Source organism: Chitinophaga rhizosphaerae (genome assembly GCF_003958645.1).
GTDB classification, from domain to species: domain Bacteria; phylum Bacteroidota; class Bacteroidia; order Chitinophagales; family Chitinophagaceae; genus Chitinophaga; species Chitinophaga rhizosphaerae.
In genome coordinates this window covers 57,672-115,342 of the sequence record NZ_RXLO01000003.1, presented here as the reverse complement: position 1 = coordinate 115,342, position 57,671 = coordinate 57,672, and the positions used below count along the sequence as shown (strand labels likewise).

Here is a 57,671-nt window from a genome sequence, read left to right as displayed (position 1 = left end):
TATTCAGGCGCATGCACCTGGTACCAACTAACATACCGGTCTGTTTCATCCATTGTTTGAAAATACCATGTCGAAAACGGGCCGTTGTTTCCAGGACCGATCTTTACCGGCACCATTCCATGACGAGGCGCCTGCATACTTTCCGTCATGGGAAGACTTTTCAGCAACAGTTTGGAGAAGACATCGTTGACGGCGTTGATGAAAACAAATAAAATTGCAAATGCAACAATCGCCTTCGCCACCGAATATCTTTTAAAAATCGCACTGGCGGCTAACCCTATCGTAATAAACGTGAGGCCGCCTTTGATGAGCGATTCATCAAACCTGTCACCACCGTTGAAAAAGAAAAACCGATTTCCATTGTACAATATCCGGCTATCTACATAATGGGCTATTCCCGCACTCACGAAATATGTCGCAAAAAACACGAGCGGCATCAGCGCCACTATTATAAAGACTTCCACAACCATATATTCTGCCACTGAAACTGGGAGCATCAGCGCCCGCAGCCGGGTAGACGGTGCATTCAATTGCCGGAAGCCCGCAGCCGCCATGAGGAAAGTGAAGATAAAAAACCACTCCCCGGCAGTAGATTCCTGCAATTCGAAGTATAATCCGTCCTCCTTTTGAAATGTATAATACAGTAACACCGAAAGTTGTGCGGCAAAGAGCCCCAGCACGCCGTAGAGATATAATTTACGATCGGTGACAAGTTGCAGTTTCAGCAACTGTACACTTCGTTTGAATGAAAATTTCATACTTGGTATATTAATCTTGAAGAATGGGGAGAATGGATGTTTCACCGGAAAGCGCCGCGTTGAACAACAGTTCCATATCGAGCCGCGAGCTTTCGTCGCTCATGTTGCGGGCGATGACGGCGTAACCGCCCAGGGCTTCTTCGGCATACAGCGGCTTCCCGCTCTCGGCGCGATCCTTCACTTTGCGGAACACGAGGCGCTCCGTAATCCGCGACACCGGCGCCTGCAGCACGATGCGCCCCTGGTCCAGTATCAGCACATCATCTATGAGGCTGTCGAGATCGCGGACCTGGTGGGTACTGATCACCATCACCTGGTCTTCGCGCAGGCTGCCCGCCACTACTTTGCGGAACTGCTGTTTGGACGGGATGTCCAGCCCATTGGTAGGCTCGTCCAGCAGCAAAAGCTTCGCGCCGGTGGCAATAGCGAAGGCGATCTGGAACTGTTTCTGCTGACCGTGGCTGAGACGGTTCAACCTGCCTGCTTCTCCGATGCCGAACTGCTGGAGGATGCTGGCGCACAGCGCATGATCGAAAGTGGGATAAAAAGGCGCGTTCAAACGGATATAGGCGTTGCATGAAAGGTCTGGCAGTACGAACGATTCCGGTACCACGTACACCTGTTGCAGGAAAGCGGGCTCCCTGCGCGCCGGCGTGAATCCGAACACCGTGCAGGATCCGGATTGGGGGAATAACAAACCGGCCATCTGGTAGAGCAGCGTGCTTTTCCCGGTACCGTTGCGGCCGAGGAGACCGTAGATGCGGCCGGGCGCCAGGGTTAAATTGAGCCCGTCCAGCACCGGCTTCCCACGCCGGTAAGAATAGGTAATGTTTTGAAGGGATACCATTTGATAAAATTATAGGTGGATGAACAGTGTACTATTCAACTAGTACACTACAAATGTAAGGATAGAATCCATACTTCCAAATAATTTTGTCAGGATTTGTTCAATTACTACCAACCGGCCCGGCAGCAAGGGGCTATCTTACCATTACTAAAGAATCGCTATGCTGAAATGGATCATCGCCTGCAGCCTGTTGTCGCCCCCGGCGTTACAGGCCCAGGAAACCCTCGTCTACCTATCGCCCACCGGCAACGATGCCAATCCCGGCACCAGGGCCCAACCCAAAGCCACGTTGGAAGGCGCCCGTGAAACCTGGCGCCGGTCTCCCGGTAAAGCCACCACCGTAATATTAAGGGGCGGCACCTATTATCTGGATGCGCCCTTCGTGCTCACGACTGCCGACAACCCGCAGCACAAAGCCTTTACCATCAAGGCGCAGCCGGGCGAAAAGCCGGTCATCAGCGGCGCCCGGAAGCTCACGGCCAATTGGCAGGAAGCAGGGAACGGCATATGGAAAACCTCCATCCCCGCGGATCTCACGGAAATGGACAGGCTCTACGTAAATGGGGAACTGCAAATCTCCGCCCGCTATCCCAACTACGATCCCTCGGCCCGGTTTTACCACGGTACGGCTGCGGATGCGCTTTCACCGGCGCGCATCAAAACGTGGAAACATCCGGAAACCGCGATCGTCCATGCGTTGCACCGCGCGGAATGGGGCGGCTATCATTATAAAGTGACCGGCGTGGATGCGCAAGGGAACGCCATCCTGGAAGGCGGCTGGCAAAACAACCGCCAGATGGGCCTCCACCCGGACCACCGGTTCGTGGAAAACGTCCGCGAAGAACTGGACGCCCCGCACGAATGGTTCTTCGACGCCACGGAAAAAACACTCTACTTTCAACCCGAAAACGGTAAAAAACCGGCTGCCGAAATCGCCTATGCCGCAACTACGGAGCTGATCGTACTGAAAGGCAGTATGGAACAGCCTTTGAAGAACGTCACCGTTCGCGGGATCACCTTCACCGGCAACAGGCGCACGTTCATGCTCACTAGAGAACCGCTCCTGCGCAGCGATTGGACCATCTACCGCGGCGGGGCCGTGCTGGTGGAAGGGGCTGAAAATTCGGCCATCACCAATTGCAAGTTCGACGAAGTGGGTGGCAACGCGGTGTTCGTGAACAACTATAACCGGAATGTCCGCGTCGACAGCAATCATATTTACAGGGCCGGCGCCTCGGGTATCGCGTTTGTCGGGAGCCCGGACGCAGTGCGGTCTCCGGCGTTCGAATACAACCTGGCCGTGCCTTTCAGCGAAATGGACTTTACGCCCGGCCCCAAATCGGACGATTTCCCGAAGAAATGCAGCGCGTCAGACAACCTCATCCAGTTTTCCGGCGAGATCGAGAAACAATCGGCCGGCGTGCAGATCAGCATTTCGAACGCCATCCATGTGGCGCATAATACGATCCACAACGTGCCGCGCGCGGGCATCAACGTCAGCGAAGGCACTTTCGGCGGCCACCTCATCGAGCGGAACGATGTGTACAATACCGTGCTCGAAACCGGCGACCATGGCGCTTTCAACAGCTGGGGCCGCGACAGGTTCTGGCACCCCAACCGCAGGATCATGGACAGCGCCACCATGGCGAATATCGCCCTCACGAAGCTCGACATCCTCGGCACCACCATCCTCCGCGAAAACCGTTTCCGCTGCGATCACGGCTGGGACATCGATCTGGACGACGGCTCCTCCTATTACGACATTTACGACAACGTGTGCCTGAACGGCGGCCTGAAACTGCGGGAAGGATTTTTCCGGAGAGTGCATCACAACCTGATGATCAACAACACTTTCCACCCGCATGTATGGTTTGCGAACAGCAACGACGAGTTCACCGCCAACGTGGTGACCACCGACTACAAGCCAATCCAGGTCAATGTTTGGGGCAAGAAGGTGGACTACAATTTCTTCCCTGACAAAGCATCGCTCGAAGCTGCGAGAAAACGCGGTACAGATGCCACCTCCATCGTGCTGGACCTTCAGTTCCGCGATTTCAAGAAAGGTGATTACCGGTTAAAGCCCTCCAGCATGCCGCGACGATATACTTACCGCGATTTCCCGATAGACAATTTCGGAACACGGATCGCGGCGTACAAGAAGCTGGCGGCGCCCGTTCCCCTGCCAGCCATCCTGCTTTCCGCCGCATCCTCGAAAGGCGATCTGCTCGAGTGGAAAGGTGCGAAAGTGAAGAACATCGAAGGATTGGGAGAACGCTCCGCCACAGGCCTCCCCGATGAAAAAGGCGCGTATTTCGTAACGGTACCGGAAAACAGCGATGCCTGGAAAGCCGGTCTGCGCACCAACGACGTGTTGCTGAAACTGGACGGCCAGCCCGTCCATTCCGTAAAAACCTTCCTTTCCGTATACCAGCCCATCGCCTGGCGGAGCAACCTGAAAGCGGTGGTGTTCCGTAACCAGCGCGAACAGGAGATCACGCTGGAAAACAAATAATCCGCCGTTTAAACGAGGAAGGCCGGTCCGGGAGCCAAACGCTCCTGACCGGCCTTCTTCATTATTCGCCTGGATCAGCCTCAGCCCATTTCGGGGTAGAGGGGGAATTGTTTCATGAATTCGTTCACTTCGCCACGGATGCGCTTCTGCAGGCCTTCGTTGTCGGCGTCGAGGAGCAGTCTGTCGATCCATTCCACGATTTGCGGCATATGATCTTCGTTCATGCCGCGGGTGGTGATGGCGGGAACGCCGACGCGGATGCCCGAGGTGATGAAGGGAGATTTATCGTCGTAGGGGACCATGTTCTTGTTACAGGTGATATCTGCCTGAACCAGTACGTTTTCCGCTTTTTTACCGGAGATGTTCTTATTGCGGAGGTCGATCAGCATGAGGTGGTTATCTGTACCGCCGGAGATGATCTGGTAGCCTTTTTCCACGAAGGAGCGGGCCATGGCTTGCGCATTTTTGATGATCTGGCGGGCGTAAACGTCGTAATCGTCAGACAGGATCTCGAAGAACGAAATCGCTTTGGCGGCGATCACGTGTTCGAGCGGGCCGCCCTGGATGCCGGGGAACACGGCCATATCGAGCAGGTTAGACATCATGCGGATTTCTCCTTTCGGGGTTTTGAGGCCGAAGGGGTTTTCGAAATCCTTGCCCATCATGATCATACCGCCACGGGGGCCGCGGAGGGTTTTGTGGGTGGTGGTGGTTACGAAGTGGCAATGCGCGAAGGGCGAATTGAGGAGCCCTTTGGCGATGAGGCCCGCGGGATGCGCGATGTCTGCCATCACGAAAGCACCGATCTTGTCGGCGATCTCGCGGATGCGGGTATAATCCCAATCGCGGCTGTATGCCGAGGCACCGCAGATGATCAGTTTGGGTTTTTCGGCGAGGGCAACCTCTTCCATCTTGTCGTACTCAACAAGGCCGGTTTCCTTGTTCACACCATAAAACAGCGGCTGGTACAGTTTTCCGGAGAAGTTAACCGCGGAGCCGTGCGTGAGGTGGCCGCCCATGCTGAGGTCCAGGCCGAGGATTTTGTCGCCCGGCTGGAGGATGGCCAGTAGAACCGCCGCGTTCGCCTGCGCACCCGAGTGGGGCTGCACGTTGGCGTACTCGATGCCGAAAATCTGTTTGGCACGGTCGATGGCCAGCTGTTCGCTCATGTCCACTATCTCGCAACCGCCATAATAACGGCGTCCGGGATAGCCCTCGGCGTACTTGTTGGTCATTACGTTGCCCATGGCCTGCATTACCTGATGGCTCGTGAAATTCTCAGAAGCGATCAGTTCAATGCCATGGCGCTGCCTTTCCAGTTCCTGGCGGATGATGTCGAAGATCTGCTGGTCTCTTTGCATGATGAAAGAAAATTTAAGACGCAAAATTAATCATCTTCCTACTAAATATAAAGTTGGAATTGATGAAAAGTAGCGTTCAGCCATATAACACAAAACACTAATATCTTTTCGCAGCCATACCGTTATCCTGTTTTTATTCCCCGTTATTCCGTAATTTGCCCCCCTGAAGCAAAGTGATTCCGTTTACTGTAGCAGTGGACCACTTCCATCAAACCCGATACATGAAGGCAATTATTCCAGTCGCAGGTGCAGGCACAAAATTGCGCCCGCATACATATACGCAGCCCAAAGCTTTGATACCGCTGGCGGGCCGCACCATCCTGAGCATTATCGTAGACCAGCTGGTGGAGTCCGGTATCCGCGAGTTCGTGTTCGTTGTGGGCTATCTCGGTGAAAAGATCCAGCATTACGTCGAAAAGAAATATCCCGATCTGACGACGCACTTCGTGCAGCAGAATTCCCGCGAAGGCACCGGCCACGCTATCCTGCTCACCAAAGACGTGGTGGCGGGCGACGAAGTGCTCATCGTACTGGGAGACACCATCGTGGAAGTGGATTTCAAGGAAGTGATCAACTCACCGGTTTCCGTACTGGGCGTGAAGAAGGTCGACGATCCCCGCAACTTCGGCGTGGCCGAGCTCGGCGAGGAAATGACCATCACCCGTGTGATCGAGAAACCCCAGATCCCCAAATCCAACCTCGCCCTCGTAGGCATGTACAAAATCCGGGAAACGGAACAGCTGTACCAGTGCCTGGAAGACAATATCCGCCTGCAGGTGCGCTCGCACGACGAATTCCAGCTCACCGACGCGCTCGAATGCATGATCCAGCACGGCGTGCAGTTCAATGCGTTCAAGGTCAACAACTGGTTCGACTGCGGCCGCAAGGAAACGCTCCTCGAAACCAACGCCACGCTGCTGAAGAAATACAAGCTTTCCGCCAGCCCGGTGTTGCCATACGAGAATACCATCATCATCCCTCCCGTGAGCATCGGCGAAGGCTGCAATATCAAAAACAGCATAATCGGTCCCAACGTGGCCATCGGCGATAATACCGTCATCAGTTATTCCATCGTGAAAGATTCCATTATCGGCTCTTTCAGCAACCTGTACGAAGTGGTGCTGAAATCGTCGCTCATCGGTAGCGACGCCAATATCCGCGGGCTCAGCCAGAGCCTCAATATCGGCGACAACACGGAAATCGATCTCGGTTAAACCAATTTTCGGCAGATGGCATTCCACAACCCCGTTACCAGCTTATTCGGCATCGAATATCCCATCATCCAGGCAGGCATGATCTGGGCCAGCGGATGGCGGCTCGCCAGTGCGGTGAGCAACGCCGGCGGACTGGGGGTCATCGGCTCCGGCAGCATGTACCCCGATGTGCTGCGCGAACATATCCAAAAGTGCAAATCGGCTACGGATAAGCCTTTCGGTGTGAACGTACCGCTTTTGTACCCCGATCTTGACAAACATATCCAGATCATCCTGGAAGAAAAAGTGCCGGTGGTATTCACTTCCGCAGGCAATCCCAAGACCTGGACGCCGATGTTGAAAGCGCAAGGCGTGAAGGTGGTACACGTGGTATCGAGCAGCAAATTCGCTGTGAAGAGCCAGGAAGCGGGTGTAGACGCCGTAGTGGCCGAAGGTTTCGAAGCCGGGGGCCACAACGGCCGGGAAGAAACTACCTCCATGGTGCTCATCCCCGCGGTAGCGGCGGCTGTCACGATCCCCGTGATCGCGGCGGGCGGTATCGGTTCGGGAAAGGCCATGGCGGCGGCTTTCGCGCTGGGCGCTTCCGGTGTCCAGGTGGGCAGCCGGTTCGTGGCCACGCCGGAAGCATCGTCGCACGAGGCTTTCAAACAGGCCGTGGTCCGGGCGGGCGAAGGCGATACGATGTTGTCGCTGAAGCAATTGACGCCGGTTCGGCTGTTGAAGAACGCGTTTTTCGAAGCGGTGAAAAAAGCAGAAACGGAAGGAGCGGACATCGAGCAGCTCAAAGGGCTCCTGGGCCGGGGGCGCGCCAAAAAAGGCATGTTCGAAGGACAGCTCGAAGAAGGCGAACTGGAAATCGGCCAGGTGAGCGCGCTCATCCACGAGATCAAACCCGCGGCCGACGTGCTCCACGAAATCTGGAACGAGTTCCGCACCACCTGTGCGCAGCTCGGATCGCTCTGACCATCCCTCCCATTAAAATATGCAAACAAAAAAAGGCCATCGGGTAGATGGCCTTTTTCTATTATCCTGGAACTGTTCACTAGCTTTTCCTGAAAATCCATTTTCCTACTTCGCCCAGCGTCACCTTTTTACCGTACATGAGAATCCCCGTGCGGTAAATCTTCGCGGCCACCCAGGTAGTAACGAGGAAACCGGCGATAAGCGAGAACATCGACAGGCCGAGCTGCCAAAGCGGCACCGTACCCGGCACTCCGTAAGGAATCCTCGCCATCATCACCACGGGAGAAGTGAACGGAATGATGCTGCCCCACACCGCCAGCTGGCTGGTCGGGTTCACCACCGCCTGGATCATGATCACCATGGCCACGATCACCGGGAGCGTGATGGGGAACGTGAGCGACTGCGCATCGTTAGGGTCTTCGTTCACCAGGCTGCCCACCGCCGCGAAAAGCGCCGCGTAGAAAAGGTATCCGCCCAGGAAGTAGAACAGGAACAGCGACACGATCGAGAACCAGTTGACGCTACCCGTGAAAGACGCGATCTTCTGCGCCATATCTTTCGTAGCGGCCGTCATGCCCGGTTGGGTGGCGACGGAAGCGGCAGACATGTCCGTACCCAGTATCAACGGCAGTAACAAGGTATATATACCAACGAGCAAGCCCACCCAGATGAGGAACTGCGTCAGTCCCACCCCGGCGATCCCTACGATCTTGCCCATCATCAGCTGGAACGGCTTCACGCTGGATACCATTACTTCCGCGATACGGTTGGTTTTTTCTTCCATCACCCCGCGCATGACCATCATGCCGAAAACCAGCAAAACGATGTAAATGAGGAACCCGGCGAACCAGCCGATGATATAAGCCGCTACGGTGCTGCCTTTCCGCTCGTCGTCGCCGGCGAGGTTATCGATGGAGATGTCTGCACGGATTTCTTCCAGCTTCGACTTGTCGACCCCGGCCAGTTCCATTCTTTTATCTTCCACCACGCTTTCAAGGCGCTTTTCCATACTGCCTCTCAGGGTGAAGGGCATCTGGCCCTTGCTGTAGTAGACAATAGCGGGCAGGCGGTTGATGTCGAGTTTGGGGATATGCAGCAGGCCGGTATAGCCCTGGTCGCGGTACGTTTTTTTGAAAGTGTCGAGTTTGGCGTCCACGAATTTGTACTGGATGCCTTTTTCGTCGGGCAGTTTGCCGGCGAAGTAGCCGCTTTCGTCGATCACGGCGATTTTCTCATTGTTGTCGGAGTTGATGAGCAAGCCGGGCAAAATGACCATGGCGGCGAACAAAACCGGCAGCAGCAGGGTGGTGACGATGAAAGATTTCTTTCTTACCCTGGTGAGGTATTCTCTTTTGATGATGATCCAGATCTTATTCATGGGAGTCTGCGTTAGAATTTGGGTGATATGCTACGTATACGGAATCGGGTACCTGGTAACTGTCTTTGAATTTGGAACGGAAGAACGCTTCGTTGCGGCGCTGCTTCATACCTGTGGTGTCGAACACATCGTTCCTGAACCGGAAAATGGCGTAATCGGCGGAAGACTCGGAACGGCCGGTGGAATCCTCCGGGTCTTGATACGAAGAGAGCACGGCCATTCTTACTTCGAGCTCCTTGCCATCCGGGTGGAGCCAGCTGTAGGTTTGTTGCGCATCGCCGGCGTCGCCCCATTCGTCTGCCAACATGATGTGATCTTTCACGCGGGCGGTGGGTTTGTGCCATGCGAGTAGCTGGATCCTGCTGCTCTGGTATTCGCCGGGCGCTCTCAACAGCAGCATTTCATAATCGCCCATGGCGAATTTGCCGACGGCGAAATATCCGCCATACAATTCTCCCGGCACGCCGATCTCGCCTTCGGCCCAGTTATCGGGCAGGAATTTGACCATACTGCTGTCCAGCCATTTGCCTACCATTCCCTTCATGACGCCGTTGGAATCGGTTTGGGGAGATGCGATGGCGAGGTCGTTGGGGTTAACGGAAGGAAAAAGTTGCAGGAAAGCTTCCGCCCTGGCGCGCGCGTCTGCCGTGGCAAGACTGTCCGCATTCAGTGCCGTGCTATCGGTATTTTGCTGCGAGCCGTTGGCAGAACCGCACCCCGCAGCTACGATCATTAACAAGAATATGCAGTATTTCATGGGTGTTAGTTAACGGCCGCTTCCAGGTCGGTGATCTTCACCTGCTGGATGAAGACTTCGTGAATGGTGGGGAGGATTTCTTCGAAATAGGTGACCTGGATGCCGTGATGGATGAAATGGGCCAGGATGTCGTTCGTCTGGCTGTATTCATTGATCTTCACGGTATAACCGTTTTCGTGCTGTTTGACGATCTCGAAATGATGCGTCGCCATTTGCGCGGGGTTGGGCATGGAAGCCAGGCTGATGCGGAAGAGGTGGTGCTTGAAATCCTGCCGGATCTGTTTCACCGGGCCGTCGAGCACCTTTTTGCCTTTGTTGACGAGCACGATGTGGTCGCATATTTCTTCCACCTGCTCCATGCGGTGCGTGGAGAAGATGATGGTGGTGCCGCTTTTGGCGAGCTGGAAGATTTCGTCCTGGATGAGCTGGGAGTTGATGGGGTCCAGGCCGGAGAAGGGCTCGTCGAGAATAAGCAGTTTGGGTTGATGCATGACGGTGGAAATGAATTGCACCTTTTGTTGCATACCCTTGGAGAGCTCTTCTATTTTCTTGTTGGTCCAGGAAGTGATCTCGAATTTGTTGAACCAGTAATCGATCCGCTGACGGGCTTCGTGAGCACTGAGGCCTTTGAGCTGGGCCAGGTACATGGCCTGTTCGCCCACTTTCATCTTTTTATACAGTCCGCGTTCTTCCGGCATATACCCTATATATTGGATATCGTTGTGCGGGTCGAACGGGCGGCCGTCGAAAAGGATGTCGCCGGCGTCGGGGTAAATAATGCCGGTGATCATGCGCAGGAGCGTGGTTTTACCTGCGCCGTTGGGGCCCAGTAGCCCGAAGATGCTGCCCTTCGGGATGGAGAAGCTGATATCGTCCACCGCTTTGTGCGTGGCGTAGTGCTTCTTGAGATGTTGGAGTTCCAGTACGTTCATAAGGATAATTGACGGGTGAAAATTACCCAATTACCCCATGCGCGCCAAAGAATTGATAACGTATTTTCATAATGATACACCAACCGGACGATTCCCGGTACCAACCCCGGCGATGGCTTCGGCCACGCGTTCGCCGTCCATGGCGGCTGAAACGATGCCGCCGGCATAGCCTGCGCCTTCTCCGCAGGGGTAAAGCCCTTTCACCTGCGGGTGCATGAGGTCATGATCGTTACGTGGAATGCGCACGGGGCTTGAGGTGCGGGATTCCGTGGCAACGAGGATGGCGTCTTCCGTAAAATATCCCCTGATCTTCTTCCCGAAAGCCTTGAAAGCGGCTCCCAGCCTGGAATGTACCGCCGCCGGGAGCACTGTTCTCAGATCGGTGCTGCGAACGCCGGGGATGTAGGAGCAATCCGGCAAAGAACCCGACACTTTGCCTTTCACGAAATCGGTCATCCGCTGGGCAGGGGCTACGAAGCTGCCGCCGCCCGCATCGTAGGCGCTGCGTTCCACGGCTTGCTGGTAGTGCATGGCGGCGAGGGGACCGGCTTTGGCGAATGGCGCAAAATCCTCCTCGTCTACCGTTACTACCATGCCTGAGTTGGCGTAAGGGTTGTTGCGCTTCGAGGGCGACCATCCATTTACCACCAGTTCTCCCGGCGAAGTGGCGGCCGGGGCGATGATGCCGCCGGGGCACATGCAGAATGAGAACACGCCTCGGCCGTTCACCTGTTCCACGAGGCTGTAGCTGGCGGGCGGGAGGTGATCGCCACGGAAGGCGCAATGGTATTGGGCACTGTCTATCAATGATTGCGGATGCTCCACACGAACGCCCAGTGCGAAGGGCTTCCGCTCGATGAGAATTTTCTTCTCATGCAGGCGCTCGAAGATATCGCGGGCGGAGTGGCCGGTGGCCAGGATCACGTGTTGGGCGTGGAATACATCGCCCGTGGCGGTTTTCACGCCGGTCAACGCTTCGTTTGCGATGAGGAAATCGGTTACTTTCTGTTCGAAATGCACGGCGCCGCCGCTGTTGGCGATCTGTTCGCGCATGGCGGTGATGATATGGGGGAGCTTGTTGGTGCCGATGTGGGGGTGCGCATCGGTGGTGATGGCGTCATCGGCGCCGAACTGGCGGAATATATGGAGGATGCGCTGGATGTTGCCGCGTTTGTTGGACCGGGTGTACAGTTTGCCGTCGGAATACGTGCCGGCGCCGCCTTCCCCGAAGCAGTAATTGGATTCGGGGTTGACGATGCCCGTTTTATTGAGGGCGGCGAGATCCCTCCGGCGGGCGCGCACGTCTTTACCTCTTTCGAGCACGATGGGCCGGAGGCCGAGCTCGATGAGGCGAAGGGCGGCGAAGAGGCCTGCGGGGCCGGCGCCAATGACGATGACCGGAAGGGCATCCGGGCGGAGGGGCTCGTAGCGGAAAGGTTCGAGTTGTTTGGGCTGAAAGGGTTCGCTGGCAAAGACTTCGATGGTGAGCACGAAGTATGGCTGACGGGAGCGCGCGTCTATAGAGCGTTTGACGATATTGAACCCGGTGATATCGGCAGGTTTGACGCCGAGGGCTTCGGCGGCGTGGCGCGTGATGGCGCGATGTTGGGTAGCTTCCTGCGGGAGGAGCTTGAGGGAGATCTGTTTGACCATTGTTAGGTATTTATCCTAAAAAACCGGGGCAAAGATAGGTATAAAAAAGGAGGCGCCCCGCAGCAGCGGGGCGCCTGGAATATGATCGGGCTCGCGGGAGCCGGTGTGTTATTATTTTAGAACGGAAGATCGTCTCCGCTGTTGCCGCTGTTGCCACCACCGAAGGAACCTTCCTGGGAAGTGTTGTAGTTGGGCATGGGGTCGGCGCCGGGTGCACCTTGCATCATGGACTCGATACGCCATGCGTCGAGGTTGGTGATGTAGTTCACTTTACCATCTTTCTCCCAGCGGGTGCCTTTTATATTAAAATAAACCTTAACCATTTCACCTTCATTGTGACGGTCCACAATGGCGGTACGATCCTGAACTGACTGAAACTTGATATAATTGGTAATCACCCGGCCGTTGATATCGTCTGTTTTCTCGATAACAAATTCACGGGTTTTGAAAGATTCGCTGCGCTGTACCGTATTGTACTTCACTACCAGTTTACCGGTAACTTCAAAGCTCATATATAACTAGTTTAAAAATTTCAATTTGCGCCAAAGATAAGTATTTTAGATACAGGAATAATCAAGAACTTTTACACAAGTTATTCGCATTTATTAGAAACAAGATCATAAATTTGCAGCCGATTCGAGAAAACGAAAAAGCAGTTACCAAAAAAGTGAAACACCGAAGCGCCAACAATGCGCCCTATGGGGCTTGCTTTTTAAAGCAGGCGAAGGGCAATGTTATTTTACCTGATAAGCAGACCATTTGTGCGTTAATCAGTAAACACATTAACAAATTACTTGTTAATCATGCTTGTACGGTTTAGCACTTTTAATAGTGGTCGAATTGCAGGCTAAACGGGTGTTTTAGCCGATTTACATACGAATAAAACAGGCTGCGGCACACTGTATTTGTAGGAAATTAAACAAGGGCAGATTTATTTTTTTTTTCAACATTTTCTACAGATATTCGTCGTCCTGTCAAAAAGTTCTTCAACTGCCCGCATTGAGGACTTTAGTATTCGAGAACACCCAAATTATAAACACGACAAATTATTTTTTTCTAAATGAATAAAACTTGCGAACAAGTTTGGGATAGGTGTCTGAATATAATCAGGGATATTGTGGAATGGCAACCTTTCAAAACATGGTTTGAGCCGATAAAACCCGTAAAGCTTGAGAACAACGTTTTAACCATTCAAGTACCCAGCCAGTTTTTCTATGAATACCTGGAAGAACATTATGTGGGCCTGTTAGGTAAAACCATCAAGCGCGAGCTCGGCAAGGAAGCGCGCCTGGAGTACCGGATAGTAGTGGAGAACAGTACCCCCCACCAACATCCTAAAACGGTGAACATGCCTACGCAGTTTACCAAGCCCCAGAAGGAAAGTGAAGTTGATTTCCCGCTCACCATACAGAACCCGGTCAAGAATCCCTTCGTGATCCCAGGGATCAAACGCGTTCAGATCGATTCTCAGCTGAATCACAATTACACATTCGAATCTTTCATCGAAGGTGACTGCAACCGCGTGGCGCGCCGGGCCGGCAAAACCGTGTCCGACAAACCCGGAGGCACCTCCTTCAACCCGCTCGTTATATATGGTGGCGTTGGCCTCGGCAAAACCCACCTCGCACAAGCCATCGGCAACGAAGTGAAACGCCAGAACCCGAACAAGGCCGTGCTGTACGTAAGCGCGGAAAAGTTCATCAACCAGTTCATCGATCACTCCAAGAATAATATCATCAACGACTTCATCCACTTCTACCAATTGATAGACGTGCTGATCGTAGACGATATCCAGTTCTTCGCCCGCGCCGAAAAATCGCAGGACGCGTTTTTCGCCATCTTCAACCACCTCCATCAAAGCGGCAAACAACTCATCCTCACGTCCGACAAACCGCCCAAAGACCTGGACGGTGTGCAGGAACGCCTTCTGAGCCGCTTCCGCTGGGGCCTCAGCGCAGATATTCAGCTGCCCGACTTCGAGACCCGCATGGAAATCCTGGAAATGAAGATGCGAAACGACGGCCTCGAAATGCCAAAAGAAGTCGTGAAGTACGTTGCCTACAACATCCAGAGCAACGTCCGCGAGCTCGAAGGCGCCCTCATCTCCCTCCTCGCCCAATCTTCCCTCAACCGGAAAGAAATCGACCTGGAGCTGGCCAAGCGCGTCCTCAAATCTTTCGTCAAAACTTCCAGCAAGGAAATCACCATCGAAAGCATCCAGAAAATGGTGTGCGAATATTTCGATGTCGCCTACGACAAGCTCCTGCAAAAAACCCGCAAGCGCGAAATCGTCCAGGCCCGCCAGATCACCATGTACCTGGCCAAAAGCTTTACCAAAAACTCCCTGAAAACCATCGGCGAACATTTCGGCGGCAGAGACCACACCACCGTGATCCACTCCTGCCAAACCGTTAAAGACCTGATGGACACCGACAATAGTTTCCGGGACAGCGTTATCGAATTGCAACAAAAGGTGCAACTCGCCGCAATGTAACAACCCCTCCTGCAATGCAACAACCTTATTCAAGAATACCGGGCCGCAAAGCCCGGTATTTTTTTTCTCCCTATTTTTTATGTCCGCTTTTCTTCCTAATTTTTACTTAACAATTTGATAAATAGGACATCGGGATAATTCCACACGTTACTGACTAATTTTGAAGCCCACAATATCGGGGATATGCGGCAGCAACCACAGCCAGACACATTATGGGAGATGGTCCGCCAGGGCCACAGCACCGCTTTCCGCACTTTGTTCGACACGTACTGGGAAGAACTCTACCATTACGCCGTTCGTGTGCTGAAAGACGGCTCCGCCGCGCAGGACGCCATCCAGTGCCTGTTCGTTCACCTATGGGAAAGCCACGCCGGACTTCCCCATGTCGCCTCCGTGCCCGCCTACCTCCGCGCCGCCCTCCGCAACCGCCTCCTCAACGCCATCCGCGACGAGCAATTGTACCAGCAGCACGTAGGCCGGTTCGGCGAAGCCGTTGCTTCGGCAGACAATTCCCTGCTCGACACCATTCATTTCCGCGAAACGGAATCCGCGCTGCTCCGCTCCATCGACCAACTTCCCGACCGGATGAAGACTGCCTTCTACATGCACCGCATCCAGCACCTGACCGTGGCGGAGATCGCCCAAAGGCTCGGCAGCAGCGAACAAACCATCCGCAACCAGATCAACACGGCGCTGCGCCGCATCCGCGTACAATGGCACGCCCTTCCCTTCCTCCTTTTTTATATCCTTAACTAAATCGTTTTTTCAAGGGAAAAAATATTTTCACCACGGATGGTTATCCGGGTTTTGACGCGTGTCTTCCTGTAAAGCACCCTTTACGTGAACGAGCAAAACATACGCGCATTACTGGAGAAATACCGCAAAGGCGAGGCCTCCCCGCAGGAGGAGCGCCTGTTGCACGAATGGATGGACGGGCTGGCCGAACGCGGCGATGCCCCTATCCTGGGAACCTCCGAAAAAGCCCGTTTACACGATACCATGTGGCGCCATATCGAGGCGCACGCGCCGAAGCGAACCCGGCGGACCTGGCCCTACATCGCTGCCGCCGCCTCCATCGCCGGCGTAGCGGCCCTGGCAATCACGTGGCTCCTCCGCCCGGAAGCGCCCCGCACCACCACTCTCGCCACCGCGCCGGGCGAAGTGCGGACGTTCACCCTGCCCGACAACTCCCGCATCACCGCAGGCCCCAACACCGAACTGGCCTACGCCGGCCGGCAGGTGACCGTTCTCCGGGGCAAGGCGTATTTCGAAGTGGAAGCGGCTGCCGGAAATCCATTCCTGGTTTGTTCCGGACCAGACACTGCCACCGTGCTGGGGACTCGCTTCACCGTGGAGCGCCCGGCCGACGGGGAATTCCGCCGCATCACGCTCCTGGAGGGAAAAGTAAAAGCCTCCGGCCATGGGCTCCTGGAACCGGGGCAACGCATCACCTATCCGCAAAAACAAATCGAGCAAATACGGCAACCAGACGCAATCGCATGGACGCAGGGCGAAATTCTCCTGCAAAACGCCCCGCTGTCTGAAGTAATCCGCACACTGGAAGATCAATATGGCATCAACGTGTCCACCGCGCTGGATAAAAGCATAGGCAATTATACCTTCCGGTTTCCCGCAGGCATGCCGCTGCCGCAGGTGTTAGACATCCTTCAGAAAATCAGTTATACATCTAAAATCAAATTCATGATGAACGAAAATCGACTCACCATCCACTAACGACATGAAAAAAGCCGATACCAGCTGCAACTGGTACCGGCTGAAAGTAACAACCGCAACGTAAATCGCACAGGCGTACAGCCTGTTCAGTTATTACCTTTAATCTTACAAAGATGCAAAAAATCAGACAGCATTTTTTTGTACGGACCGTTATGTCTTGCCTATTCGTGCTCGCTGCAACGGTCACCTCCCTGGCCCTCCCGCTTTCGGCCCAGGACCTTCAGAAAGTAGTCCGTAAAATCGACATCCCCGCCGGGCCGCTTTCCGCCGCGCTCAAACAACTGGAAACCTCCGCCGCCATACGCCTCGCGTACGACGAAGCCGCGCTCAAACGCGTGAATGTAAAAGCGCATTCCTACAACGGCCGCACCGTGGAAGCTATCTTGTCGGAATTATTGTCCGCTTCCGGACTGAAATTCGAGGAGCGCCACAATACCATCCTCATCTACGAAGCCCCAAAGCAGTCCGCCGTCGCGATCCCCGGCGGCACCATGGCAGATAAGATCACCATCACCGGCGTGGTGAATGAAAAAAACGGCCCCGTGCCCGGTGCTTCCGTGATGGTGAAAGGCACTTCCACCGGCACCGTTACTACGGTTGACGGCCGCTTCAAATTAACCGCCGACGACGCTCCCGGCCTTACGCTCGTAGTGTCTATGCTGGGATACGGCACACAGGAAATCGTGGTAGGCTCCCGCCGCGACATCACCGTATTGCTCGAATCCTCCACCGTAAACCTCAACCAGCTCGTCGTGATCGGTTACGGTACGCAGAGCAAAGCCAAAGTGACCGGCGCCGTGGCGGAAGTACCACTCGACAAGCTCACCAGCCGTTCGCTCGGCAGCCTCAACGAAGCCCTCCAGGGCAAGGCGCCCGGCGTAGTGGTGCAGAACGAAGGCGGCGACCCCATGTCCGGCCCCCGCGTAAGCGTCCGCGGAATGGGCGGCATCAACGGTGAAAATGTGCTCGTTGTAGTGGACGGCGCCATTTACTACGGCCCCATCAACCCCAACGACGTAGAAAGCGTGACCTTCCTTAAAGACGCATCTTCCTCCATCTACGGCGCCCGCGCCGCCGGCGGCGTAATGCTCGTTACCACCAAGAAAGGTAAACAGGGAAAAGCGCAGGTGGACGTGGACGTGAAACAGGGATGGCAATCGCCCATCAAAAAACTCGAACCGCTGAACGCGAAGGAATTCGCCGATGTGATGAACCAGGCGTACGACGCAGCCGGCAAACCCCGCCAGGATGCTTTCGATCCCGCCAAATACCCCGACGGACAGATCACCCGTACCAACTGGATGGACGAGATCTTCCGCACCGCCAAAATCCAGGATTACAACGCCAGCGTGAAAGGCGGCAACGATATGGGCCGCTATTACCTCAGCTTCGGCTACCGCAAAGGCGAAGGCATCCTGCTCAATACTTACAACGAACGCTACACCGTGCGCATGAACACCGATTACCAGCTCAAACCCTGGCTGAAGATCGGCGAAAACATGACCATGTCCGTAACCGATGGTAACGGCGCCAACACCACCAGCGCATATACCGGCGCCATCATCTCCGCCATCTTCTATCCCCCGCACATCCGCCCGTACACGGCAGACGGCAGTTTCAGCGGATTGCCCGCACAATACGCCGGTGCATACGGCGACGTGATCAACCCGGTTGCGTATTTGCAGCGTATCGATTCCAAAGCCCCCGAAACGAAGATCTTCTTCAACCCTTATGCAGACATCAATATCACGAAAGGGCTCTTGTTCCGTTCCAGCTTCTCCATCACCAAATCTTTCCGCGACGCCAAAACCTATAGCGCCAAAGTGCTGGAGATCGGCAAGATCTTCAACTACAACGAGCTGAACCAGGACATGAACAATTTCACCGAAATGCTCGCCGAGCAAACGCTCACCTACACCACCAAATTCAACGGCGGGCATAACCTCACGGCCATGGGCGGCTTCTCGTTCCAGAAGCACCGCGGCACCTGGCTCGGCGTGAATGCGCAGGGGTTCTATAACGAAAGGCCTTCTTACCGCTATTTCGACAACTCCACCGTGTTTTTCCGCCCCCGGAGCGGTCTTGATAAAAATGCCATGTCTTCCTGGTACGGCCGTGTGAACTACGACTACCGGAATAAATACCTCCTGCAACTGATCGGCCGGTACGACGGTACTTCCATGCTGCCCAAACACAACCGTTGGGAGCCGTATTACGGTATCACCGGCGGATGGGTGCTCACGGAAGAGGAATTCCTTAAAAACTCTTCCTGGCTCAACTTCCTGAAGCTCCGTCTCAGCCACGGTATCCAGGGCAACCTCGGTTCGCTCGTGGCTACGGGTGTGGACGCGCCGATGTCCAGCGGTCAGATCTGGATCGGGAAAGATCCGCAGCAAGTGCCCACTTACCAGGAAACGGCACTGCCTAACAAAGACCTGAAATGGGCCAGCACCGAAATCAACAACATCGGCCTGGATTTCAACCTGTTCGATAACCGCCTTTCCGTGAACGCGGATTACTTCGAGAAAACCACCCACAACATGCTGGTTCACGTGAGCGTACCGGGTATGCTCGGCGTGCCTGACGGGATGTGGAAGAATGCAGGAAAGGCGCTGGACAAAGGCCTTGAACTGGGATTGAACTGGCAGGGCAAGCAAACCGGTGAATTCCGGTACGACGTGGGCGCAACGTTCACCAAGATCACCAACAAGCTCGTGTCGCTCGCAGACGGACAGAAAGTGATCAACCGCAACGATATCAACATCCGCAGCACCATCACCCCGATCCGCCAGGAAGTGGGCCTGCCGCTGTATTCCTTCTACGTGGTGCGTACCGACGGTATGTTCCAGTCGCAGGCGGAAGTGGACGCTTACAAAGATAAGGATGGCAACAAGATCCAGCCTTTCGCGAAGCCCGGCGATCTGAAGTTCATCGACCAGAACGGCGACGGCAAAATCACCAACGACGACCGTGTGGTGGCCGGCAGCGCGTTCCCGAAGTTCACGTATGGTTTTACGTTCAACGCCAGCTACAAAAACTTCGATTTCAACATGCTGCTGCAGGGCGTGCAGGGCAACAAGCTCTTCAATGCGCTGAAATTCACCGCGCTCAACGCCGGTAACGGGCAGAACTACAATATGTTGAAAGACATCCTCAACGCCTGGACGCCGCAGAACACCGGTTCCAACATCCCCCGCATCAACAGCAGCGACCCGAACGGCAACTTCGGCACCACTTCCGACTGGTACGTGGAAGACGGCAGCTACATGCGCGTGAAGAACCTGACCCTCGGCTACACCGTTCCCGAAACACTGCTGCGCCGCGCCGGCCTCGGCAAGGTGCGCCTGTACGTGACCGGCAACAACCTGCTCACTTTCACGAAGTACAAAGGCTTCGACCCGGAAGTGGGATTGGATGAGTTCGGCATCGACAAAGGCCGCTATCCGCAGGCGAAAAACGTAACCGTTGGCCTGAACGTAAACTTTTAACCGTTAAATCCAGGACTATCATGAAATCAATGATCCGATATATGTTCGCGGGGACCCTGGCGCTGGGGCTCGCCACTTCCTGCACCAAGCAGCTCGACATCTCGCCGGAAGGCACCCCCACCACCAATAACTTCTGGAAATCCGAGCTGGACGCCATCTCCGGTGCCAATGCCATGTACCAGCCCATGGACGATGAGAACTTCTACGGCCGCGGGTACTGGTGGTTCATCAACGCCAGCGACGATATGGTGACCGGCCGTATCAAAGCCGAGGCAGACAACATCAAGAACTTCAACCGCAGCTTCATCGGCGGCTCCTACACCGAGGGCCAGTGGAGAATGCGCTATAGCGTCATCAAACGCGCCAACGACGTCATCAACCGCGTGCCCGCCATCGACATGAACGAAGCCACCAAGCGCCGTGTGATCGGTGAAGCGTACTTCATGAGCGGCATCATGTATTTCGAACTGGCCACCACTTATGCAGACGATAAGGCCGGCGTGCCCATCGTGCGCAGAGATGTTCCGCTGGACGAGAAGCCCATCCCCCGCGCCGCCAACATCGCCGCCAACTGGGATTACATAGAGAGCGAGCTGAAACAGGCCTCCGCCTACCTGCCCACGTTCCAGCAACTGGCGCCGGCAGATTACGGCCGCCCGCATAAATCCGCCGCCCTCGGCTACCTCGCCAAAATGTACCTCTACAAAAAGGACTGGGCCAAAGCCGAAGCGTATTGCGACTCCCTCATCGGCAGCGGCCGCCATCAGCTGCTGGACAAATTCGCCGACGTGTTCACCATCGCCAACAATTGGTCTTCTGAATACATCTGGAGCGCCTATTCCACCTCCAAAGGCCAGGGAGGCTTCGGCAGCATCCTGCCCGGCGTAATGCTGGAAAACAAAGGCTGGGGAAAATACAACGGCTGGGGATATTACATGCCCACCAAAGAACTGTATGACACCTACGACCCCAAAGACAAACGCCGCGCCGCTACCATCCTCGCGCCCGGCGACCGTTTCAAGTTCTGGGGCGATTCCGTGACCTACAATTCGCTGAACAGTCTTTCCGGCTACCAGTTCAACAAATACATGGAACCGTTCACCTATGCAGACGGCGTTCATGCCAGCAAGAACGGCGACCACCCCACCACCGACCTCTGCCTGCCGCTGCTGCGCTATGCCGAAATCTACCTGATCAAAGCGGAAGCCAGGCTGATGCAAGGCAAGAATGCGGATGCAGAGCTGAACGCGCTCCGCAAACGCACCGGCCTGCCCAATTTCACCAACGCCACCCTGGCCGACCTCAAGAAAGAGCGCAGGCTGGAACTGGCCGGCGAATGGGCGAACCGCCATGCCGACCTCGTTCGCTGGGGCGATGCACAAGCCGCCTATGCCAAACCGCTGCATGGTGCAAGCGGCGCGGAAATCTGGCCCGCACGCGCCTTCGACCCTACGCGCCACCACATCTGGCCCGTTCCGCAAAGCGAAATCGACAACAGCGGCGGCATCATTTTCCAGAACGCCGGTTGGAAATAACCATTACCGAAACATGATCATTTTACTGCAAACTCCCGTTATGACGGGAGTTTGCTATTTTTAATACACCGATGAGACACACATTCACTTTCCTTTTGCTCTTCCTGGGGCTCGCAGGCGCCCGGGCACAGTACACCGCCGGCAACGCGCATTCCCATAACGACTATGCGCAGGCCGTTCCGTTCGAAAAAGCGTTTTCGCTGAACTTCGGATCGATTGAGGCGGACGTATTCCTGCTGAACGGCGTGCTCTACGTGGCGCATATGCCCGCGGAGATCGATACTTCGAAAACATTGCGCAAGCTGTACCTGGAGCCGCTCCGGGAGAAAGTCCTGGCCAAAGCCGGGGTGTTCGGCGAAACGAAGCAGTACCTTCAGATACTGATCGATTTCAAAACCGCCGCAGCACCTACCATGGATGCGCTGCTGCGCCTGCTCCGCGAATTCCCCGAGCTGATGAACAACCCCAAGCTGGAGTTCACCATCAGCGGGAACAGGCCACCGCAGGAACAATGGGCTTCCTTCCCCGCCTGCATCCGCTTCGACGGCCGGCCGGGCGTTACCTACACCGCAGCCGCGCTGAAGAAAGTTGCGCTCATCAGCGACAACTTCCGGAATTACACCAAATGGAATGGTAAAGGAATACTGGTGACCGAAGACCTCACTCGCATCGAAAAAGTCATCGCGCAGGCGCATGCGCAGGGAAAGAAATTCCGGTTCTGGGCTACGCCCGATGATGTGAACACCTGGAAAACGATGATCAAACTCGGCGTGGATTACATCAACACCGATAAAACCGGCGAGTTGGCCAATTACCTCCGCACCCGCGTGCAGTCGCAGTTCCAGGCCGATTCGGCGCATGCCGTTTACCAACCCGCCTATCGCAATAACGATCAACTGTCGAAAGTGAAAAATGTGATCCTGCTGATCGGAGACGGGATGGGCCTGGCGCAGATTTATTCGGGTTATACAGGCAACTTCGGGAAGCTGAACCTCTTCGGCATGCTGAACATCGGGTTCAGCAAAACTTCATCGTCAGACAGCTATATCACCGACTCCGCCGCCGGCGGCACCGCCATGGCATCGGGGAAGAAAACGAAGAACAGGTCGGTGGGCGTAGATTCCACAGGCGCGCCCATTCCGTCTATCGCCGACCTGATCGCCCCGCTGGGCATGAAATCCGCACTTATTTCCTCCGGCGATATGACCGACGCTACGCCGGCCGCATTTTACGGTCATACCCCCGAGCGCGACCGTTCCAAAGAGATCGCCCTCGGATTACTGGAAAGCCCCGTGAGCATTCTCATCGGCGCCGGCCAGGAGCATTTCGAAGGGATGTGGGAAACGCTGCGCAACAAAGGTTACACCATCGAATACCGCCTCTCTTCGCTCGACACCATCCGCCGGGATAAATACATCGTGCTGTCAGACAGTGCGCAACTGCGCATGGCACAAGGCCGCGGCGCATTCCTCACCAAATCCCTGAAAGCCGCGATCAATACCCTGGAGCGGCAGCAAAAGGGATTTTTCATCATGGAGGAAGCGGCACAGATCGACTGGGGCGGCCACGTCAACTCCGTTCCCTATCTCACTTCCGAAATGCTAGACTTCGACCAGGCCATCGGCGAAGCGATGCGCTTTGCAGACAGCAACGGCGAAACCCTCGTGATCGTAACCGCCGACCACGAAACCGGCGGCCTCACGCTGCTGGATGGCGATATCTCCAAAGGTTATGTAGACGGGCATTTCAGCACCAACGACCACACGGGCGTCATGGTCCCCGTTTTCGCGTATGGCCCGCATTCGCTGGACTTCCGGGGCGTCTACGAAAACACCGCGATCTTCGAAAAGATCATGCAGATCCTGCGCCGGTATCAGAACTGACGCCGCTGGAACGGAATGCCCTCGCCCGTTTCGCAATACAATTTCATGCTGTACAGGAACCAGGCCCAATTGTAATTGCAATACCGGTAGAACTCCGTCAGCTCGCGCCATTGGCTATGCCGTAACGTAACAGCCGCGGATTTCTGCCGCTGCTCGATGTCGAACGAAAGGAAAGTGCCGACCCATTCCTGGTCGGAATCCACACATTCCCAACGGATACGCCCGGGCGCTTCCATCGACAGTACCTTGAACCGCGTGCTGTAATTGTCGTTAAAATCGAATTCATTGATAAAACCCGCTTCCGGTTTCACGACCAGTTTTTCCGTCCAGATTTCCGAAAGCCCTGCTTTGGTGGTGAGCGCTTCAAACACTTTTGCCGCCGGCGCTTTCACATACTGGATTTGTTCGATGTTGTACATGCTTGGATGAAGTTGAAAAATCTATCAATACGTATTACAAAAAATATAATATTAATTCCTGCACGAAAGTAATATTTCCATATGAGGAGAATCCAGTAAATTGGGTATACCGCTGATCGTCAACCAAAATCTAAATCTACTTCCCCCAATCCACCGAACATGCCGGCCGATACATCCGTCCAGACAACGAGATTACTCCAGGGAGCACTGTACGCAGGGCTTCTCGTCTGGTTGCTGGACGGGACGGCGGCGGTGATCCAGAGCAATTTCCGGCCAGACCGTGTTTTCAGGTACGTGGCGAGCGCGGGCGCGGGGCCTTCGGCATTCAAAGGTGGCAATGCATTTATTCTCCTCGGGCTTTTCTTTCATTTCCTCGTCGCTTATGGGTGGAGCCTGCTTTTTTTCTGGCTGTATCCCCGGTTGGCTTTGTTACAGGGAAACCGCTGGCTGACGGGAATCCTTTACGGGCTCGTGGTCTGGGCCTGTATGCGGTTGCTCATCGTACCGCTCACGCTGGCGCCGGTCGGAAAGCTCACCTGGAACGGCGCACTGACCGGCATGGCCATTCACATGGTATGCGTAGGCCTGCCCGTTGCGCTGACGGCTTATTATTGGTACCGCCGGCCGCAGGCCTGATCAGGCCAATGTTTCCTTAAAAACTTTCAAAGTTCGCTCCCAGGCGAGTTTCGCGGCGGCTTCATTGTAGCGCGCGGTGGAAGTATCGTTGTGGAAAGCATGTTGCGTTCCGGGATAGATGAACAGTTCGTATTTCGTTCCCGCAGCTTTTAATGCGGCTTCATAGGCGGCGATGCCGGCGTTCACCCGTTCGTCGGACGCCGCATAATTGAGCAGCAGGCGCGCCTTGATCTTCGGCACGTCCGCCACATCGGGCTGCATGCCGTAAAACGCCACGGCCGCATTGAGCTCCGGATCGTTCACGGCCAGCTGGTTGGCCAGCGCACCGCCCCAGCAAAACCCCACGCAGCCGGTTTTCCCGTTGGCATCGGCACGGTTCCGCAAATACTGGAGCGATAACAGGTAATTACGCAGGTTCTGCGCCTTATCCAGCTGACCGATTTTGGTGCGGCCTTCGTCTTCGTTGGCAGGTGTTCCTCCGAAAACCGACAGCGCATCCACGCCCAGCGCCGTGTAACCCGCTGCTGCCGCGCGCCGCGTCACGTCTTTGATATGAGGCGTCAATCCGCGGTTTTCATGGATCACTACCACACCGCCGCGCTTGCCGCCCGCTTTCGGGCGAACGAGGTACGATTTCATGGTCACGCCATCGCCCGGGTACGTCACTTCCTCTTCGATCAAATCGTCGGAAAGGGGCGCGGCGGCGCTGGCGTAATTGGATTCGAGCAGGGGAAGTACCGCCATGGCTGCTGCCATGGTGCCGGTAAGCTTTACGAGGCGGCCGAGGAATTCGTCGCGGCGCAGCGGCCGGTGGGTATATTCGTCGAACAGGTCGATGATGCGTTGGTCCATATGCAACAGGGTTTTCATCAAGTTAAAAAATTTTGCCGGAAACGGGAAGCGGGCGCCCCGATAATCGGGCGCCCGCTTGTTAATGCTGTTTTCAAATTACAGCGGTATTGTTAATGCAGCGCCGGTTTCATGTGGGTGGATACGCCGATGCGGTTCCAGGCGTTGATGACGATCACGGCCATGATCAGTTCTGCGATATATTCCTCGTCGAACACCTTTGCCGCGCGGGCATACGTTTCGTCTGAAAGTCCCTGGTGGATGAGGGTTACTTCTTCCGTCACCGCCAGAATCGCCTGTTCTTCTTCCGAAAAAAAATCCGTTTCGCGCCAGTTGGTGAGCGCAAGCAGTTTGCGGAGCGATTCTCCCTGGGCGAGGGCGTCTTGCGTATGTTTGTCGATGCAATAGGTACAGCCGTTGATCTGCGACGCGCGAATGCGGATCAGCTCGTGATGCAGCGGTGCGATGCGGGTTGAAGGCAGGTAGGATTCCAGTTTCACGACGGCTGCATATCCGGCCGGGGCCGCCTTTTTGATGTTAACTCTTTGTGACATGATGTTTCGTTTTACAGCACAAAGGTCTGGCAGGACGGGGGTACGATTTCTTGAACCAGTTCAATAAAATCAAATGTTCCGCTTTGCCCGGATTTTGCTGATGAATTCCGGCGTGAGGCCGAGATACGATGCCAGCATGTATTGCGGTACGCGTTGTACGAATTCCGGGAACGATGACCGGAAATGTTCGTACCGTTCCTCCCCTGTATTGCCGAAGATATACATTACGCGTTGCAAAGCGGCGGCGAGGGCGCGCTGGCTGATGATGCGGAAGTAGCGTTCGAATTGGGGAAGTTTGTCGAAAAGTTCGTCTTGCCGTTCGCGGTACAACACCGCGCATTGCGTATCTTCAATGGCCTGAATGCTGAATCCGGATGGTTTCCGGGACTCGAGGCTGAAGTAATCGGTGATCCACCAGTTCTCGATCGCGAAATGATTGATGATTTCCGTATCTTTTTCATTGAGTTGGAAAGACCGGCAGAGCCCTTTCACGATGAAGTAATTGGCGCTGCAGATATGCCCCGCGCGCAGGAGCATTTCCTTTTTGCGGAATGTCCGCAGCTCGATGTAATCCGCCAGGATGGCGTCTGCCTCGGCGGGCAGCGGGGTGAATTTCCGGATATGTGCCGTCAGTTCGGGGATCATACAGGCAATTTAAGTTTTTGGCGTCAACAATCATGCACCGTTTTTTGTAGAGCTATCATCTAAAACCCACTTATGCTGCTTCGCGACAAACTCTCGCTGGTCCAGATTTTCAGGATGACCTGGAGGCTGGACATTGCAATGATCATTTTCTGTACAATGGCCTACTACATCGATCTGTACTGGCTGCGCGACCACATTTCCATTCCATTGACGATCACGGCGGTGCTGGGAACGGCGCTGGCATTTTTCATCGGGTTCAACAACAACCAGGCGTACGACAGGTGGTGGGAAGGCCGCAAGATCTGGGGATCGCTGGTGAACGATTCGCGTTCATGGTCGAGGGACCTTACGGCTTTCTGCGAAACCGATGCGCTGGAGCAGGCGCCCACGCTGGCGCGCCGCATGGTGTTCCGGCACCTGGCGTTCGTATATGCGTTGAAGTCGGCGCTGCGGAAAGACGGGGATACGTATTACCAGGGGTATCTCAACCCCGATGAAGTAGACGCCGTTGCGGCGAGCAAAAATCCGGCGAACGCCATTCTCCAGCTCCAGGCGGTCGATCTGCGCACGCTCCGCGATCTGGAAGCAGTGGATGGTTTCCTTTTCCGCGAGCTCAACACCCGGCTAACGGCATTTACCGACCAGCTCGGCATGTGCGAGCGCATCCGGAACACCGTTTTCCCGCCCAGTTATCTCTTTTTTACGCGGGTTTTCATATGGTTCTATGTGATGATGACCACCTTCAGCCTCACGGAAAACATCGGAGGATGGGCGGTCCTTTTCGGCTGGGCGGTGGGCTTCGTGTTCCATGTTACCCATCAGAACGGATTGAGTATCATGGACCCATTCGAAACCAACCCCATGTCGCTGCCGCTCAACAGTATTGCCCGGACCATCGAGATCAACCTGCTGGAAGCGTTGGGCCATAGCCCACTCCCGTCTCCCGTGGAGCCCGTAGGCAAATTGTACATCCTCTGACGCTGGGGAATACGGATTTTATATTGTAATTTACGGGTATCAGTCCTCAGCCAAACTGTTATCCTATGTTCGTAGTAGACCGTCCTGCTATCATGAATTTCGACGTCCCGGAACATCTGAAAAACCGCGTTACCATTTCAGACCGGCTACCGTCCCAATACCAGTCACACCGCGTGCCGGGAACCACCGTGCATTACACCGAAGGTCCGTTCGGCGCATATTTCAAACAGGAATTTATGTGCAACGATTTCGTGATCGGGTGGTTAAATTTCGACATCAGGGAGCATGTGTACCTGTACCCGATTACGGAAACCCCGCTGCTGGCGCTTTATACCGGCATTGCGGGAGATATTCCATGCGAGTTGCAGGGTTCCGCCGAAAAGCTCATGCTTCCCGAAAAGAAATTCGCCTTTTATTATGTGCCGCCCATGGCGTTCAACCGCGCAGAGTTCACGCCCGCACATTATACCTCGGTGTATATTTCCTATTCCAATTCCTTCATGCAGTATTTCAGCAACAAACACGAAGCGTATAAACCGCTCGTAGAGAAACAGTTGCGGGGAGAGCAGGAAGGGGAACAGAAAAACCTCATCCCCACGGGGCACGACGAGAAAGAGATCCTCAAAGCCATGCGCAGTTACGACAAAAGCCCCGCCATGATGGAACCCACCATGCAAGGCCACGTCATGCTCCTCACCGCGCATTACTTCAACCTCCTCCTCAATCGCCACCAGGTGCCGAAAATGCTCCTCAACGCGTGCGATTACATCCAGGAAAACCTGGGCGAAGACCTCAATACCGCTGGCATCGCCCGGAAAGTAGGCTCCCATTCCCTGGCGCTCAACAAGCTGTTCAAAGACACTTACGGCAAAAACGTGCGCCAGTACCTCACCCATAAACGCCTGGAAGAAGCGGAATACCGCCTCCGTACCACCAGCGAACTCGTGTGGGAAATCGCCGCCTTCACCAACCTGACGGATGCATCGCACCTCGTACGCCTCATTCGCGCCAAACACGGCGTTACCCCCGAGGAGTACCGCGACAGGCACAAATTGCACCAGGCAGGCTGATTTTTTTCACTTCGTACAATTTCCGGCCCGGCATATACAATGCCGCATGGCCAACTTTTGCCATTTTTACAATACAAGGTGACACGCCTGGCTGAGGCTGAATCACTTTCCGAAGAACCGGCCCGGGCCCTCTTCCAACTCTGGTAATGCATTTATAAAACACTGTGAGACAATACGTAATTAAGGTTTCTCCAGTTTAGCTTAAGATAAAGAAATCAGACAAGAATCCCCGTTCCCCAAATTAGACTTGAGACACCTGGAATATAAAAAGCCGGCGCTCTGCACCGGCTTTTTGCATAAAAGGAATTGTACGGACCGAATTGTACGGATCCGTACGAGCCTGTTTATTCCACCTTCATAAATTCCCGTAGCGCCGCCGCCCATTCCGGGCGGTAGCGCGACAGGAAGTTGACATGACCCGCTTCCGGGAAAGTCACCAGTCGTTTTGCTCCACCCAGGTTTTTGAAGACGGCGTCTATTTCCCATCTTCCCACCCTTTCGTCTTTTTCGCCGTAAATGACCATGGCCGGCATTTTCGCGGATTTGGCGTCTGTCATCGGCCGGTGCCCGAATCCCCAGAAACCGTGGATCGCTCCGCCCCAGAACACCACGAGGCCCGCCAGCGGCACTTCCGGCGCGCCAACAGCCCTGAAACGGGCGCAGGTAGCCTCGTATAACGTGGCGAACGGCGCTTCCAGGATAAGGCCCACCGGTTCCACGCCCCCGTCTTTCACGGCTTTCAATACAGCCGCGGCGCCAAGGCTCGTGCCCAGCAGCCAGATATTCTTTTCGCCGGATTTGCGGACATAATCATACGCCGCCTTTACGTCGCGGCCTTCCTGGAACCCGACGGTGGTGTAATTGCCGCCAGAGCCGCCGCTTCCCCTGAAATCGACCAGCAAGGTATTAAAACCCATGTCCCGGATGATCATCGCCCGGTCGATCATGCTCGATTTCTTACCACTATAACCATGGAACAGCACAACCGTGCCACGGGCACGGGGAACGCGTACCAGCCAGGCTTCCAGCGGGAAATCACTTTGCAGGGTAATGGTTTCGTAAGGAACAGGAGGCACGCTGTTGTTGGCAGGCCGCGGATTGTCGACGCCCAGCACCACGGTTTTCAGTTTACCGAACGCAGACAGGCGGTTAGGATTGGTCCGCGGAGCGGTGGTATCGGTGAAATGGGTGAATTTCCACGCATGCCAGGCGCAAAAGAGGTTTAATAGCAGGAAAAGGATGGCGACCGTCCAGGCGAGTCTTTTCCAGGATCGTTTACGTTGCATGCAGTATTATTTTTCCAGTTGCAGCACAGCTTTCAGGAGCGTGAAATTCTCGTCGTTCACGTCTTCCTGCCAATAATATACGGTATCGTTTTCACGGACGATGCGGGCCTGAAGCGCCGCGTCCGTCTGGTATTCTCCAGCCGTGGGCAACATCCATGGCCCGGCGATGCGCTTCCAGCCAGCGGGTTGCAGCGTCCAGGTGGTCATGTAATGCACGGTGCCGTGCAGGGGACTTTGGAAAAGGGATATTTCGGGACGGCAGTCGCCATTGAGGTCGCCCTCATTGATGAGACGGAACCGGCCTTCGATGTTGTCCATGGCGGGGATGGCCCCGGTATTGAATTTCACGGCGAAGTAGCTGGGTTCGTCCGCCCCGGTGGATGGTGCCACCAGTTCGCGCCAGGCGGAATCGATGACGCCGTCGCCGTTGAAATCGCCGGAAATACCGATGGCTTCGTCGGTCGCGTATCCACTATTGGTGGAGCCTGTCGGCGGCGGAGGGGGCGTTGGAACGGAGGATTCCGGCATTGCTACGGACGCCGCTTTAATCTCTTTTACGGGCGGTGGCGACTGGCATGCATATAGGGACGCAAGGGCAATGATCAAAACAGTACTTTTCATGGTAATCCCGGCAACGGAATGGCGCCGCTGCCGTGCTGCAAAATACGGCGTTTAGTCTTTCCGACCACCCCGGGAAAAGAGGAAAATGATCAAACCCAGCACCACGGCAACGAGGATGAGGCCCGTCCATACGCCGGCCTTGAAAATGCCGCCTACGATCTCGCAGCCGGAAAGGGTTATGGAAAGGATGGCGATGATGGAAAGTGAAAGGATGCTGTTCATGGTGTTTCTTTTTCGGGGATCATATACTGTGCCGAAACGGAGAATACCGCATAGCGGGCGTGTTTGAAGGGGGAAGCGGTGTGTTGGGTGGAAGAAATTCCACAGTGGGGGATGACGGTCTTACGATCCGCCAGGCATTCGTTGTTTCTGCCTGGTGCAAAATCCCGCATCTGATAGGGCGGTAAAAATCGAAAGCGATACCGTCAAAGTCCGGGAATAACTGCTTTTCACGGGGAAGGAATGCATATTCGGGATACCGGCTTATTTCACATGCAGTTCGCTGTCTTTCCAGTAGAAGGTGACATCGCCGGTGAGGTTGATGACGTCGATGAATTCCTGGATGGGCTTATTGCGGTCGAGGCGGCCCCAGAGGCGTTCGCGGCCTACGTTGGGATTATCGATCACGAGGGGGGTGTTGAACCAGCGGTCGAGCATAACGGCGATTTCGGTGACGGTGGCGTTTTCGAAATAATGGATGCCCTGGCGCCAGCTGAGGGTCCGGTTGGCATCGAACGCGGCGACTTTAATGGATTCTCCGGCGTTGACGAGGGCTTCGCTGCCGGGGTTCAGTTCGATGCGGTCTACGCCCGAGCGCACGGCCACTTTACCGTTAACGAGCGAGGCAACCATTTTATGCTGGATGTATGCGTTGATGTTGAACTCGGTGCCGAGGACCTGTACATCGCCTTGCGGGGTGTGTACGGTGAAGGGATTTTTGGCGCTGGCTTTTACTTTGAAGTAGGCTTCGCCGGCTTCGAGGAACACTTCGCGCTGGCTGCCGTTGTTGAACCGGAAGCGGAGGCGCGAGCGGGAGTTGAGCCAAACGGTGGAGCCGTCTTCCAGGTTCACCTGGTAATCGAGGCGGGCGGGAACCACAAGGGTGGACCATCCTTCTGCGGGGGCGTTTTCCCCATCGAGCGCAAGCACGCGGTTATTATTGGTGAAGCTGGCGGCGGTGGAATGGTGGGTTTGCACGCCGGTGTCTGCCAGGGGGATGGTGGTGCCATCTTCCAGGACGAGCGAAGCGGAGCCGCCTTCGGTAACGGCGGCGAAAGTGGCGGGCGTTTTGGTGGAGGGTTTGGTGGCCACAAGCCAGATGGCGCCGGCGAGCATGGCGGCAACGGCGGCGCCGGCGATGGAGCGGACGATGGCCCGGCGGCGCCGGCGCTGCATTTCATGTTGACGGTCGTATACATCCAGCAGGCCGGTGTTCACGTCGAACGACGAAAAGGCTTCCTGCAATTCCTTTTCAGGGATTTGCAGGAGCTCATCGCGCAAGGCACGAGCTTCGGGGTCCGAATCAAGGATGGCGTCCAATTCAGCCTGTTCTTCGGGCGTTATCTGCCCGAGGATCCTGCGAACCAGCAGCAACCGTATATATATACTATCTTCCATGAAAGAATTCGTCTACGTTAATAGATGCAGGTTGGTGGATGAAGGGTGAAAAGATGCCGGAAATAAAAACCATCCGGGCGGGGCAAACGTAAATATAAGGAGAGAACCATAATTCGGCAAACAACGGTAACGACTGTTGGGTTTTAACCCAAATCATTAACAATTACATAACGATTCCTTAAACTGTTTTTACCGAATTTTAAGACGGCAGGAACCTTGTCCAGCATACAACCGCGTTGGAATACTTACCGAACTGCACTTTGACATTTTTTCTCCACTCCATGCTTAAGACAGTATTCATGTTACGGGCGCGCCGCCAACGGCAGATCAGGAAGAGACAAAAATGATACTGTTACTTTAAAATTCTGCAACTGTGGAGGACCAAGAACTCATTCAGCAACTGCAACAGGGCAATCTGGAAGCCTTTGACCAGGCTTATAAGAAGTATGCACCCACCATGCTTACCATCGCTTATACGTTTATGCGTGATAAAGACGATGCGGCGGACGTGGTGCAGGACTGTTTCGCGACCCTGCTGAACAAACCCCAGCTCTGGAAATCCATCCGCGACATCAGGTGGTACCTCATGCGCATGGTGCAGAACCAGTGCCTCGGCGTGATCCGCAAAAGAGACCTCCAGCAACAAAAAGACGAAGTCTTTCAATACTACAACAAATCCGCGTCGGAAGACATTTCCCTCCCGGACCCCTACAACAACGTCAACCCCCAGGAAAAAGAAAACAAAGTAGTTTCCTGGCTCGGCTCCCTCAGCCCCCAGCGCAAACGCGCCATGGAACTCGTTTACCAGCAGGAATTATCCTACCAGGAAGCCGCCCTCAAAATGGGCATCAGCAAACAAAGCGTAAAAACACACCTCCGCTACGCCAAACAGATCCTCAAATCCAAAATGACCATCATCGCCATCGCCATTACCTCCGTCCTCGTTTTCGGTTAAGCGATTTTGCGCATCCATCAATCCTACACATACATAAAACAACACATGGTACCAGAAACGGCCGATCACCGTTTATAGCACCATGCATTTTGTTATCGCTCATTAACTGTTTCACCAACCGGATCAACGGCCGAAGAACCGCTTTGCGAACAGCAACTGGTATTCCACCGCGTTCGCCCAATACGCCCAGGTATGGCCGCCCGGCCGCACCACGTAATCGTGCGGGATATTGCGGTACAGCAGCGTTTCATGCAGTTTTTCGTTCACGCCGAAAAAGAAATCCTCCGTCCCGCAGTCTATCATCAGCGACAGCGAACCCGCCGTCAGCAAATGCAACTGGTTCATCACGGTATGCTGCTCCCAGCGCGCCGGCTGTTCCGCATACGTACCGAGGCGTTTCGCCATGTCCCAATTCTTCGGGAAAGGGCGGATATCCACGCCGCCACTCATGCTTCCCGCGGCGCCGAACACATCCTGGTGGCGCATCGCGAGGTACAGCGCACCGTGGCCGCCCATGCTGAGGCCCATGATGGCTCGGCCTTTCGGGCTGGCGATCGTTTTAAACTTCCCGTCTACCCACTTCACCAACTCTTCCGCCACGTATGTTTCGTATTGAAATCCCGCATCCACCGGGCTATTCCAGTACCAGCTGCCGAAACCGCCGTCGGGGCAAACGATGATCATATTGAAACGGTCGGCGTAATCTTTCACCGCCGGTACTTTCTTCACCCAGTCGGAATAATTGCCGCTATAGCCATGCAACAGGTACACCACCGGCAAAGCCGCGTCTGTAGCCTTATCCGGCGTAATCACGACGGCAGGGATGTTCTTCTTCATCGCTGCGCTCCAAACGTTAACGGTATCCACTTTGGCCGCGATGGCGGGAAAAACGGCGCACAATACCCATGCCGCCGTCCACGAAAAGATTTTTTTCATACAAGGAATTTGGGCCCTTAATATACAGCGGGAATCCTTCTTTTTCAAACGAGTTACAGGTGAGATACGCCGGCAGGAGCCACCAGCGCGAAAGAGAGCAGTACGGGGAACGAACCGTCCATCCCTTTACGAATGGCGCGGAGCGACAAAGAAATTTTCTTTTCGACGGTTTTGATGGAAATCCCCAGTTTCTCCGCGATCTCCCTGTAAGTCAGCCCCTCTTCCCGGCTGAGGCGCAGAATGTTGCGCTGATCTTCGGGCAGGCGGCTGAGGAGGTTGCGGACGATGCTTTCCATCTCATTGTAGAGCAGTGGTTCGTGATTAATCAGGTCCTGGGTGATGGATGCCAACCGGTCGTAGAAAGCCGCGTCCGACTGGAGGCGGTGCAGGGCTTTAAGTTCCTGGAAGCGGACGGCCTGGTGGAGATAGGCGCCGACTTTTTCGATACGGGCGTCTGCACGGCGGTTCCAGAGGGAAATGAACACCTCCTGCACTACGTCCTGCGCCAGCGGACCGTCATTCAGCATGGCACGGGCCCGCTGGTAGAGCGTCTTCCAGTAGCGTTGGTAAATCTCCGTAAATGCGTCCTGATCTCCCCCCTGCAGCAATTCATATAGCTGCTCGTCCGTATATGTCGAATATGCCGGCATCAAGCCATAAAAGTACGGACTTTTCCGTCAATTTGCGGGATGCGATTGTACGACCGTACGGTGCTCCGCCTGCGCAGGCGGAATTTATCCGGGATGAACGGAGCACGGATCAAGGAGTACCGAGCGACTTTCGGAAGGCGCCTGGCGCCATGCCGCTGTATTTCCGGAACAGCCTGTTCAAATGGCTGGCATCGCTGAATCCCAGTTCTTCCACGATTTCGCTCACCTGCATTTCGGTGTAGCGAAGGCGTGTTTCCACCAGTTTCATCCTGTAATTCATGATGTATTCCTGCATGCCCGTCCCGGTTTTGTTTTTGAAGTATTCGCTGATGTAGGCTGGGCTTACATGGCAATGTTCCGCTATTTTTTCCGCTCTCAGGGCTTCGGGCAAATAGATATTTTCGTGGATATAATGCAATAATGCGGCGGCCCTGCCGCCCAGGTCTTTTTTACCGGGCAACGGCGCCAGGAGCCTGATGTTCCGGGCGGCGATGGTGATGAGGGCGTTGAGGAGCTGTGCCATAACTTCTCCGCTGTGGGGCGCACCGCCTTCCTGCTCCCGCAGCATGCCTTCTACCAGTGCGCGGGCCAGGGGCTTGTCTGTCCGGTGGGCGAGTATACAGCCCGGCAAATGATGATGGTGATGAAAGATGTATTCCAGATGGCGCAACCACTCTTTTCCCAATGTGCGCAAATGTTCCCGGCCGAACCGGATGAAGCAGAACCTGGTGGTGGACAGTATCTCGAAATCGTGCGTGTCTTCCGGAAAAATGATGAACAGTTTGTCTTTCGCATAGGGCAACCGGTGCTCATTGATGATCTGCACGCCTTCCCCATCCAGTACGAACACCAGTTCGAAATAAGTGTTCCGGTGGCGCCGGGCTTCGTATCTGTCTGCTTCCAGATAAGCCAATTCGAAGGGCTGGTATATATGCCGGATGTCCATACCCGTAAAGGTACCCGAATTTCCAATAATTATACAATCATATCTCCCAAATACTACTCAATTTTGTACAATTAAATGAATTTTCATGCATACTACCGTTTTTCTTTTGCTTCGCCTTGCCCTGGGCGCCAGCATGTTCGGGCACGGGCTGGTGCGGCTGCCCAAGCTCAGGGGCTTCAGCCAATGGATGGTTGCCAGTTTCGACCGTTCGATGCTCCCGAAAAGCCTGGTTGTACCGTTCAGTTACGCGCTTCCGGTCGCTGAATTCATCATCGGGCTGCTGCTGATCTTCGGCCTTTTCACCCGTCCGGCGCTGGTTGCAGGCGGCGTCACCATGGTGCTACTCATCCTTGGCACGTCCCTGATCGAAAACTGGGAAGCCGTTCCGTCCCAGCTGATACATGCGGCATTCTTTGCGGTGCTGTTGCAATATGTTCAATTTAACAGGTGGGCGATCGATCCACTCATTCATCAATAATATCATGCAAAACAGAAGAAAATTCCTCCAGCACACGGGAATGCTGGGCCTCACCGGGCTCATCGGCCCTGCCGCCGCCATGGCGTTGCCACAACCCGTTACCGCTGCTGCGCCCGCCCGTTGGCCGAACGGCGCCAAGCTTATCGTTTCCGTTTCCATGCAGTTCGAATCCGGCGGACAGCCAGCCGATGCCGAAAGTCCTTTTCCACCCAATATGGCGGCCGGTTACCGCGATCTTCCGGCCGCCACCTGGTATGCATACGGGTACCAGGAAGGCATTCCGCGGATGCTCGATAACTGGGACCGGCTCGGCATAAAAGTTACCTCCCATATGGTGGGATCGGCGGTGCTCAACAGCCCTGCCCTGGCGAAAGAGATCGTACAACGCGGCCACGAAGCTGCGGCCCATGGCATGAACTGGAGCAGCCAATACGCGATGGACTATGCCACGGAGAAAAAATTCATCGCGGATGGCGTGGCGGCTATCCGGGAAGTTACCGGCGTAACGGCCAAAGGATACAACGCCAATTGGCTGCGCCGCGGCGCCAATACGCTGCAGATCCTCCAGGAGCTGGGATTCACGTACCATATCGACGACCTTGGCCGCGACGAGCCTTTTCTCATCCAACTGAACGGAAAAGACTTCGCTGTTGTGCCGTATACGTTGCGATGCAACGACATCCTGCTCATCGAGGGGCAGCACTTTTCCACCGGCCAGTTCCTGGAACAGGTCAAAATGGAATTTGACCAACTCTATGCTGAAAGCGCACGGCGGCGGCGGATGCTTTCCGTCAGTTTTCATGACCGTATCGGCGGTACGCCGCAGATGGTGCTGGCAGCGCGGGAAATGTTCCAATACATGCAAGGGCACGCCGGCGTGGCGTTCATGCGTAAAGACGATATCGCGGCCATGGCACTGGGCGATCCCGCGATTTTACGGGCATAAAAAAAGGGCTCCGGAGAAATCCGGGGCCCTGTAATCGCATATATATTATCAACCGTTATGCTTATAAGCGATCGAATTCGTCTACCAGTTCCTGCGCGAGTTTCTGGATTTTGGACGTTTCGGCGTCGGCCAGCGCGCGCGCTTTGCGGGCGGCTTTGAGGCCTTCGTCCTTCTTTTTGAGGGAAAGGCAGACCCATCCGAAGGTGCTTTGCACGCTGTATTCTTCCGGATCTACTTCAACGGCCCTTTTTGCCAGTTTGTAGGCTTGGGGGAGGAAAGGCTTCATTTTTTCGTCGGGCTCTTTCTTTCCGCTGATCCGCCGTGCCAGGAAGCTCAGTTTTTCCGCTTCGGCATTCAGCACGCCTTTCATCGCCTTGTTTGTCAGCGCGATGTATTGTTTTGCGCGGCCTTGACGGAGCAGGAATTCCGCTTCCAGCATCACGGCCTGCTGCTGGCGGTCTTTGGACGGGGATTTCGAAAAATGCTTCAGTCCTTCGTAGAACGCCGCTTCGTTTCCGGCGTACACATGGCCGTACAAGGTGCTGGACAACAGTCTGTCTGTCAGCGCATCCAGCTCGGCGCCGGTTGTATAGTGCCTGAAATCGTCCTGGTGAGCGAGGTAATATTTGCCGAATTTATCGGTGCTGGTACGCGCCAGGTGCTTGATCGCTTTCCAGCCCAGGGGTGTTCCCAGCGTGCTGTCTGTCATTTTTCCGCTGATCTCTCCTGCGATTTTTTCCGCCATCTGCCGGTCTGAGCGGCTGAGGGCGAGATAGTAGTTGAGGAGGAAGGGAATGTCTCGCTGGCCGTCTGCATATCTTTTTGCCACAGACGACAGGCTGCGATCGGGATCCGCCGCCATCCGGCCTTCTTCGAGGAATTCCTCGGCGGTCATCCGTGAGCCGGTCCTGTGCACAATTTCACCTTTTGAATTGATGAACAGGTAAGTGGGGAACGATTGCACGTTGTATTTTTTCCGCAATTCGATCCCTTCCCCTTTTTCCATGTCGAATTTCGTGTTTACGAATTTGCCGTTGTAGAAGTCCGCTACGTTTTTGAGGACGAACACGTTTTTGTCCATCCATTTGCAGGGCGCGCACCAGGAGGTGTAGCAATCGAGGAACACGAGTTTATTTTCCTTTCCGGCCTGGGCGAGTGTTTCGTTCCAGGGCGCGGTGCCGAAGCGGATGCCTTCTTCCTGCGCGCGGAGCGTGAGGGAGGTGAAGAGGGCGAAGATCAGTAAGAATGGTTTCATGATGCAGTTTTTAAAAAAGGGCGCCGGGAAATCCGGCGCCGCTTGATTGTATGGGTTTATCACTCGTGGTTAAGAAAGAAACGGTTGGTTTTATCTTTCGTATTGCGGTATGCCGGGGTTCATGGACAGTACTTTCGGCGGAACGGGCAGGATGAACCTGTTATCGTTCGCGGGTATCGTCCAGGTTTCTGCCCCGTGTTTATGCGTTACAGATTTGGCGAAGCGCGGGTCTTTATTGAGGCGCTTCAGATCGAAGAGGCGATGCGTACCCACGAAAGCCAGTTCGCGGCGGCGCTCTTCTACTGCCATGCGGAGGGCATCGTCTTTCGTTGCGGCCACCAGCGGCTGGTTGTTCTTGATGCGGAAATTGCGCAGGTTGTTCAGGTGCGCCAGGGCTTTGTCCTTATCACCCACACGCGCTTCGCATTCGGCGGCGGTGAGGATGATTTCGGGGAGAGACAGGCCTACGTTCGCTTCTGCGTAAGACGCCCACAGCACGCGACCGGGGAATTTAACAACGGCGGTACCGAACTGGGCGGTGCTGTCGCAATAAAACAGCTTGAACCGCTGATCGGCTGCGCCTGCCGGCAGATCGCGCTTGAAGGTGGAGATCAGGTCTTCCGCGGCATATACTTCCGCATTCACCGTACCATAGCTGGAGCTGCTGAGGCGTGCCCAGATGGTTTCGGGGTTGAGGTTGCCGTCGGGGAAGGCGGTGCTGTCTGCCAGCGTGCATACGCGGCCGAAGGTACCTTTCCGGGTGGTGTAGATTTTATAATCTACCAGTTTGTTCGCCAGTTTGAGCGCCTCGTTGGCGTTCTTCAGGGCGTTCTGGTAATCGCCCATGTAGAGGTACATCCGGCTGAGGAAGGCGAAGCCTACGCTTTTGGGCGGATGGAAGGCGTTGGGTACTTTTTCGTACAGGTTCGGCGTAGCTTCGTCGAGGTCTTTGCGGATTTGCGCGTACACCTGGGCCACGGTGGCACGTTCGTACTTGGCGTTGATGTCTTCCGTCAGGATCAGGGGCACGCCGAGGTCAGTGGCAGCAGTAGCTGCGTCGTAATGTTTGGCGTAGGTGTTAACGAGCGTCAGGTATTCGAAGGCGCGGCCTACGAGGGCTTCCGCTCTTACCCGGCGCTTTTCGGCTTCCGTTCCGTCGGGTACGTTCATCACGTTGTTGATGATGACGTTATAGGTGAAGATGTGGGAGTAGGAAGGCTCCCACTGATTGTCCGTCTGTCCCGCTTCCAGCACCTGTCCCGGTACGAAAGTATACATGTTCTTTTTGAACTGCGGTAAGGCTGCGAAGGAAGCCGCTTTGTTCACATCCTTTTCCATACCCGACTGTACATCGTCTGTCAGGTAAACGGGATAGGCGGAAACAGCGCGGTACAGGCTGATGTCGTTCCCCAGTCTTTGGAAATCGTCGAAAAATTCAGGGATGGTATACCCTTTCGGCTTGATGTCCAGATATTTGTTACATCCGGCGGCCAGGAAAACGGCGGCGCCGGCGATCACTCCATATATTGTTTTTTTCATCGTGCACATGTTTAGAAAGTAAGGTTAAGACCGAAGGTGTAGCTGGTAGGGACCAGTGTGCCGCGGGTCGGGTAATTTTGCAGCGTGGTGCCGTTCCATACTTCCGCATCGAGGTCCTGCGGGTTGGCAGACCAGCGCCATGCGTTCTGGACCTGCATCATGAGGCGCAGCCCCTGTACCTTGTATTTCTTCAGCAGCGCAGACGGCAGGTTGTATCCCAGTGTGATGTCGCGCAGTTTGATGAAGCTCGCTTTCGAGATATGCTTATCTGCCGCATTCCAGATCAGCGTGGAGTTGGTGGGAGCGGATGCATAATAGGCGGGTGCCATGTCCGGGTTGTTTTCGTCTCCCGGCTGGCGCCAGTAGTTCAACGCCAGGCGGTCCATATTGGTGGTGTAGTTCAGCTCGGGCAGGCGCGTCAGGTAAGGTGCGATCACGTCGCGCTGAATATGGCCTCCATAATAAATGAACATGAAGAACAGCTCGAAGTTTTTGTACTTCAGGTTGTTGATGAGGGAAGCGGAGTACGGGGGAACCGTGGTACCGGAATATACGAGATCCTCGGGCGTCAGTTCTCCTGCACTGCTTACGATTTTACCGTCTTTGGTATACGCCTGCGGACGGCCGGTTTTGTCCAGCCCAGCGTAACGGATGCTGTACAGCGAACGCATCGCTTTGCCCTGGCGGTTCTGTAGGTTGTACACGTAATCGATGGTAGAATTGGCAGACACATACAGGTCCGTCAGTTCATTTTTGTTATAGTTGAAATTGAACGTGCTCGACCAACGGAAGTTATTCTGTTGCATGTTCACGCTCGTGAGCGATACGTCTACGCCGCGGTTGACCATGGCGCCGTAGTTCACGGTAATTTCCTCCCAGCCGATGGTAGGGTCTGCCTGGAGCGCACCCATGAGGTCGCCGGTTTGCTTGTTATAGAAATCGAGCGTACCGGTGAGGCGGCCTTTAAACATATTGAAGTCCAGGCCGAGGTTGATTACGTTGGTTTTCTCCCAGCGTAAATCCGGGTTCGGCGGATAGTCGATGTAGGCTTGCGGCTCGTTGGTATAGTAGTTGGTGCCGTTGTTGACAGCGATCAGGTATGGGCCCGTTTTCTTGGCAACGTTCCCGTTCACACCGTAGGTTGCGCGGGCAGACAAACGGTCGAGCCAGGGGAGATCGTTTTCGCTGATCACGTACATGGCGCCGGCAGACCAAAGCGGACGGTACTGGAATTTCGGGTTGGTGCCGAAGAGGTTGCTCTGGTCGATCCGGAGCGATCCCGTGGCCGTCCATCTCCGGTTAAAGGTATAAGAACCGTTACCATAGAAAGATACGAACCTGTTCTCGATTTCATACGGCGCCTTTTCGCGGCGTGACAGGCGGTATTGCCCGAAAAGCGCTTCCGTTCCGTAAATGGTAGTTCCGAGCATCGTCAGCTCGTCGATGGATTTCGACGTGAGGGAAAACTCGTCGAAACCGTACCGGTAGATATGCGTACCGGTTTCGCGGACATTGCGGCGCTCGGCACCTGCCAGGAACTGCACCTGGTGGTCAGAACCGAACATGCGGTTAAAATTCAGCTGTGCCCGCAGCGTGTAGGAATTGTTGGCTGTGCGCGTTTCGTCGTATTGTCCGCCGGTAGGTACGTTCAGTTTCGTCTGACCGTCTTTGATCACCGTTGCATCGTTGATCATCGTTCTCACATAATTAGCGTTCGCACGATACAGCTGGCTGCGGAAACCTTCCGTACGCTCGTTCTGGTAGCGCACATCCAGCGACAATCCTTTCAACAAACGAAGGTTCAGTCCCACGTTCATGTTCAGGTAGTTAGTATTGTTTTTGAAGTGCTGTTGATGCACTTCGTCCATCGGGTACATCGTTTCGTCCATCAGTCCGAGCCCTTTCAACCGGTCGATCTCGAACTGGGATTTGCCGCCGTACCATTTAGCGGGCGAGCCATCGGGGTTGCGCAGCATGAAGTAGCTTGCACGGCCGCCGTTGAGGTTGCTGTAGCCGTTGAAGCCGTTGTCGTATTCGGCGCGGGTATGGCTGCCCAGCACGCCAACGTCCAGACGGGCCCAGTTATTCAGGTTGAATACATTGCGGAGGTTGTATCCGAAACGCTCGTTGGATTGTTCCTTTTCATACGGATTGTCGCGCATGTAGTTGACGGACAGGTTATACTGGTGTTTATCCGTACCGCCGGAAAGCGAAAGGTTGTGCTGCTGCACGAGTGCGGCTTTGCGGAGGAATTCGTCTTTCACCTGCTGGTAGCGGTCGTTCTTGCGATAAGGTTCCAGGGCTTTGTCGAGTTCAGCGTCGGAAATATTGCCTGCTTTATGTTCGTAAAGGAGGCGATACACGTCGTTCATGAACTTACGCTCGTCGATGTTGGAGTAGTCGTTAGACCAGTATCCGAACATTTCGCGCTGGAAATCCACCAGTTCCGAGCTCGACATACGGTTCATGTAGCCTCTGTCGGGCAACGGGGTGACGCGGAACGAGCTGCTGAGGTTAACGCGCATGGGACCGGGTTTCCCGGTTTTGGTCACGATCACGATCACACCATTGGCAGCGCGCGCGCCGTAGATAGACGCAGCGGAAGCGTCTTTCAGCATGGTGATCGAAGCAACGTCGGACGGGTTGATGGCATTGATATCGCCTTCATAGGGGATACCGTCTACCACGAACAGCGGTTTAATTTCGGCGTTGATCGACGATACGCCGCGGATCTGGGGCGCATCGCCCCTATAGTTGGTGAAACCTGCGGCCATACCTTCGAGGCGGTTGAGCAGGCCTACATCCATTTTATTGGCCATGTCTTTGGCGGAAATGGAGGAAAACGAACCGGCGGCGCGTTCTTTCGAGAGCGTGGTGTAACCCGTGCTCACGATGGAAACGCCCTGCAGGCGCGAGGGAAGCTGATCCAGTTTGATGGTCAGTACGGTTTCCGGTCCTACTTTCATTTCCTTTTCGCTGAAACCTACATAGCGGATCACCAGCACATCACCGGCAGCGGCGGAGATCACGAACCGGCCGTCTACATCCGAAACCGCGGTGCGCCTTGTGCCTTTTACCTGGATGGAAGCCCCCGGCAGCGGGGTGCCGTCCATATCCGTTACCGTTCCCGAAATATCGATCGCGGCAGGCGCAAGGACCTCCATCGTGGCGGAAGGAGCGAAATTGGCTTTTCTCTTTACGATCACAACCTTGTCCAGCACCGTGTAAGTAAGGGGCTGGCTGCTGAACGCCTTGCGCAGCGCGGTGTTCAGATCGGTTTTAAAAACATTCAGGTCAGATACCTCCAGCGTCTGGATATCTTCTTTCGAATAGAGGAAAGAATACCCCGTTTGCCGCTCCACCAGCTTGAAAAAATGCTCGAGCGAGGATTTCCTGATAGAAAAATCGACAGTCTGGCCGAATGTTCCGGCGCTAACGGTAATACATGCCGTCAGCATGAATAAAGTGGTGAGCTTCATAATCTTCCACATTTTGCTCCCGGGTAGCATCTTCCGGGAGGTTCTACAATCAGGCGGGTAAGGGATACCCTGCCGGTGTTGGCACCTGCCTTTTAAAATCATACTTTTGATTTTGGGTGATAAATAAATTTTCTCTCAACTGAACATTTGTTTCGCCCTTGGCAACCGGAGCTGGTACCTCCTGTTGCCGGGTCCCGGCCTGCAAGCCGGGATCTTTTTTTTGGCTATTAAACTGTCTAATGTCGCTACGGTCTTACGGTGATCTTTTTCCCGTCTATTTCGAAACGCACACGCCCGGTCATTTCCAGCATCTCCAAAACCCTTGATACGGGCAGGTTCCGCGGGATCGATCCTACGAAGTGGTGTTTCACTTCTCCATTATATATTATTTCGGCACCATACCAGCGCTGTATTTCGCGCATCACTTCGGTAATGGGCTCCCCGCTGAAATTGAACCGCCCTTCTTTCCAGGCGGTCACGGCGCGCATGTCTACCCCATCGGCCACGTACATTTTCCCGTTCTGGCGGACCTGCGCCTGCTGGCCCGGGCTGAGCACCTCGCTCTGTCCGTTCCCCGCCACGCGCACGGCGCCTTCCAGCAGCGAAGTGCGGATCACGGGCTCGTCTTTATAGGCATTGATATTGAAATGCGTCCCCAGTACGTGGACCGTCATCCCGCGGGTGATCACGCGGAAAGGACGGGCGGCGTCTTTGCTGACTTCGAGATAGGCTTCCCCTTCCAGTTCCACGATGCGGTCTTCTCCCCGGAACGCCGTAGGGAAGCGGATCGACGAGGCGGCGTTCAGCCATACCTTGCTGCCGTCTGCCAGGATGAGGCGGAACTGGCATCCTGCCGGCGTGGTCAGGGTATTGAACACCGGAGCGGCTGCCGCGGCACCGGGCTGGTACTCGAGCGCGCCTTCGGCGGATTGCAGGACGCGGGTGCCGCCTTGTGCAGCGATGCCATTGTTACTGGAATCGTCCAGGGCAACGACGGAGCCGTCTGCCAGCATGAGCGTAGGCTTGTTCCCTGCGGGGGAAATGTCGTTTTTGAAACGGACCTCCCTGGCCAGGGGCTCTACGGGCTTATTCGTGGGCCGCAGGAGGAAAAAGGCCGCACCGGCGGCCAGCACCACGGCGGCAGCGGCGGCGTATTTGTATAAGGAGCGGCGAATGGGGCGCTGCTGTACCTTGCCCATGATCCGGGCGTACATCAGCACTTCCAGCGCGTCTTCCTCTTCCCGCGTCAGGGCCGAGACGGGAATTTGCTCCAGGCGGTCGCAATACGCGTCTACGAGGCGTTTTTCAGCCTCGGTAGCGGTACCGTCCAGATAGCGGTCGGTCAACAGAATGAAAGTGTTCTTGTCCATAGGTTTGTACTTATATGTACTGGAATCGGCCCCTCCCCCTACACCCCGACCCGTTTTTTTTCCGAACTTTCTGGAAATTTCCCCGGAATGCCCTCCATCCCATTCGTTGATCATATTTACAGACTGGAAAAATTCGCCGGAAAAGGCGGGTGGACGTACGCTTTCATCCCCGAAGCCCGCCCCGACCCCGGCATCGCGTTCGGCTGGATCCGCGTGCGGGGCAGTATCGACGGATACGATCTCGGCCTCACCCGGCTGATGCCCATGGGCCAGGGCCGCCTTTTCCTCCCTGTAAAAACCGCCATCCAGAAAAAGATCGGGAAAAAGGCGGGCGACGAAGTGCGTATTACGCTCTACAGAGACACGATGCCCGTGATGGTCCCCGAAGTCCTGCAAGCCTGCCTGGACGACGAGCCCGCAGCACTGGAAGCTTTCCGGGCATTGCCGGAAGAACGGCAGAAAACGATCGTTACCTTCGTAAACGCGGCCGAAACACAGGACCAGCAAACCAAACGGATCCTGGAAACCATCGATTTACTCACATATCCCAAAAAGAAACCATGACTTTCAAAGACTTATTCTCCGTCCAATCCGCCAGCTACGCGAAATTCCGTCCGGATTACCCCCCGGCGCTTTATACCTGGCTCGCTGCGCAGACACCGGGGCATGCACAGGCCTGGGACTGCGGTACCGGCAACGGCCAATGTGCCGTTCACCTCGCCGGATTTTACGAAAATGTGTACGCCACCGACCCCAGTGCGCAACAGATCGCCCATGCCACGCCACACAACCGCGTCCGCTATGCCGTGGAGCCCGCGGAAACCTGCGGGCTGCCCGATGCTTCGGCCGATTTGGTGACCGTCGGGCAGGCGCTGCATTGGTTCCGGCCCGAAGCGTATTTCCGGGAAGTGGCGAGGGTTTTGCGGCCCGGGGGGCTCTTCGCCGCGTGGACCTACGGCCTGCCCGAGATCTCGCCGGAGATCGATGCGCTGGTGCTGCAATTGCACGAAGGCCCGCTCGGCACTTACTGGTTGCCGGAAAACCGCATGATCGAAAAAGGCTACGCGGATATCCCGTTCCCTTTCCCGCTGATGGCCGCTCCCGATTTCTATGTGGAAAAATCTTACTCCCGCAGCGATCTGTTCGGGCTGTTCGACACCTGGTCGGCCACGCAACGCTACATCGCCGACCATGGCCGGCATCCGGCGGAAGAAATCGCGGCTCCGCTCATGGCTGTTTGGAGCGAAAATGAAGTGAAAACCCTCCGCTGGCGGCTCGTCGTGAAGGCTGGCCGGCCGCATGAGGCACCGAATTTGTAGCGATAAGGGAAGCATCAAACCCATATCCGCATGAAAAACTTCCCGATAGCGGTCTTCGCTTGCGCAGCCATGGCGGCTTGCGGGCAACCGGAACCGAAACAAACTTCCCAGACTGCCGTTCCGGCGATGGAAGATACGCTCGCGCAAATGCCCGGAGGCGGCCCGAAACAGCAATCCAGCACCAACGAACAACTGTTCCGCACCACCCTCGCGGCTTTCCGGACTGCCGCCACCGCCGGCGACCATGCCACGCTGGAAAAAATGATCCGGTTCCCGCTGCAAACGGCCCCCAAATGGAGCGATGAAGATATCCGCAACGTCCCGCCAGACACGGTTTCGGGCAAACTGACGGAAAAACAGTATTCCCGATACAAAGACAACATCTTCAGCCCCGAGATCAAATCCGCGCTCGAAAAAGAAAATGGGGAAGAAATCCGCGAGATCGCCGCGGGCAGCGAAGATGATTACTACAGCCGCCTCCGCGCGGGGGTAGACAGTTCCGCACCGCTCTACGAAGTCTATCATCAATTCCCCGAAAAAGACGGCAGCCCGGCTACTTATTTCGCGTTCATATTCGGGAAAGTGGGACCGGAATACAAGCTGACGGGATTTTACACGAAGTGGCCCGTCCGGGATTAACGAAAACAGGAAGCCGGGGAGGCTTCCTGCAATGCAGCGTCCGGAAACGGATGCCGGATTTTTACGTGGACTTTATATGCGGGAGGGGCCGAATCGCCGCTCCTGGATGCGATCGTACTCGCCCACGTAACCGGGATGCTCGGTCCCCATCCACCGGTCCCACACCCGGAAATACAATCCGTAATTCCCCCTGAACTTCAGGTGATGGAAATTGTGGAACGTGGACGTGTTGAGGATTTCGAACAACCAGGTCCGCCGGAAGAACTTCGGCATGATCTCGTATCCCAAATGACCGTATACATTGATCACGAGCGACGACAGCGCGAACAGTCCGATCGCCGCCGGATGCATCGGCATGGTAAATACGAGGACGGGCACAACGCCCCCTTCCGCAATGGCCTCCAGTATGTGAAACGAATACGCGGTGAATGGGGAAGGATTGGTCGATTTATGATGCACCAGGTGCGTCAGCCGGAACAGTTTCGGATGATGCAGGACGCGGTGCATCCAGTAAAAATAGGTATCGTGCACCACCAGCGCCAGCACCACACTCAACCCAAACCACCACAAAGGATAAGCGTTGATGTCCGTGTACACGAAAGTATACGGCCGCACGGCGTCAGACAGCGCCAGGATGGCCATCGCCGCCAGCATCACGCTGGAGGAAGACGAATGCAAGATCTCCCGGAAAAAATCGTTCCGCCTTGCTTTCCGCTGCTGGATCTTGCTGGCGCCGAGCTTCGGCGCGAGCATCCAGTAAAAAACGAGAAAGGCCGTTCCGGCGACAAGAAAATAACGGACCATCGTCCAGGCTGTTTCAAGCCCCAATTGTTGCAGTAGCTGGCGCATGATGTGCAATTCGAATATAGGGAACCCGGCGGTCGACCACACACCGGGCCCCTCTGTTAAACAACTGTCTTACTTCTTTTTACCACCCGCTTCGAACGTGTTGCGGATACGCTGGTGCAGATCTTCCAGGTGGATTTTGCTGAAACGGTCGGTGGCTTTGGGAATCGCGGCTTCGATCTCTTTCTGCAAATCCAGCAAATCCGCCCGCACGAGCGAGAAGGCATCGTTTTCCGTAAAGTCTGCCGATGTGCCCATGATGATCGTTCCCAACGCGCCCACGTAGCTTTTCTGCAGGTTGCGGCGGTAATGGCTCGTGATGTTGCCGGTGGCGAGTTCTTTCCAGATCATGTTGTGTAGGGAAGCGAGGTATTCTTCCGGCTGCAATGCCCTGTCGCCAAACTGGTTCCGCAGGCTGAGGAGGCGCGTGAGAATGGCGACGTCGAGCAGGGAGTTGAGCGTTTTCACCTGGATGTCTTCCACGAAATCGGGATATGCCGGCGGGTTGATCATCGTGGTCACGGCGGGGTCCAGCAGCCAGGTAGGCGGTGTAAATACCTGTTTGTCGAAGAAGGAAAGGATTTCCAGCTGGAGGGCTTTCGATACCGGCGCCAGCACTTCACCCTGTGCCCGTTCGCTGCGCGGCGTCCAGGTTTTACTGCCGATATAGGCTACGTTGTGGGAAAGGTAGCGGGTGAACTGGCCTTTCAGTTCGGCGTACAATTCTTCCAGCGATTCAAATTGTCCGCCTTCTTCCTTCGTCCATTCCGGCAGGTTTTTCAGGAGGCGTTTCAGGTTCTCGATGCCGTAGTTGCCGGCTTTGGCGGGATTGTCGCCCAGGTCTTCGCGCTGGTTGCGGGGATCGAAGGAAAACTTTTCGCCGTCGCCGAAATACAGCCGCGGGTTTTGCGCGAGCCGTTGCGTGGTGAGCGCGTCCATCTGTTTTTTATCTTCCCCGAAAGTTTTGGCGCCGTTGAAGCGGTACCCCCATTCGATGGCCCACCGGTCATACTCCCCGATCTTCGGGAACAGGAGTTCCTGCGGGATATTGTCTTCCGGCTGCGCTACGTAATTGAAGCGCGCGTAATCCATGATACTGGCGGTGTGACCGTGCCTGGCGAGGTATTTTTTGCTCCGCAGGCTATCTACCGGCGTACGGCTGCTGCTGCCGAAGTTATGCGCCAGGCCGAGGGTGTGGCCTACTTCGTGGCTGGATACGAAACGGACCAGTTCGCCCATGAGCTTATCGTCGAAGCGGGGCTTGCGGGCCTGGGGGTCGTTCACGGCCGACTGGATGAAGTACCAGTTGCGGAGGAGTTTCATGATGTTGTGGTACCACCCGATGTGCGTTTGGAGGATTTCTCCGCTGCGGGGGTCGTGGATGTTGGGGCCGTACGCATTGGGAATGTCGGAAGGGAGATAGCGGATGAAGGAGAAGCGCGCGTCGTCCATATCGATGCTATCCGATTCGGGCCATTCCTTTCCTACGATGGCATTTTTAAACCCGGCCTGTTCGAACGCTTTCTGCCAGTCGTTCACCCCCTCGATGAGGTATTTGCGCCATTGCTTCGGCGTGGCGGGATCGATGTAAATTACGATGGGCTTCGCCGGTTCCACCAGTTCGCCGCGTTTATACTTCGCCCAATCTTCCGGCTTCGGCTCCAGGCGCCAGCGGTGTACGAAGTTCCGCTTTTCCGTTTTCTGCTGGTTGTCGGCGAAGTAGAAAGCGTAATCGGACAGGTAACCCACGCGCTTGTCCAGGCCACGCTGGACCATCGGCTGTTCTGGCAGGAGGATGAAGGAAGTGTTCGTCACCACGGAAGCCGGCGCATTGGCGGGAATGCCGAAATCGCTGTTGCCTTTGGCGTTGCCGTTTTTGCTGATGCGGAATTCCATGTTGATGGGATAGGCTTTCACCGATTCCACCAAAATGTCCTTGAAAGTATTTTTATCCACCACCTTCGAATTGTACTGATCATTGACGTCGTTGAACAGTCCGGTAGCGTTTTTGATATAAGCGCCCGCATCGATCACGAAGCTTTTGCCGTCTTTCCCGTATGCCTTGATGGGGAAGATTGCGGCCACGGCGTTATAATACGAGGCTTCCACGGATTTATAGATTTGCTGGTCTTTGTCTGCCATGCCCATCACGGAAATATACATCAGGCGGATGGTGGAGTCTGCGTCATTCTTTACGAACCGAACGGTTTGATGGCCGATTTCCTCACCGCTGTAAATATTAGCGCCGCCGGGTCCTTTCACGAGGCGGTTGATCGTCTGAACATCTCGCCCCAGCAGTGTTTGCGGGATTTCGAAATAGAACGTGTCTCGGTTTTGGTGAACGGTAAAAAGGCCGCTCCGCGTGATGTATTCTTTAGTGACCACTTCACTGAAAGGCTTGATGGTATTGCGCGGATCCGTTGCTGGAGGGGCGGCCGGTTTTTTGGTGGTGTCTTTCACTTCTCCGGGGATGAATTCCGCGGGGATCGGGATGGGGATCGTTTGTGCGCGCCCCTGGGCCGCAACCGCCAGCAGTGCGCCGGCGAGCGTAATGGAACGTATGTTCATAGCTGGTTCGTATGGGAATTATTGTATCCGGGCGCTGGCCTGGATACCGGGTAATTGATGCAGTTTCTGGATGTAGGCGGATGCGCGGGCGGATGATCCGGCGTCGTAGAGGAAAATCAGCGGAGCCGATTGTCCGAAGGCGCTGGTGGCCTGGAAGGTTTCGCTACGGAAGCCGGTGCCGCGGCCCTCGCGGAGATCGACGAGCACACCGCTGAAGCCTTGCTGCTGGAGGATCTGGATGGCTCCCGGCGCAAAGGGCTCATACATCTTCACCAGTTGCATCGCCATGGAATCTACCCCTCCGCCGGAAAGGCGCACGGAATAAAAGCGCCGGCCTTCCACCAGGGTATCGCCGTAAGAGAACCCCCGGTTCCCGGGCGTTACTGAAACGCCGCCGTCCGCGAAGCTGGCGGCACTTTCCCACTCCACTCCGCCGCCGATCATCTTCGGCAGTTTCTTTCTTTCTCCGGGAGAATCCGTCGGCGCACAACCGAAAAAGGTCCCCGTTAGCAGCATAAGGCATGCTGCCTGATTAATTAATCGCGTCATATGGTTTATTGTTTTTCTGCTATTTATGCGGTATCAGCATCACTGACAGGCCCTGCGCTTTTCCGATGAGCGCCAGGGTAAAATTTTTGTTCCGCCAGGCATTGGTTTCCACGTTGCTGCCAGGTGCGGCAACAGTATATCGCGCGGCTTCCACGCCGGTTGTTTTGATGATGAAACGTACGGTCATATCTCCGGCGGCGGCGTTGGCCGGCATAACCTGGAACCCCGTATACCCGCGGTAAGCGAGGCCCGCGGCGGTTTCCTTTCCGTCGATTTCCACTTTCACGTCCGGCAACCCGGCCGACAAATGCATGAACCGCAGTCCAAACGTGCTGTCGGCCAACCGGTGCCACGGCAGCTGCTCGGAAACCTGCAACAGATCGGGGTGCTGTTTCGTCCCGCTCACAAACACCGATTGCATCTGCCCGGCGGCCAGTTCCAATTGTAAAGCCGCCATGGCCTTCCCGGTATCCGGAAAGGCGAACAGCCGGAGCTGATGCGTTCCGGCCGCATATCCCGTCAGCTCGTGATCCGACGGAATGCCGTACATCAGCCGGTTAACGTCCAGGTAATACATTTTCGACAGGTCCATACCATAATCGGTAACGAGCGCCGGTGCATCGGTTACCGCGTTGTGGATACGCAGGAACGCGGGCCGGGGAGCCGGATCGTCTTTCCCGCAGGAGGCCGCGGCAAGGGCGGCTATGATCATTAAGGCAATTTTCTTCATGTGGCAAAGTTTAATAACCGGGGTTCTGCTGCAGGTTCGGATTGTTCAGCATTTCGTTGTGAGGGATGGGGTAAAGGAACTGGTGATCGCCCGCCCATGGCTGCTTCCAGCTGCAGGCCGACAATACCGCCCGGGCTGCGCCCGTTCTGCGGAGGTCCATCCAGCGGTGGCCCCATTCACCGAACAATTCCACCCTTCGCTCATGCATAACGGCCGCTTCCACTTCCGCGTCCGTCAGCGTAGCGGGCAGTGGATCCGTGAGGCCCGCACGTGCGCGCAGGAGGTTGACGAGGCGGAGGGCTTCTGTCTTATCTTTCGGACCTTTCAGCACCGCTTCCGCACGGATCAGGTATACTTCCGCGAGACGGATCATCATGTTGTATTCCGTCAGTTCTCCTCCGGCCACCGCCGAATGCTTGCCGGTTTTGTATTTGTAAGGATAATACTTCACGGTCCCGGTGAAAGTATTCGGCCCGCTCCATTGCACCTTCCGCAAATCGCCCGGCTCGAAAGCCGCCAGCAGCTCATCCGTCAGGTACCAGTACAAACCTCCCGTAGCCAGGGGATTGGGCAGCAGCTGCGAACCTTCGGCGCTCGCATTCCCGATGTAGCGGTGCGCCGCGTCCTGCTTCAATTGCCAGATCGCTTCCGGGCTGTTCTTCAAAAACACATCATCGGGTTGCCCCGCCAGTTCATAGTGGCCGTTATCGATCACTTCTTTCGCCAGCGTTGCTGCGCCCGGCCAGTTTTGATCGTAGAGATATACCCTGGCCAGCAGGGCTTTCGCGGCAGATTTGTTGGGTTTGATGCGCTCGCCCGATTGTGTGCCGTAATCTTCGTTCAGCAATTCCACCGCCTGCTGCAGATCTTTCCGGATTTGCGCCCACACCTGTACAGCGGGTGTCTTGGGCATGAGGCGCGTTTCGTTGAAGTTGGTCGTCAACACCAGCGGCACATCGCCGAAAAGGTTCACCATCTGGAAATAAACGAACGCGCGAACGAACTTCGCTTCTCCCGTCAACTGGCTGCGGACATCGCTCGTGAGTTTTGCCGACGTGGAAGCCGCGATGCCTTCCAGCACCGCATTCGCATCGTAAATATTCTTGTACGCAGCTTCCCACATTTTATAAGTCACGGAGGAGCTCATCTCCCGCGACAACCTGTTGGCGGTAAAATCCTGGATGGGCCTGTTGTTCGTTTGAGCGAAGCGGTAATCATCGGCCGACATCGAGGCCAGCATGCTCACCATACCGCCGCCGATCGAGGAGAACGCAGGTTCTTCCACCTGCTCGCCGTTCACCATTTTGGTGTAAATACCGGCCATGGCGGAAATCGCTTTTTCGTTCGAATCGAACACTTTCGCCGTGGTGACGCTGCTGATCGGCTGGTCGATGTCCAGCAGCTTGTCGCAGCCGCCAGCGGCCAGCGCAACGGGTGCAAAAGCGAGCAATAATATCTTTCGGATGTTATATCTGTGTTGCATGAAGATCAGGTTATAGTTGAATGGATACGCCGCCGGTGAATGCTTTGGCCGGCGGCATCATGCCGAAGGCGTACGACTCGGGGTCCAGGCCTTTGTAGTTGGTGATGACGAATACGTTCTGCGCCTGTACGAAGAACCGGCACCCTTTCAACCGGGCGGCTTTCGTCCAGCTATCGGGCAGCGAATAGCCGGCGGTGAGGTTCGTGAGGCGGAGGAATTTCACATCCGTATATATGCCGTCGGAATCGCGCAGCAGGTTATGCCCGCCCTGGTCTTTGGTGCTCAGCGCCGCGAACTTCTTGTGATCGCCGGGTTTCTGCCAGTAATTGCCCAGCAGCTCGCGCGGCTGGTTGTTCATTTTTCCGGGATAATCGGCCATGAATACGGCGTCTGTCTGCCACTGGCGGCGGAAGGTAAATGCGGCGTTGATGTCGAACCCGCCGATCGTAAGCCCGGAGCCGAAACCACCGAAATATTCGGGCGACAGATCGAGCGCCACCGCGCGGTCGTCGAATCCGGAGAGCGGCTGCTGGCTGGCGTCGATGTTAACGGTACCGTCTTTCGTCACGTCTTCGAACACATACCTGCCCGTCATCGGGTCTACACCGAGGCTGCGGAGCAGGTAACGGGTATTGAGTGAATGACCGACCAGATATTGCGCGGCATAGGGCGACCGTTCGATGCCGGGATAAGAAACGAGTGTGTTCCGGTTTTGGGAGATGTTGAACCAGGCGGTCCAGCGGAGCTTTTGGGTTTGGATAAGCGTAGCGTTCAGCGCAACTTCCACGCCGCTGTTCTCCACGTTCGCCGGCCAATTGGCCACTACCGATTTGAAACCGGTCATGATCGGCGTGGGGAATTCCGTGAGCTGATTGTTGCAGCGTTCGTTGTAATACGCGAGTTCCAGCGTAATTCGGTCATTGAGGAAACCGGCAGACAGCGCCGCTTCCCATTTCCTGTTCGCCTGCCAGTGGTAATTGGGGTTGACGGCGATCTGGCTCGTCAGCGGCGGAATACCGTCGTACGGATACATGAATTCATTGCTGACGGTGTTGGACCATTGCGTGAGGTATTTGTAGTCGCCCACGTTATCGCTGCCGGTGATGCCGTAGCTGCCGCGGACCTTCAGGAGCGATATGGCTTCCGGCATCCACGACTTCACGAACGCTTCTTCCGATGCAATCCAGGATGCGCCTACCGAACCGAAATTACCGTATCGGTTAGACGGCCCGAAACGGGAAGAGCCATCGCGGCGAACGTTCACATTGAGGAAGTACCGGTCCATCAGATTGTAGGTTGCCCGTCCGAACAGGGCGGCATATTTATACTGGCCATAGTAGGCGGTAACGAGGTGATAAGGTGCGAGCTGAATCGATTCTATGAAATCATCCGACGCATATCCATATCCGACGTAGGTGTTCGCTTTCGTGGTATTGTACTGGTAAGTGGCGCCGGCGAGCAGGCTCAGCTTGCCTTTCCAGATATTGTGATGGTAATTGACCTGCGGTTCCACGATCCAGTTGGTGATGTTGTTGGAACCGGAACTATGCCAGCCCATGGGGAAGGAAAGCGGGTTTTGCGCCGCCAGCGGAAGGAGCGACTGTACACTGTTCTGGATGTTGTTGAAGCCGATGTTGGAAGAAATGGACAATCCGGGCAGCAGTTCGTAATGCAGGTTGAGGCTGCTGGTGAGCAGGTGTGTTCCCGAGCTGGCGGGCGCTTCCAGCGTTTGGAAAGGAAAATTGCTGCCGATGCCCGCGTCGTTCCATTCCTTGTAATTCAACTTTCCGTCGGCACCGTAAATAGCCGGTGCGTTGGGCGCGATGGTGAATGCGGGAACGGTGGGCCGGGTATCCACTTTCGACCAGGAGTAGTTATTGCTGAACTGCATCCTGAATTTCTTACTGATGGATGAATGCCCGATGTTGGTGGCAAGGCTGATCCTTTCATTGGAGCCCGAGGTCGACAAGATCTCTTCCTGCCGCTCGTATGCCCCGCTGAGCCTGAACTGCGTGTTGTATCCGCCGCTGCTGAGGGAGAGCATGGCTTTGGTGATCTTCCCGGTTTTTCCCCACATATCTTTCTGCCAATCGGTATACCGCGTTGTGTCCCAAACCGTGAGGTCGGGCGCTGTGGCGGGGTTGGCGATGAGGCCGTCGTTGGCGAGCGCTTCGCGCCGCAGGGCCAGGTATTCCTTCGTATCGAGGAGGTCCCAATACCGGTCGATGATGTTTATCCCCTGGGAAATATTCACATCGAAAACGGATTGCCCTGCAACTTTCGCTTTTTTGGTGGTAACGAGTATCACCCCGTTGGCGCCGCGGGAACCGTAGATCGCCGTTGCATCCGCATCTTTCAATACTTCGATGCTTTCGATATCGTTGGGATTGATGTTGAAGAAGGGGCTTTGTCCGCCGTTGGATGTGCCCACATCGCCCTGCATTACGCCGCCGGAACCGCCTTCATAACTGCCCGTGCGCTCCATCAGGGTCAGCGGTACGCCGTCGATGATATAGAGCGGATCGCTGGTAAAACCGTTGTTAATGCTTTTACGCCCCCGCAGCTCGATGCGTACGCGGCCTGCCGCGCCACCGCCGATCGGCGTCACGGAAAGGCCCGGGACCCTTCCCTGCAGTGCGATCATGGGGTTCATGTTATTCTGCCGGCCGATGTCTTCCGCGCTCACTTTCGCGATGTTGCCGGTAGCGGACCGCCTGGTGGTTTTGCCATATCCCTGAACGATGACCTGGTCCAGCTGATTGTCTGCCACCTGCATGATCACCATGATCTCTTTCTGTCCGCTCAACGGATATTCCCCGGTCGTATACCCGAGATAACTGACCACCAGCACATCATTGGGATCGATGCCCTTGAGGGAAAACTTTCCGCCGCCATCGGTGAGCGTGCCTTTGCCGGTGCGTTTCACGATGACGGACGCGTTGGCGAGCGGGTCCATGTCGGCGTTGAGCACCATGCCTGAAACCTCCGCGGCGGAAGGAGCCTGCGCCCCTTCCCCGGGATCTGCGGCGGTACTGGCAGGGTTTTCACGAACAGGGCGGGCGGCCACGAAGATGGTTTTGCCGTCGATATGATAAGTGAGCGGCTGGCGCTCGAATACGAGATCGAGAAAGTTCCGCAACGGCATGTTTTGCGCCTGTAGCGACACGGGCCGGGCATTGGAAAACAGGGTGCTGTTACCGAACACCACGAATCCCGTTTGCTTTTTAACGGCCGAAAAAACCTGTCCCAGCGGGATGTTTTTGCCGGAGAGCGTTACCGTTTGCGAAACGGCTTCGGCATGGAGGTTCAGGAAAGCTGCGGTTAGCAGGATAAACGTCAATCTCATCGCCAGAACGAATACTTTGCTGTGGGCGCGGCGCCCCGCCACTGCTCGCGGCAACACCGCAGACATAATACTGGTCAGTAACCGGCGTGCTACGGGCCGGCCATGGGCGGCGCACACGGAGGCGCCATACCCATTCGCAGTTTTTTGCATAACTTGCATGAGTTTGGTTGAAAAAAAATTACCAGTCAGTGATTTCAGATCAGCCCGACATTCACCGGAAGCGCTTCGACCCGCTTCCGGTTCTGTTTTTACGGGCATCCCCGATCCGGCAGCCCCTATAGACCGCCGGGCATTTTTTCGGATAACAGTTTATGGATAAACGACCAGCCTTCTGCCCTCTTCCATTCTGAAGCGGACGCCCGCTCCTTCCAGGCCTTTGAGCATTCCGGCCAGGCTCACATCCCTGCTCATGGCGCCGTAAAAACGGATGTCGGGAATGCCTTTTTCGTATACGATCGTTATGTCGTACCATCTCGCCAGTTGCCGCATCGCTTCTTCCAGCGGCATACCGTCGAAATCGAATAATCCGTTTTTCCAGGCTACGGCTTTTTCCGTATCCGCCTCCCGTACTACCGTGACGCCGTTTTTCACATTCGCCTGCTGGCCCGGTGCGAGGGTTACCGTACCGGAAGTGCGGCTCACTTTTACGGAACCCTGCATCAGCGTGGTTTTGGTTTCGCTATCGTCCGGGTATGCATTGATGTTGAATTCCGTTCCCAGCACCTCCACCGTTGTGCCGCCGTTTATGACGGCGCGGAAGGGTTTGGATTTATCTTTCGCCACTTCGAAATACGCTTCGCCCATAATTTCCACGCGCCGCTCCCCGCTGGTGAACGCTGTGGGGTAACGGAGGGTGCTGGCGGCGTTCAGCCATACTTTGGTGCCGTCGGGCAGGCGCAATTGGTATTGCCGGCCGCGCGGGGTAGACATGGTGTTGAACTGCACTTCGCTGCCGCCGGCGGCGGAAGGGTCGTAGGTCAGTTGTCCGTTCCTGACGGCCACGAGTGCGCCGGCCTGTGCACCGATGGTATCGTTTTCCAGGGAATCGAGGCGTACCTGCCGGCCGTCTGCCAGGGTGAGGATGGCGCCGTTGCTGCCGGGTGCGATCTGTTCGAGTAGATCAGCCGAGGAAACCGGAGATTTCTTTTCGGGCTGCAGGAGCCACATGCTGATGCCGACAATTGCGGCCGCGGCGGCGGCCCAGCCCCAGGTGCGCATTTTGCGGAAGCGGGGCTCGCGGGCTGGGGTTTCTTCGTGTCCCAGAATATTGCGGAGCCGCGATTCCAGGCGGAGGCGGAGGGCTTCGGGCATGGGCTCGTCGTAACTGCGGTCCAGCTGTTCGAAGATGAGCTCCCCGGCGAGGGGGGCCGTTTCTTCCGCCGAAAGCCACGCCACGAGCCGGTCCACCTCTTCGGGCGAACAGTCGTTATCCATCAGTTTCCGGTACAAAACG

General features: G+C 55.5%; 48 protein-coding genes (2 of these 48 cut by a window edge). 18 read left to right on the top strand and 30 right to left on the bottom strand.

Going from position 1 to position 57,671, the window contains the following annotated elements; translation table 11 throughout:
• Both EJ361_RS07640 and EJ361_RS07635 read right to left on the bottom strand, forming a co-directional pair.
• Positions 1–758: the 5' portion of a hypothetical protein gene (locus EJ361_RS07640; protein WP_126244900.1), read on the bottom strand. The gene continues 94 nt to the left of window position 1, outside the view; 758 of the gene's 852 nt are visible here — the first part of the coding sequence; its start codon is at positions 756–758; the stop codon falls past the left edge of the window.
• 10 nt (positions 759–768) lie between these two features.
• Positions 769–1,605, bottom strand: coding sequence for an ABC transporter ATP-binding protein (locus tag EJ361_RS07635; protein ID WP_126244899.1), 837 nt, complete (start codon positions 1,603–1,605; stop codon positions 769–771).
• A 160-nt stretch (positions 1,606–1,765) separates the two neighbouring features.
• Between EJ361_RS07635 and EJ361_RS07630 the strand changes: the two genes are divergently transcribed.
• Positions 1,766–4,117 carry a PDZ domain-containing protein gene (locus EJ361_RS07630; protein ID WP_126244898.1) on the top strand — a complete coding sequence of 784 codons (2,352 nt, stop codon included), beginning with the start codon at positions 1,766–1,768 and terminating at the stop codon, positions 4,115–4,117.
• Positions 4,118–4,197: 80 nt separating this feature from the next.
• Here the strand turns inward: EJ361_RS07630 and glyA are convergent, their stop codons facing one another.
• Positions 4,198–5,478 carry a serine hydroxymethyltransferase gene (glyA, locus tag EJ361_RS07625; RefSeq protein WP_126244897.1) on the bottom strand — a complete coding sequence of 427 codons (1,281 nt, stop codon included), beginning with the start codon at positions 5,476–5,478 and terminating at the stop codon, positions 4,198–4,200.
• Positions 5,479–5,699: 221 nt separating this feature from the next.
• Between glyA and EJ361_RS07620 the strand changes: the two genes are divergently transcribed.
• Positions 5,700–6,692, top strand: coding sequence for a sugar phosphate nucleotidyltransferase (locus EJ361_RS07620; protein WP_126244896.1), 993 nt, complete (start codon positions 5,700–5,702; stop codon positions 6,690–6,692).
• A gap of 15 nt (positions 6,693–6,707) precedes the next feature.
• Positions 6,708–7,655 carry an NAD(P)H-dependent flavin oxidoreductase gene (locus EJ361_RS07615; RefSeq protein WP_126244895.1) on the top strand — a complete coding sequence of 316 codons (948 nt, stop codon included), beginning with the start codon at positions 6,708–6,710 and terminating at the stop codon, positions 7,653–7,655.
• 79 nt (positions 7,656–7,734) lie between these two features.
• On the opposite strand, the gene EJ361_RS07610 is transcribed toward EJ361_RS07615, so the two are convergent.
• From EJ361_RS07610 to EJ361_RS07590, 5 genes are all read right to left on the bottom strand, one after another.
• Positions 7,735–9,033, bottom strand: a complete 1,299-nt coding sequence (locus EJ361_RS07610) for an ABC transporter permease (protein ID WP_126244894.1) — start codon at positions 9,031–9,033, stop codon at positions 7,735–7,737.
• Entirely contained in the window at positions 9,026–9,790 is a 765-nt protein-coding gene (locus tag EJ361_RS07605) for a hypothetical protein (RefSeq protein ID WP_126244893.1), read from the bottom strand. Before EJ361_RS07605 ends, EJ361_RS07610 begins: the two co-directional genes overlap by 8 nt.
• 5 nt (positions 9,791–9,795) lie before the next feature.
• Positions 9,796–10,722 (bottom strand): ABC transporter ATP-binding protein, encoded by a 927-nt coding sequence (locus tag EJ361_RS07600; protein ID WP_126244892.1) that lies wholly within the window; start codon positions 10,720–10,722, stop codon positions 9,796–9,798.
• Positions 10,723–10,788: 66 nt separating this feature from the next.
• Complete coding sequence (locus tag EJ361_RS07595) at positions 10,789–12,375, bottom strand: NAD(P)/FAD-dependent oxidoreductase (protein ID WP_126244891.1); 1,587 nt, start codon at positions 12,373–12,375, stop codon at positions 10,789–10,791.
• A gap of 116 nt (positions 12,376–12,491) precedes the next feature.
• Positions 12,492–12,887, bottom strand: a complete 396-nt coding sequence (locus EJ361_RS07590; protein WP_126244890.1) for a DUF3127 domain-containing protein — start codon at positions 12,885–12,887, stop codon at positions 12,492–12,494.
• 548 nt (positions 12,888–13,435) lie between these two features.
• On the opposite strand from EJ361_RS07590, the gene dnaA reads away from it, so the two are divergent.
• From dnaA to EJ361_RS07560, 6 genes are all read left to right on the top strand, one after another.
• Positions 13,436–14,869, top strand: coding sequence for a chromosomal replication initiator protein DnaA (gene dnaA, locus EJ361_RS07585; protein WP_126244889.1), 1,434 nt, complete (start codon positions 13,436–13,438; stop codon positions 14,867–14,869).
• A gap of 183 nt (positions 14,870–15,052) precedes the next feature.
• Positions 15,053–15,625: an RNA polymerase sigma factor gene (locus EJ361_RS07580; RefSeq protein ID WP_126244888.1), complete on the top strand. Its 573-nt coding sequence runs from the start codon at positions 15,053–15,055 to the stop codon at positions 15,623–15,625.
• A gap of 84 nt (positions 15,626–15,709) precedes the next feature.
• Positions 15,710–16,603 carry a FecR family protein gene (locus EJ361_RS07575; protein ID WP_126244887.1) on the top strand — a complete coding sequence of 298 codons (894 nt, stop codon included), beginning with the start codon at positions 15,710–15,712 and terminating at the stop codon, positions 16,601–16,603.
• 113 nt (positions 16,604–16,716) lie between these two features.
• Positions 16,717–20,091 (top strand): SusC/RagA family TonB-linked outer membrane protein, encoded by a 3,375-nt coding sequence (locus EJ361_RS07570; protein WP_126244886.1) that lies wholly within the window; start codon positions 16,717–16,719, stop codon positions 20,089–20,091.
• A 20-nt stretch (positions 20,092–20,111) separates the two neighbouring features.
• Entirely contained in the window at positions 20,112–21,626 is a 1,515-nt protein-coding gene (locus EJ361_RS07565) for a RagB/SusD family nutrient uptake outer membrane protein (RefSeq protein ID WP_126244885.1), read from the top strand.
• Between the two features lie 71 nt (positions 21,627–21,697).
• Positions 21,698–23,509 carry an alkaline phosphatase gene (locus EJ361_RS07560; RefSeq protein WP_126244884.1) on the top strand — a complete coding sequence of 604 codons (1,812 nt, stop codon included), beginning with the start codon at positions 21,698–21,700 and terminating at the stop codon, positions 23,507–23,509.
• On the opposite strand, the gene EJ361_RS07555 is transcribed toward EJ361_RS07560, so the two are convergent.
• The gene (locus EJ361_RS07555; RefSeq protein WP_126244883.1) at positions 23,500–23,928 is read right to left on the bottom strand and encodes an SRPBCC family protein; all 429 of its coding nucleotides are present in this window, start codon (positions 23,926–23,928) and stop codon (positions 23,500–23,502) included. The two genes, EJ361_RS07560 and EJ361_RS07555, sit on opposite strands and share 10 nt — an antisense overlap.
• Positions 23,929–24,087: 159 nt before the next feature.
• Here EJ361_RS07555 and EJ361_RS07550 point away from each other — a divergent pair, with 159 nt between their 5' ends.
• The gene (locus EJ361_RS07550) at positions 24,088–24,564 is read left to right on the top strand and encodes a hypothetical protein (RefSeq protein ID WP_126244882.1); all 477 of its coding nucleotides are present in this window, start codon (positions 24,088–24,090) and stop codon (positions 24,562–24,564) included.
• On the opposite strand, the gene EJ361_RS07545 is transcribed toward EJ361_RS07550, so the two are convergent.
• From EJ361_RS07545 to EJ361_RS07535, 3 genes are all read right to left on the bottom strand, one after another.
• The gene (locus EJ361_RS07545) at positions 24,565–25,416 is read right to left on the bottom strand and encodes a dienelactone hydrolase family protein (RefSeq protein ID WP_126244881.1); all 852 of its coding nucleotides are present in this window, start codon (positions 25,414–25,416) and stop codon (positions 24,565–24,567) included.
• A 110-nt stretch (positions 25,417–25,526) separates the two neighbouring features.
• Complete coding sequence (locus EJ361_RS07540) at positions 25,527–25,967, bottom strand: carboxymuconolactone decarboxylase family protein (protein ID WP_126244880.1); 441 nt, start codon at positions 25,965–25,967, stop codon at positions 25,527–25,529.
• A gap of 69 nt (positions 25,968–26,036) precedes the next feature.
• Positions 26,037–26,612 (bottom strand): Crp/Fnr family transcriptional regulator, encoded by a 576-nt coding sequence (locus EJ361_RS07535; RefSeq protein WP_126244879.1) that lies wholly within the window; start codon positions 26,610–26,612, stop codon positions 26,037–26,039.
• Between the two features lie 72 nt (positions 26,613–26,684).
• Between EJ361_RS07535 and EJ361_RS07530 the strand changes: the two genes are divergently transcribed.
• Together EJ361_RS07530 and EJ361_RS07525 are read left to right on the top strand one after the other, a co-directional pair.
• Entirely contained in the window at positions 26,685–27,590 is a 906-nt protein-coding gene (locus EJ361_RS07530) for a bestrophin family protein (RefSeq protein ID WP_126244878.1), read from the top strand.
• 65 nt (positions 27,591–27,655) lie between these two features.
• On the top strand, positions 27,656–28,660 hold the full coding sequence (locus EJ361_RS07525) for a helix-turn-helix domain-containing protein (protein ID WP_126244877.1): 1,005 nt from the start codon (positions 27,656–27,658) through the stop codon (positions 28,658–28,660).
• Between the two features lie 344 nt (positions 28,661–29,004).
• Here EJ361_RS07525 and EJ361_RS07520 read toward each other — a convergent pair whose 3' ends face one another.
• From EJ361_RS07520 to EJ361_RS07510, 4 genes are all read right to left on the bottom strand, one after another.
• Entirely contained in the window at positions 29,005–29,946 is a 942-nt protein-coding gene (locus tag EJ361_RS07520) for an alpha/beta hydrolase (RefSeq protein WP_126244876.1), read from the bottom strand.
• 6 nt (positions 29,947–29,952) lie between these two features.
• Complete coding sequence (locus tag EJ361_RS07515) at positions 29,953–30,474, bottom strand: hypothetical protein (protein WP_126244875.1); 522 nt, start codon at positions 30,472–30,474, stop codon at positions 29,953–29,955.
• A 144-nt stretch (positions 30,475–30,618) separates the two neighbouring features.
• Positions 30,619–30,789: a hypothetical protein gene (locus EJ361_RS25570; RefSeq protein ID WP_164714128.1), complete on the bottom strand. Its 171-nt coding sequence runs from the start codon at positions 30,787–30,789 to the stop codon at positions 30,619–30,621.
• A 261-nt stretch (positions 30,790–31,050) separates the two neighbouring features.
• Positions 31,051–32,184 (bottom strand): FecR family protein, encoded by a 1,134-nt coding sequence (locus EJ361_RS07510; protein ID WP_126244874.1) that lies wholly within the window; start codon positions 32,182–32,184, stop codon positions 31,051–31,053.
• 373 nt (positions 32,185–32,557) lie between these two features.
• Here EJ361_RS07510 and EJ361_RS07505 point away from each other — a divergent pair, with 373 nt between their 5' ends.
• On the top strand, positions 32,558–33,139 hold the full coding sequence (locus tag EJ361_RS07505; protein ID WP_126244873.1) for an RNA polymerase sigma factor: 582 nt from the start codon (positions 32,558–32,560) through the stop codon (positions 33,137–33,139).
• Between the two features lie 123 nt (positions 33,140–33,262).
• Here the strand turns inward: EJ361_RS07505 and EJ361_RS07500 are convergent, their stop codons facing one another.
• The 3 genes from EJ361_RS07500 to EJ361_RS07490 form a co-directional block, all read right to left on the bottom strand.
• On the bottom strand, positions 33,263–34,075 hold the full coding sequence (locus EJ361_RS07500; protein WP_126244872.1) for an alpha/beta hydrolase: 813 nt from the start codon (positions 34,073–34,075) through the stop codon (positions 33,263–33,265).
• A gap of 53 nt (positions 34,076–34,128) precedes the next feature.
• Positions 34,129–34,725: an RNA polymerase sigma factor gene (locus tag EJ361_RS07495; RefSeq protein WP_126244871.1), complete on the bottom strand. Its 597-nt coding sequence runs from the start codon at positions 34,723–34,725 to the stop codon at positions 34,129–34,131.
• 109 nt (positions 34,726–34,834) lie between these two features.
• Positions 34,835–35,671 carry a helix-turn-helix transcriptional regulator gene (locus tag EJ361_RS07490; RefSeq protein WP_126244870.1) on the bottom strand — a complete coding sequence of 279 codons (837 nt, stop codon included), beginning with the start codon at positions 35,669–35,671 and terminating at the stop codon, positions 34,835–34,837.
• 85 nt (positions 35,672–35,756) lie between these two features.
• Between EJ361_RS07490 and EJ361_RS07485 the strand changes: the two genes are divergently transcribed.
• Both EJ361_RS07485 and EJ361_RS07480 read left to right on the top strand, forming a co-directional pair.
• The gene (locus tag EJ361_RS07485) at positions 35,757–36,149 is read left to right on the top strand and encodes a DoxX family protein (protein WP_126244869.1); all 393 of its coding nucleotides are present in this window, start codon (positions 35,757–35,759) and stop codon (positions 36,147–36,149) included.
• Between the two features lie 4 nt (positions 36,150–36,153).
• On the top strand, positions 36,154–37,095 hold the full coding sequence (locus EJ361_RS07480) for a polysaccharide deacetylase family protein (RefSeq protein WP_126244868.1): 942 nt from the start codon (positions 36,154–36,156) through the stop codon (positions 37,093–37,095).
• Positions 37,096–37,156: 61 nt separating this feature from the next.
• Here the strand turns inward: EJ361_RS07480 and EJ361_RS07475 are convergent, their stop codons facing one another.
• The 4 genes from EJ361_RS07475 to EJ361_RS07460 form a co-directional block, all read right to left on the bottom strand.
• Positions 37,157–38,350 (bottom strand): thioredoxin family protein, encoded by a 1,194-nt coding sequence (locus EJ361_RS07475; RefSeq protein WP_126244867.1) that lies wholly within the window; start codon positions 38,348–38,350, stop codon positions 37,157–37,159.
• Positions 38,351–38,440: 90 nt separating this feature from the next.
• Entirely contained in the window at positions 38,441–39,889 is a 1,449-nt protein-coding gene (locus EJ361_RS07470) for a RagB/SusD family nutrient uptake outer membrane protein (protein WP_164714127.1), read from the bottom strand.
• A gap of 11 nt (positions 39,890–39,900) precedes the next feature.
• Positions 39,901–43,368 (bottom strand): SusC/RagA family TonB-linked outer membrane protein, encoded by a 3,468-nt coding sequence (locus tag EJ361_RS07465; RefSeq protein ID WP_164714126.1) that lies wholly within the window; start codon positions 43,366–43,368, stop codon positions 39,901–39,903.
• A gap of 245 nt (positions 43,369–43,613) precedes the next feature.
• Positions 43,614–44,738: a FecR family protein gene (locus EJ361_RS07460; RefSeq protein ID WP_164714125.1), complete on the bottom strand. Its 1,125-nt coding sequence runs from the start codon at positions 44,736–44,738 to the stop codon at positions 43,614–43,616.
• An 87-nt stretch (positions 44,739–44,825) separates the two neighbouring features.
• Here EJ361_RS07460 and EJ361_RS07455 point away from each other — a divergent pair, with 87 nt between their 5' ends.
• From EJ361_RS07455 to EJ361_RS07445, 3 genes are read left to right on the top strand one after another with little or no spacing between them, the layout of a single operon-like run.
• Complete coding sequence (locus EJ361_RS07455; protein ID WP_126244863.1) at positions 44,826–45,302, top strand: YdeI/OmpD-associated family protein; 477 nt, start codon at positions 44,826–44,828, stop codon at positions 45,300–45,302.
• Entirely contained in the window at positions 45,299–46,057 is a 759-nt protein-coding gene (locus EJ361_RS07450; protein WP_126244862.1) for a class I SAM-dependent methyltransferase, read from the top strand. The genes EJ361_RS07455 and EJ361_RS07450 overlap by 4 nt, the downstream gene beginning before the upstream one ends.
• Before the next feature lie 30 nt (positions 46,058–46,087).
• The gene (locus EJ361_RS07445; protein WP_126244861.1) at positions 46,088–46,696 is read left to right on the top strand and encodes a hypothetical protein; all 609 of its coding nucleotides are present in this window, start codon (positions 46,088–46,090) and stop codon (positions 46,694–46,696) included.
• Positions 46,697–46,768: 72 nt separating this feature from the next.
• Here the strand turns inward: EJ361_RS07445 and EJ361_RS07440 are convergent, their stop codons facing one another.
• From EJ361_RS07440 to EJ361_RS07410, 7 genes are all read right to left on the bottom strand, one after another.
• Positions 46,769–47,545, bottom strand: coding sequence for a sterol desaturase family protein (locus tag EJ361_RS07440; protein WP_205686952.1), 777 nt, complete (start codon positions 47,543–47,545; stop codon positions 46,769–46,771).
• A 69-nt stretch (positions 47,546–47,614) separates the two neighbouring features.
• Positions 47,615–50,110: a zinc-dependent metalloprotease gene (locus tag EJ361_RS07435; protein ID WP_126244860.1), complete on the bottom strand. Its 2,496-nt coding sequence runs from the start codon at positions 50,108–50,110 to the stop codon at positions 47,615–47,617.
• Between the two features lie 18 nt (positions 50,111–50,128).
• Entirely contained in the window at positions 50,129–50,659 is a 531-nt protein-coding gene (locus tag EJ361_RS07430; protein WP_126244859.1) for a hypothetical protein, read from the bottom strand.
• Between the two features lie 19 nt (positions 50,660–50,678).
• Positions 50,679–51,389, bottom strand: coding sequence for a DUF4397 domain-containing protein (locus EJ361_RS07425; protein WP_126244858.1), 711 nt, complete (start codon positions 51,387–51,389; stop codon positions 50,679–50,681).
• A 10-nt stretch (positions 51,390–51,399) separates the two neighbouring features.
• The gene (locus EJ361_RS07420) at positions 51,400–52,872 is read right to left on the bottom strand and encodes a RagB/SusD family nutrient uptake outer membrane protein (protein WP_126244857.1); all 1,473 of its coding nucleotides are present in this window, start codon (positions 52,870–52,872) and stop codon (positions 51,400–51,402) included.
• Positions 52,873–52,882: 10 nt separating this feature from the next.
• Positions 52,883–56,368 carry a SusC/RagA family TonB-linked outer membrane protein gene (locus EJ361_RS07415; RefSeq protein WP_164714124.1) on the bottom strand — a complete coding sequence of 1,162 codons (3,486 nt, stop codon included), beginning with the start codon at positions 56,366–56,368 and terminating at the stop codon, positions 52,883–52,885.
• Between the two features lie 159 nt (positions 56,369–56,527).
• Positions 56,528–57,671 carry the 3' portion of a FecR family protein gene (locus EJ361_RS07410; protein WP_240646597.1) on the bottom strand. 14 nt of this gene lie beyond the right edge of the window, so the window shows 1,144 of its 1,158 coding nt (coding positions 15–1,158); its start codon lies beyond the right edge, outside the window; the stop codon is at positions 56,528–56,530.

Excerpts from the sequence above, each read along its gene's own strand:
- EJ361_RS07635 (WP_126244899.1), bottom strand. The coding sequence starts at position 1,605 with ATGGTATCCCTTCAAAACATTACCTATTCTTACCGGCGTGGGAAGCCG.
- EJ361_RS07630 (WP_126244898.1), top strand. The coding sequence starts at position 1,766 with ATGCTGAAATGGATCATCGCCTGCAGCCTGTTGTCGCCCCCGGCGTTA.
- glyA (WP_126244897.1), bottom strand. The coding sequence starts at position 5,478 with ATGCAAAGAGACCAGCAGATCTTCGACATCATCCGCCAGGAACTGGAA.
- EJ361_RS07620 (WP_126244896.1), top strand. The coding sequence starts at position 5,700 with ATGAAGGCAATTATTCCAGTCGCAGGTGCAGGCACAAAATTGCGCCCG.
- EJ361_RS07615 (WP_126244895.1), top strand. The coding sequence starts at position 6,708 with ATGGCATTCCACAACCCCGTTACCAGCTTATTCGGCATCGAATATCCC.
- EJ361_RS07610 (WP_126244894.1), bottom strand. The coding sequence starts at position 9,033 with ATGAATAAGATCTGGATCATCATCAAAAGAGAATACCTCACCAGGGTA.
- EJ361_RS07605 (WP_126244893.1), bottom strand. The coding sequence starts at position 9,790 with ATGAAATACTGCATATTCTTGTTAATGATCGTAGCTGCGGGGTGCGGT.
- EJ361_RS07600 (WP_126244892.1), bottom strand. The coding sequence starts at position 10,722 with ATGAACGTACTGGAACTCCAACATCTCAAGAAGCACTACGCCACGCAC.
- EJ361_RS07595 (WP_126244891.1), bottom strand. The coding sequence starts at position 12,375 with ATGGTCAAACAGATCTCCCTCAAGCTCCTCCCGCAGGAAGCTACCCAA.
- EJ361_RS07590 (WP_126244890.1), bottom strand. The coding sequence starts at position 12,887 with ATGAGCTTTGAAGTTACCGGTAAACTGGTAGTGAAGTACAATACGGTA.
- dnaA (WP_126244889.1), top strand. The coding sequence starts at position 13,436 with ATGAATAAAACTTGCGAACAAGTTTGGGATAGGTGTCTGAATATAATC.
- EJ361_RS07580 (WP_126244888.1), top strand. The coding sequence starts at position 15,053 with ATGCGGCAGCAACCACAGCCAGACACATTATGGGAGATGGTCCGCCAG.
- EJ361_RS07570 (WP_126244886.1), top strand. The coding sequence starts at position 16,717 with ATGCAAAAAATCAGACAGCATTTTTTTGTACGGACCGTTATGTCTTGC.
- EJ361_RS07565 (WP_126244885.1), top strand. The coding sequence starts at position 20,112 with ATGAAATCAATGATCCGATATATGTTCGCGGGGACCCTGGCGCTGGGG.
- EJ361_RS07560 (WP_126244884.1), top strand. The coding sequence starts at position 21,698 with ATGAGACACACATTCACTTTCCTTTTGCTCTTCCTGGGGCTCGCAGGC.
- EJ361_RS07555 (WP_126244883.1), bottom strand. The coding sequence starts at position 23,928 with ATGTACAACATCGAACAAATCCAGTATGTGAAAGCGCCGGCGGCAAAA.
- EJ361_RS07550 (WP_126244882.1), top strand. The coding sequence starts at position 24,088 with ATGCCGGCCGATACATCCGTCCAGACAACGAGATTACTCCAGGGAGCA.
- EJ361_RS07545 (WP_126244881.1), bottom strand. The coding sequence starts at position 25,416 with ATGGACCAACGCATCATCGACCTGTTCGACGAATATACCCACCGGCCG.
- EJ361_RS07540 (WP_126244880.1), bottom strand. The coding sequence starts at position 25,967 with ATGTCACAAAGAGTTAACATCAAAAAGGCGGCCCCGGCCGGATATGCA.
- EJ361_RS07535 (WP_126244879.1), bottom strand. The coding sequence starts at position 26,612 with ATGATCCCCGAACTGACGGCACATATCCGGAAATTCACCCCGCTGCCC.
- EJ361_RS07530 (WP_126244878.1), top strand. The coding sequence starts at position 26,685 with ATGCTGCTTCGCGACAAACTCTCGCTGGTCCAGATTTTCAGGATGACC.
- EJ361_RS07525 (WP_126244877.1), top strand. The coding sequence starts at position 27,656 with ATGTTCGTAGTAGACCGTCCTGCTATCATGAATTTCGACGTCCCGGAA.
- EJ361_RS07520 (WP_126244876.1), bottom strand. The coding sequence starts at position 29,946 with ATGCAACGTAAACGATCCTGGAAAAGACTCGCCTGGACGGTCGCCATC.
- EJ361_RS07515 (WP_126244875.1), bottom strand. The coding sequence starts at position 30,474 with ATGCCGGAATCCTCCGTTCCAACGCCCCCTCCGCCGCCGACAGGCTCC.
- EJ361_RS25570 (WP_164714128.1), bottom strand. The coding sequence starts at position 30,789 with ATGAACAGCATCCTTTCACTTTCCATCATCGCCATCCTTTCCATAACC.
- EJ361_RS07510 (WP_126244874.1), bottom strand. The coding sequence starts at position 32,184 with ATGGAAGATAGTATATATATACGGTTGCTGCTGGTTCGCAGGATCCTC.
- EJ361_RS07500 (WP_126244872.1), bottom strand. The coding sequence starts at position 34,075 with ATGAAAAAAATCTTTTCGTGGACGGCGGCATGGGTATTGTGCGCCGTT.
- EJ361_RS07495 (WP_126244871.1), bottom strand. The coding sequence starts at position 34,725 with ATGCCGGCATATTCGACATATACGGACGAGCAGCTATATGAATTGCTG.
- EJ361_RS07490 (WP_126244870.1), bottom strand. The coding sequence starts at position 35,671 with ATGGACATCCGGCATATATACCAGCCCTTCGAATTGGCTTATCTGGAA.
- EJ361_RS07485 (WP_126244869.1), top strand. The coding sequence starts at position 35,757 with ATGCATACTACCGTTTTTCTTTTGCTTCGCCTTGCCCTGGGCGCCAGC.
- EJ361_RS07480 (WP_126244868.1), top strand. The coding sequence starts at position 36,154 with ATGCAAAACAGAAGAAAATTCCTCCAGCACACGGGAATGCTGGGCCTC.
- EJ361_RS07475 (WP_126244867.1), bottom strand. The coding sequence starts at position 38,350 with ATGAAACCATTCTTACTGATCTTCGCCCTCTTCACCTCCCTCACGCTC.
- EJ361_RS07470 (WP_164714127.1), bottom strand. The coding sequence starts at position 39,889 with ATGAAAAAAACAATATATGGAGTGATCGCCGGCGCCGCCGTTTTCCTG.
- EJ361_RS07465 (WP_164714126.1), bottom strand. The coding sequence starts at position 43,368 with ATGAAGCTCACCACTTTATTCATGCTGACGGCATGTATTACCGTTAGC.
- EJ361_RS07460 (WP_164714125.1), bottom strand. The coding sequence starts at position 44,738 with ATGGACAAGAACACTTTCATTCTGTTGACCGACCGCTATCTGGACGGT.
- EJ361_RS07455 (WP_126244863.1), top strand. The coding sequence starts at position 44,826 with ATGCCCTCCATCCCATTCGTTGATCATATTTACAGACTGGAAAAATTC.
- EJ361_RS07450 (WP_126244862.1), top strand. The coding sequence starts at position 45,299 with ATGACTTTCAAAGACTTATTCTCCGTCCAATCCGCCAGCTACGCGAAA.
- EJ361_RS07445 (WP_126244861.1), top strand. The coding sequence starts at position 46,088 with ATGAAAAACTTCCCGATAGCGGTCTTCGCTTGCGCAGCCATGGCGGCT.
- EJ361_RS07440 (WP_205686952.1), bottom strand. The coding sequence starts at position 47,545 with ATGCGCCAGCTACTGCAACAATTGGGGCTTGAAACAGCCTGGACGATG.
- EJ361_RS07435 (WP_126244860.1), bottom strand. The coding sequence starts at position 50,110 with ATGAACATACGTTCCATTACGCTCGCCGGCGCACTGCTGGCGGTTGCG.
- EJ361_RS07430 (WP_126244859.1), bottom strand. The coding sequence starts at position 50,659 with ATGACGCGATTAATTAATCAGGCAGCATGCCTTATGCTGCTAACGGGG.
- EJ361_RS07425 (WP_126244858.1), bottom strand. The coding sequence starts at position 51,389 with ATGAAGAAAATTGCCTTAATGATCATAGCCGCCCTTGCCGCGGCCTCC.
- EJ361_RS07420 (WP_126244857.1), bottom strand. The coding sequence starts at position 52,872 with ATGCAACACAGATATAACATCCGAAAGATATTATTGCTCGCTTTTGCA.
- EJ361_RS07415 (WP_164714124.1), bottom strand. The coding sequence starts at position 56,368 with ATGCAAAAAACTGCGAATGGGTATGGCGCCTCCGTGTGCGCCGCCCAT.